This window comes from Microscilla marina ATCC 23134, assembly GCF_000169175.1.
GTDB lineage: Bacteria > Bacteroidota > Bacteroidia > Cytophagales > Microscillaceae > Microscilla > Microscilla marina.
The window spans coordinates 230,686-284,283 of sequence record NZ_AAWS01000008.1; the positions used below are offsets into that span (position 1 = coordinate 230,686).

A 53,598-nucleotide genomic window follows, 5' to 3' on the forward strand; every position below is an offset into this window, starting at 1 on the left:
TGTTTGCCCAACGCCCCGAATGGCGCACCATTATAAAAAACCTGGTGCGCCTGATGGGCAACTACCACGACATTACCAAGGCAATTGAGTATTTCCAACATTATTGCTGTCGCCCGATCACGAGGTAACAGGTCCTAAAAGTCACGCCTTGCTTTCGGCATTATTTACCCGACAAGTGGCCCGCGAGTACCTTGCTACTACCAATCTGGGCAAGTTTGAGCAAGAGCTATTGGCTAACTATACTTTTACGGTGGTAAAAAGACACCACGGCAAGCTGCTCGATTTTGAAGATGAACTTTATGCTTTGGGCAACCAAGAAGAAAAACGAGCCGAACTAGCCCAACAAATAGAAGTGTTTGCCGAGGAAGAAACGGAAGAAATTATCCGGTCTTTTGCTCAAACCCTGGGGCTGAGTTACTGCCTCGAAGATTTTAAGGAATATATCCGCAGTGAGCAATATACAGACGAACTGGAAGACTTTTACGAAGACGAGTTTGGCACCAGGTATGGCACTTGGCAGCAATTGCCCGATGAGGTGCGGATGGATTATTTTTTTGTGCACCAGTTTATGTTTGGCAGTTTGTTGCTTGCCGACAAAACCGAGGTGATTTTAGACGAAGAGCGCCACAAGCAACGCCCGAACCTGGGCAATGATTTGGTGGAAACCTTCAGAAAAAAGAAAGGGTTTGACCAACCTGTCAGCCGCATTAACCAGCTCAAAAACCAAGCGTATACCCAGGCTTTAGAGGGCTTGCGCCAACGGTTTTCTCCCGACCAACACATTTATTCTATTACCCTGCCTACGGGTTTGGGCAAAACCATTACTTCGTTTGCGGTGGCGCTTGAGATCAAGCAAATGCTGGGGCAACAACATCGCCTGGTAGTAACCATTCCTTTTACGTCTATTATTGACCAAAACTTTGAAGTATACCGCGATATTCTCAATAATGAGAGTTCGCGGGTGTTGCTCAAGCACCACCATTTGGCAGAGCCCGCATACAAAGAGATTGAGGACGACGAAAGTTACCGCCCACTAGATGTAAACAAGAGTCAGTTTTTGATAGAAACCTGGCAGTCGGAGGTAGTAGTAACTACTTTTGTGCAGTTGCTCAACTCCATTTACTCCAACCACAAGGCATTGGTAATGAAGCTGCCCAACCTTGCCAATGCCATTATTATTTTAGACGAAATTCAAACCATCCCCTATGCCTATTGGCAATTAATTAACCGTAGTTTTAAGGCAATCGGGCGTTTGTTTAATTGTTATTTTGTGCTCATGTCGGCAACCCAACCGTTGATTTTTGCGCCCGAAGAAGAAATCATAGAATTGGTGCCTGACTATGCCCAATACTTCAGGCATTTTAACCGTACCCGCCTGATCAACCGTTGCCAAATGCCCGTGTCGATGGATGACTTTGGGCAAACCGTTGCCCAATACCTGCAAACCCATCCCAAACGCGATGTGTTGGTAATTTTGAACACCAAGAAACTAAGTAAACAATGCTTTGAACAATTGCGGCAGCTAGCCAACGAAGCAAATGATGACCTGTACTATTTGTCTACCCTGATTACTCCTTACGAGCGCAAGCAAATTATCCGAAAAATAAAAACTCCTGCCCACAAACGCAAGGTGGTCGTGTCTACCCAATTGATAGAGGCTGGAGTAGACATTTCGGTAGACACGGTATTTAGGGCATTGGCGCCGCTCGATGCTATTATACAAGCAGCAGGACGCGCCAACCGCTACAACGAAAAAACTATCCAGGGAGAGGTCTATTTGTATGAGATAGAAGAAATGAGGCAGGCAACTAGCCTTATTTATGGGCAAGAATTGCTGCAGAAAACCCGCAATGTATTGCGCAATATCCAACAAATAGAAGAATGTCATTACTTGAGCCTGATTGAAGCTTATTTTGTGGAGGTGCGTACCCAGTCGGAAGTGATCGAGCAGCCTTACCTGGAGGCCATCCACATGCTTCAGTTTGAACAAGTGGGAGCATTTTCGCTGATAGAAGAACGAGAAGGTGCTTCGGTGTTTGTAATGATCAATGATGAGGCTCAAGAGGCTTGGGCAAAGTATGCGGAGATTTATAATGACGATTCGCTGAAAAAGTATGAGCAAAAACGGGCTTTCGCCCAGATAAAAACGGTGTTTTATGACTATGTAATCAACATTCACCCCCAACACGCTCCCGAAGACATAGACAAAGCCTTGCACTTTTATGTGGTTGACCCTGCGACTCATTCGGAGTACTACACCTATAAACCCAGGCAGCAAGCCCAAAACACGGGCTATCAGATAATAGATGCTTCGGCCAAAAAAACGACTAATCCATCGCTTACCCAAAACTACTAAACCCATGCAAACCATCAAAACCACCACCATTCATTTTCCTGAGTTGCGCTTGCACGCTTCGGCGGGGCACCAGCTCAGGGGTTACTTTGGCAACTTGTTCAAAGAGCGGTCGCCTTTGTTGCACAACCACCTGGCCGATGGATCGGCGATTTATCAATACCCTTTGGTGCAATACAAGGTGCTGAAAGGCACCCCTACCCTATTGGGCCTGGGTGAGGGAGCCGAGCTACTTGCGGAGCTTTTTTTACATATCAAAGAGTTGCATTTGGGCAAGGCTACTTACCCAGTATACAGCAAAAACATTGTGACCAACCGTGCCAGCCTGGGGGTAAACCCAACCGAGCTGTACGACTACCGCTTTGGTACGCTATGGATGTGCCTCAATGATAAAAACTACTTGAAATACCACCAAACGGGTTCCGAAGAACGCGTTGCCTTGCTGCAAAAAATACTGATTGGCAACTTGTTGAGTATGTTCAAGGGGTTGGGGCATACGGCAACTGCCCAAATATTGGCAAAACCCAAAGTAAAGGAAGAAGCGACCCATTTTAAAAACCAAAAAATGAAGGCTTTCAGCGGCAGTTTTACCTGCAATGTGGAGCTGCCCCAAGGCATTGGCATTGGAAAGGCGGTGTCGCGGGGCTATGGGGCGGTGGTATTATAGCGGCAAGCCACAAGTACTACTAGAGGAGTAAGCAACTAAAATCAACCTATTATAAAATTAACAACAGGCTTGCAAGCCAGCCTCAAGCACCAGTACCTAAGGACTTGAAGCTTGTCGCTAAAAGCACCGATATTCATCGGCATCTAAGGACTTGAGACTATAGAAGCTACTAACTTATGACCACCGACGATTTATTTATCAATTCAAAAGGGGCCTACCTTCAGGTAAAAAACCAAATGTTTTGCATACGTACCAAAAATGCAAAAACCAGGGAATACCACGCCCACGCGCCTATTGCCCCCCACACGGTACACCGTATTTTTTTGCACCGAGGCACGGCAGTAAGCGTAGACGCTATGCACCTTGCCCTGATCAATAACATTGACATTGTGCTGATGCAACACGACGACCACCCCATAGGCAGGGTGTGGCACACCAAGCTGGGCAGCACCACCAAAATACGCAAAAAACAACTGGAGGCGAGCCTCAATGAAGTGGGCACGGCTTGGGTAAAACAATGGCTAAGTACCAAGCTGGGCAACCAGATAGCAATGATTGAACAACTCAAAAAACACCGGGAAAGTAAACGCACCTACCTGCACGAAAAAGCAGACAAAATAAGGGCGTTGCAAACATCGATAGAAGCATTGGAAGCAGACCACACCGAAGCCATTGCCGACACATTGCGGGGGCTGGAGGGCACAGCGGGGCGGTTGTATTTCGAGACGTTGAGCTATGTGCTTGCCAAAGAGTATCAGTTTGCTGGCAGAAGCAAACGCCCGGCCCATGATGCTTTCAATGCTTTTTTGAATTATGGCTATGGGATATTGTATAGTATGGTAGAACACGCCTTGGTGATTGCGGGCATTGATCCTTTTGTGGGCTTTATGCACCGCGATGGCTACAACCAACGCAGCATGGTATATGATTTTATTGAGCCTTACCGGGGGCACGTAGAGCAAGTAGTAGTGAAGCTTTTTACGGCAAAAAAAGTAAACCAATCGCATACCGACGCCATCAAGGACGGGGTAAGACTCAACGAAATGGGCAAACCTTTACTTACTGAGGCTTTAGGTAAATATTTGCGGGGCGACAAAATAAAACACGGGCGTAAGCAACAAACCCGTGAAAATATTATGAAGCAGGAGGCGGTGACTTTTGCCCAAAGCTTACTAAAGGGGCAAGCTTTGAGCGACAAGCCACAAGTGTAACTTGCTCTGCAAACAACTACGATTTTGTAGTTTTTAATTATCTAAGTGATCTTTCATAAATAATTTGAGCCATTAAAGTGTATCTATTGCCCTCATTCTTCTCAAAAAAAAAGCCTCATAGCTTTGGCTATGCACCGTTTTTTTTTGAATCGTCTGAGAACAATATATTTTCTTAAATTGGCACATCTTATTTTTTCCAGATCACTAATCACCTCAAATTACGCAAACCTGCTTTCTCATTTTAATTTCTATTGTGAGACGGTTGTATTAAGGGAAGCGAAAAAAATAACTTCCTTGACTTCTATTTTTGGCATACGGAATTAGGGTTGTGCGAAGTTTTTAAAATTATTGATATACAAACATTTATGCATAAATCAAGAGGTTTATTGTAGGGGCAATCCCTTGCTGTAATGCAATGGAAGTTCGCGATTTATCGGAATGGTCGCCCTAGCGAAGGAGTGCATACGCCGGCGGAAAGAAAGGCGCTGTTGGTCAGACACGACGCAAATGAGTATACTGTTTCAAAGTACAAGTGTGTATGCCATTTTTTTAAGTTGGGTAATTAATTACTTTCTTATCCCTAAGTAGTTGCAAGGCATCGCGCAACCATTAAACAATAAAGCCATTAAACAATATATAAAAAAACAAGACAAATGATTGTATGGGTATTGTATGACATAGAAAATGACCGGGCACGCACCAAGGTGAGCAAGTTTTGCCAGCAAGCGGGGCTGAGCCGGGTACAGTATTCGGTGTTTTTGGGCACTATAGACGCCCACCGCCGCGACACGCTGGCGCTACAGGTAGAAGAGGTAATCGACGCTGACAAAGACAAGGTGTATATTTTGCCCATGAGCAAAGACGAGGTGCGTGAGGCGGTTTGCCTGGGGCAGGCGCTTGACGAAAAATTGGTAACAGACCAGGTGCAATCGTTGTTTTTTTAATCACAAAAATCCTGAACAAAATGATAAGCGTTACTCCTTCTGAGATCATAGAGCATTTGTATTGTCCGCGTTTTACTTATTTTTTGCGGGTGCTCAACATTGCCCAGCACGAAGACCGCCACTATAAGGTGCAAAAAGGGCGGCAGATACACGAAAACAAAACCAAGCTCAACCCAAAGTATTTGCGGCAACGCCTGGGCGTGGTGGCAAAGCATACCAACTTGTATATGCGCAATGAGGTGTTGCGGGGCGAGGTAGACGAGGTATTGATGCTTGCCAACGGCAAGGCTGCCCCGCTCGACTACAAGTTTGCCGTATACGAGGGGCGGGTGTACCAAACCTACCTGCATCAGTTGTACTGTTATGCCTGGTTGATAGAAGACCATTTTGGGGTGGAAGTAACCGAGGGCTTTCTGGTATATACGCGTTCGCGCAATAAAGTGGTATCGGTAGAAATAAGCCCACAAGCCAAGCAAGTGGTCAGAGCAGCAGTACAAGAAATGGTGGCAGTGACCAATGAAAATATTTTTCCAAAAGCTACCAAATCTAAAAAAAGATGTGCAACTTGTACCTATCGAAACGTATGCCCTCAGTAGAACAACACTTTTGCCGGAGGGTAATTTATTTGGGGGTGTCCCAAATATGCCTTTAACAAGCTGAATATAAGCAGGTTGCCTATTCGGAAAACTTGCTAAAATGGGCTTAAAAAGCTCTTTGACGTATTGATTTTTTTGATTTTAACCTATAGTAATTTCACTATAACGTGTTGTAAATCAGCCAGCAACAACAAAAGACGACTTTAAGCGCTACATCCATTAAAACAAGGATTGAAACATTATTGTCATAGCATCAAAATAAAGAATACATGGACTTTAAGCGCTACATCCATTAAAACAAGGATTGAAACAATAACTTCATTCAGAGTGCCAATGGCGTGAAACGTTGGCAGCTTTAAGCGCTACATCCATTAAAACAAGGATTGAAACTGTACCAGCCCGGCTCCTTTTTATGCTGGTCCAGACTTTAAGCGCTACATCCATTAAAACAAGGATTGAAACCAAATACTTTGCTGAACAAACTTGACGGCATAGAAGCTTTAAGCGCTACATCCATTAAAACAAGGATTGAAACTTATTTCCTTAATTGTTCAAGAAAATCCTTGAGAAACTTTAAGCGCTACATCCATTAAAACAAGGATTGAAACACCATTTTCCGAGTGTTTACAGGGTTGCGGCAAACAACTTTAAGCGCTACATCCATTAAAACAAGGATTGAAACACCATTTTCCGAGTGTTTACAGGGTTGCGGCAAACAACTTTAAGCGCTACATCCATTAAAACAAGGATTGAAACTTAAAAAAGTACTATTATATGGACTATCTAACATTACTTTAAGCGCTACATCCATTAAAACAAGGATTGAAACAGGAATAACTCTCTTTGGTAGTAGGGCAATGCTATTTTACTTTAAGCGCTACATCCATTAAAACAAGGATTGAAACGTTTATTCTTGAACTTTCTATTTTCATAGCGTTTTTTCTTTAAGCGCTACATCCATTAAAACAAGGATTGAAACCCATTTCGGCAAGCGTCCAGGTATCTAAGATGTTTCTTTAAGCGCTACATCCATTAAAACAAGGATTGAAACTTATATTAGGTAGAAGACATGGATAGAGACAAGTTTCACTTTAAGCGCTACATCCATTAAAACAAGGATTGAAACGTTTATTCTTGAACTTTCTATTTTCATAGCGTTTTTTCTTTAAGCGCTACATCCATTAAAACAAGGATTGAAACTGAATATAATGACCATTGAGGCCCGCGAGCTTTTGCTCTTTAAGCGCTACATCCATTAAAACAAGGATTGAAACGGTTTCCCTTTCACAGAAATTGTGCAAGCTTCCGTTCTTTAAGCGCTACATCCATTAAAACAAGGATTGAAACCGCATTTCAGGGGACAGTTTCACCTTTCCAGCCTTCACTTTAAGCGCTACATCCATTAAAACAAGGATTGAAACCTCACCCCGGCTTTGTCTACAAAGGCAAGTCCATACATTTCTATTTTCCCTCCAAGCTCCTTAATGATGGACTTTAAGCGCTACATCCATTAAAACAAGGATTGAAACCTCACCCCGGCTTTGTCTACAAAGGCAAGTCCATACATTTCTATTTTCCCTCCAAGCTCCTTAATGATGGACTTTAAGCGCTACATCCATTAAAACAAGGATTGAAACGTATTATCCCTTTTGTTTTTGAATTGTCCATATAATGCTTTAAGCGCTACATCTACTCTACCCAGCTTTTAACTTCGTTGAGCTCAGCACAGTAAAACTGTAGCTTCGGTTTTTCAAAAGTACCGTCATCGCCTCAGCTCGTGTCTCCACCATAGCCGTCAGGCTAAGAGGAGCATAGTAAAAAAAATCACTTAAAAATACCGTCACCGCCTCAGCGAGTGTCCCCACGCGCTGATCGAATCGCCAAAATTTGAATACTGAAAGATGTTTCATGAGGAAAAAAAATAGTAGCCTGACGGCTATGGTGTCTTCACGAGCTGATCAGAACTCTGAAAAACACTATTTACAGGCGCTACGACGAGGCGATTTAGCTTTGCTGAGCACCAACATTCATCGGTATCTAAGGACTCGTAAACTCGGTTGTGAAGACACCATAGCCGTCAGGTTAAGCAAACAAGTGTAGAAAATTCACCCCAAAAATACCGCCCAAAGACAGTCTGGTCTCTTGTGAAGACACAAGCGACGGCGGAAAAAAGAGGCTAGCCTGACGGCTATGGTGAAGACACAAACCGAGGCGAAAAAATACAGCCTCCACCAAAACAAGAACCACAAAAAACCTCCCCACTTATCTTCACAGAAAATGGGGAGGTTTTTTTGTTGAATTTCCGGGCAACAGCCCTTGATGGTACTAGCTGTCCTTTTTCTTAGGCGCTGTTTTCTTTTTAGCCGCCGGCTTTTTCTTGGCGGCTGGCTTCTTTTTGGTCGTTGTTTTTTTGGCAGTAGTAGTGGTCGCTTTTTTAGGGGCAGCCGCTCCTTTCTTTTTCTTGTCAGGGGTTTTTTCGGCAAGCTCCAGACACTCGGCAAGCGTAAGCTCTTTGGGGTCTTTGTCTTTGGGTATTTTTACATTCTTTTTGCCCACCTTTATATAAGGTCCATAACGTCCATTGAGCACTTGTACATCGGGGTCTTCGTCAAACGACTTGATAAACTTTTCGGCATCTGCCTTGCGCTTCGCCAAAATCAACTCAATGGCACGCTCGCCTTCTATGGTATAGGGGTCATCTTCTTTCCCCAACGACACAAACTTGCTGTCGTGACGCACATAAGGGCCAAAACGCCCAATGTTTACCTGCATGGGCTTGCCTTCAAACTCGCCCAGGTTGCGCGGCAACTTAAACAATTCCAGGGCTTCTTCCAGGGTAACCGTCTCCAGTCGTTGGTCTTTGCGTAAGCTACTGCGTTGCTTGTCTTCGTCTTCGTTGTCGCCTACTTGCACATAGGCCCCATAGCGCCCAAAAATCACCCATACCTCTTTGCCGTTTTTGGGGTGTTCACCCAACAGCCTTTGCTTGCCCAAAGTGGTCGAGTCAATGTCGGCACTCTTTTCTACTTTTTTGTGAAAACCTCCGTAAAAGCCTTCAATCATTTTTACCCACTCTTGCTTGCCCTGAGAAATCTCATCAAATTGTTTCTCCACATTGGCTGTAAACGAGTAGTCCATGATGCTGTCGAAATGCTGGGTCAGAAAATCGTTGACCAATATGCCTACATCAGTAGGAAACATCTTTCCTTTTTCGGCTCCGGTAGTCTCTGTTTTGGTTTTATCCGTAATTTTATCGCTTTTCAGCTGCAAAAACTGATATTCTCTTTGTTTGCCTTCGCGTTCGCTTTTCTCTACGTAGCCCCGCTTCTGGATGGTAGAAATTGTAGGTGCATAAGTAGACGGACGCCCAATGCCCATTTCTTCCAGTTTTTTTACCAAACTGGCTTCTGTATAACGGGGTGGGTGCTTGGTAAAACGCTCCGTTGCCGACATTTGATCAAGGTTGAGCAACTGCCCCACGGTCAAAGGAGGCAACATGCCCTTGGTAAGTGCATTTTCTTCCTCGTCGTCGTCATCGTTGTCGGTAGACTCTATGTATACCTTCAGAAAACCATCAAAAGTAATGATCTCCCCTTTTGCCTGTAGGTCGGGTACCTGGGCGGGTGGATTGGCTGTTTGATTGTACACTACCGGGTCTATGCCTATAGTGGCTGTAGTACGCTCTAGTTGGGCATCCGCCATTTGTGAGGCAATGGCACGTTTCCAGATCAGTTCATACAGCTTTTCCTCATCCCGGTTATTGCCCGCGCTTTGGGTGTCAAAGCTGGTAGGACGAATGGCTTCGTGCGCTTCCTGAGCACTTGCCGACTTGGTTTTGTATTTTCTTTCTTTGAAGTATTGCGTGCCATAGTTGTTTTCTATGGAGCTTTTGGCGGCTTGAATGGCGTCGTCTGACAAATTGGTAGAGTCAGTACGCATATAAGTAATCTTACCCGCTTCGTATAACTTTTGGGCAAGGCTCATCGTGCGCGATACCGAATAGCGCAGTTTGCGGCTGGCCTCTTGCTGCAGGGTAGAGGTGGTAAAGGGAGGCGCGGGCGATTTTTTGCCGGGTTTTTTCTCCAGTTTTTTTATCTCATAAATAGCCCCTACGCATTTCTCTAAAAACTCACGGGCACTTTCCTGATTGGGCAGTTTTTTGGGCAATTCTGCCACCAAGGTTTTACCACCTTCAAGGGCAAACTCGGCGACCAGCTTAAACGATGAGGAAGGTACAAATTTTTCTATTTCGCGTTCCCGGTCTACTACTATGCGCACTGCCACCGATTGCACCCTGCCAGCAGACAAACCTCCTTTGATCTTTTTCCAAAGAATGGGAGACAGCTCAAAGCCTACCAGCCGGTCGAGAATACGGCGGGCTTGCTGGGCGTTTACCAGGTCTATGTCTATAGTACGGGGCGATTGTATGGCGGTGGTAATGGCTTTTTTGGTGATCTCACGAAAAACAATTCGTTTGGTGTTGGCTTCTGTTAGTTCCAGGGCTTGTTGCAAGTGCCACGAAATGGCTTCCCCCTCACGGTCATCATCCGTTGCCAGCCAAACAGTCTCAGCTTCTTTAGCGAGCTTTTTCAACTCTGCGATCACTTGCTTTTTATCGTTCGAAATAACATAAGTAGGTTTGAAACCATTGGCAATGTCTATAGCATCTTTTTTGGGCAAGTCGCGCACGTGCCCAAAGCTGGACTTTACACTGTAATCTTTACCCAGGTATCCTTCTATTGTTTTTGCCTTCGCAGGAGACTCTACTATAACTAAGTTTTTTGGCATAATTCAGTACTCGTGATTATTGGTTGCTCGCAAATATGAGTTATTTTTAAGTAAAAACACAAATAGTGAAGCGAACTTAAACAGAATTTAAAATTAGATTAGGTGCTATTTCAAGTAAAACGGAAAAAATAAAGTATTCCAAGAGAACAAAGTATTTTGTGGGTGGGCGATGAAAAAAATCTTTGCATAGCCAAAGCTATGGAACTATTTTTTGAAGAAGCCCATCCGCCAAAGACATCGTTTGGTGGAGTAGGTTATTTTTATAGTTTTACCAAGGTTGTCAAAGTCAAAATCTTACACAATGATTTGCCAGAGCCTTGTAAGTAACTTCTATCGTAAAAAACAACAAAAGGTTTTATTATACAGGCAAAAAGCCTTTTTGTTGCAATTGATCGATGAGTTTTGTTGCAACCATACTACAACAAAATTTGAACGATTGCAACTTAACTCGCCTTTGTCTTATTTTGTTTGCTACAATTCAGTTATTTTTCCCACAAATCTTACACCTATTTTTTTAGGAACCCTACCCAAAACAAAGATTTTAGCCCCTGTTTTAAAAAAAACTATACGTCACTTTCAGTGAAATAAACCTCCACAAAAAACTGGTAAAAAAGCCAGATTTTTTGTATATTTGTTAGCTGTTTAGCGCTTGCTTAAACTTTATATTTGAAGTTAAAAAAGTACTTTTTTTTAGCTCAGGTCATTCATTTTAAACAAGCGCTTAGCCGGGTGTACACCCAAAAAATTATATTCCAGGCAATTACGTATTAAAGTAAGCCTTATACTTTAAATAAACGATATAAAATTATGAAGTTTAGCGTCTCTTCTGCATTATTACAACGACAATTATCGGCCATCAGTGGGGTGATCATGTCTAGCCCTGTAGTACCTATTTTAGAAAACTTTCTGTTTGTTTTAGAAGACGGAAAGCTCATTGCAAGCGCCTCTGACCTGCAAACCTCTATTACTACCGAGATTGAGGTAGATACTCAAGACACAGGGAGCGTAGCAGTGCCTGCCAAAATACTGCTTGACACCCTTAAGAGCCTGCCCGAACAACCTGTCACTTTTAGCATTGACGAAGAGCACAAAAGCGTAGAGATTACCTCTAACACCGGGCACTATAAACTAGCCGGAGAAAACGCAGACGAGTTTCCAAAAATAGCCCAGGCCGACAGCAAACTAAACATTGCCCTGTCGTCCGATATTTTAGGCAAAGCCATTGGCAACACCATCTTTGCCACCAGCAACGACGAGTTGCGTCCGGCAATGACAGGTATTTATATTCAGTTCAAAGAGGACCACACCCTATTTGTTGCTACCGATGGTCACCGTCTCATTCGTTACAAACGCGAAGATGTAGTAGGTGGAGGCGACCCCATGACAATGATTATTCCTAAAAAATCTTTGGGCTTGTTACGCTCTACCCTACCCAACGACCCGGTAGAAGTACACGCTGAATTCAGCGATTCCAATGCTTTCTTTAGCTTTGACGACATCAAGATGGTTTGCCGTTTGATTGATGAGCGTTTCCCCGATTACGAAAACGCCATTCCGACCGACAACCCCAATGTATTGACCATAGATCGGGTAAGTTTGTTGAACTCGCTTAAGCGTCTGGCCATTTATGCCAACAAAAGTACCAACCAAATTCGCCTGAAAATGACGGCGGCAGGCACCTTACAAATATTTGCCGAAGATTTAGATTTCTCAAATGAGGCAAACGAAGCACTTGCCTGTGAGTACCAGGGCGATGACCTTGAGATTGGTTTCAATGCCAAGTTTGTAATAGAAATGTTGAGTAACATTACCGCCAAGGAGATCAAAATAGAAATGTCTACCCCAAACAAAGCAGGGATTTTGAAACCCACCGAAAAAATAGACAACGGCGATATTTTGATGTTGGTAATGCCTGTGATGCTGAATACTTACGCTTAACACACCCCAAGGTATAAGTAATATATCTACTGCCTGCCCTCTATAAATGGGGGCAGGCTTTTTTTATGTTCTTTGAAACCATACAAATGAGTGTAACAACTAATTGCTAATATAATAACCAATATAAAGTTAAAAATATGAGCAATGATTGGTTTTTTAGCAAACCCCGCCTTATATTTGTTCTGCTGTCAATGAAGCGCTCAAAGCGTTGTTAGCATTTTTTGTTAAATACGCGGTTGCCTCAAAGTACGCTTACCAATGGTCTTATTCGTTTAAACAATGTTTCGTGCTATGGACACCAGAGAAATATCTAAAAGTTTTGCTCCCAATCAGTCTTTCTTCATCCCTGAATCACGCTTGAGAGCAAGTGATCAATTTAAAAGCTCGTTGAAAACACTGGTTGTTCAACAGCTCAAAAAAGGCAATACCAGTGCAAGCGTATTGCGGTCTATCCAGTTTTTGCACCATACAGGTGACTTTAGTCTGTCGCCACAAGAGGCATACCCCCTTGCCGAAACGTTGTTTAAAGCAGATAGCCCAGTAACACGTAAAGTGGCGTTTGGCATGGCAAAAAATGCCCCCATTTACGATGCCCCTTATTGGCTCAATGCAGCCCGCCACAGCGAAACCCACCTCAAAGATTTGATAGAGATTTACCGCCAAAAGATACACCATGCCCACCACTACAATGGAGCACAACAGGAGTTTTCTGACTATATGTTTATAGCCCATCCAGCGGTGGTAAACTTTGGTTGGGAACTCGCCGAACGTTATTTAAGGGCAAGAGAAGTAAGCGAGATATGGGGCAAACTGGTACGCAACCGAAAGGCAAATGCCTGGCAACTGCTCCAGCTCAATGTACAGGCACCCAGTGCTATGCAATGGTTTGTGGCAAGCCACAGCAATCAAATGGAGCACTTGTATACTTATTCGCCCGAAAAAATTGCTTTTATAATCAAAAAAGGAGCGCCCCCTGTACGCCACTTATTGCTTGGTCAAATCACCCAATCGTTTGAGTGCAACCCTTTGATGTTTTTGTACCTGGTGAGCAACCTTGCCCACGAACAGCGTACCCAACTGCTGCACAAATGCCTGCCTCAATTTGCCCAACAAACGTTGTCTATAGACGAGGGCTTTTTGGCGCATACTATTCAAAGGTTGGGAGAAAATACCTGGGGGCTTAAGACTTTGCTAACCGTCGTGGCACACGCCCAGGTTACCCAAGCAGAAACAAACCAGGTGGTAGGATTGATGCTTGAAGAAACGCATTCGGCTCAAGTGCTTGTTCAACGCCTGGCAACACTACTGAACACTAAAAACAAGGCGCTTTTTGTAAAGGCGCTCAGTAAAAACCCTGACAAACTATTGGCGTACCACCAATACATTCCTCAGCAGGTGTGGGTAGGTTTGTTACGCCAAATGCCTATTGCCTACCTGACTGGTTTCAAGCAAGCCTTTGCTCAGGCAATATCCACTTTAGGAGACGAAGTACTCAATATTACAGCACCACTTTTTGAGGATACGCTCATTGATTGGCTGAAGCACCATCAAGCAAAGGGGCAAGCACCTTTAGACGACCCCAGACTCCTGTATAAAATATGCATACACCCACTACCCAAGGTACGCCAATGGGGACATACTCAAGCCATGAGGCAAGGGCTAAAAGCCGACTTTGCGTTGAAACTACTTGAGTCTGACTTGCCCGAAACAGTAGCTTTTGCCAAAACATATTTTGATGGTATCACCGTGGAAGACAGTCATTTTGTAGATAATTTATTGGCTTTGTGTGATAGCCCAATGGCAGCTACCCGCAGTTATGGTTTGGCTTTGTTGCAAAAAATAGAGATAAGCTCTACCAAAGAAGCCCTACTGCTGGCTTACCTGGCAGAACACGCCGATGCAAAGATACAAACCTATGTAGCCCAAAAACTTTTACAAACATCGCCATCAATCAACCAAGCTCCTTTTGTTAAAAAATTTGACCAGGCAGTGTTGCGTCGTAAAAATCGCCACAAGGTTGCCCGCGAACATGTAAAAAAGCGTTGGAGTCAACAGACCGAAGTAGACATACAGACCTTGGTAGAGCTGGCAAAAACCGGCACCCAAGGCGATGCCGAATGGGCAATTATACAGTTGACCCGGTTGAGTGTTCAGGGTAAAGAGGTAGATGGTTTTGTATTAGATTAAATTGCTTCTTTTTAATTTGTTTTCTAATCCCTTTGGGCTTGTGCTTATGACACAAGCCCAAAGGGATTTGTTTGCTATAGGGTTTATAACTAACTGAAAATAAGTGCGCTATGAATTTATTAATTGCCCATGAACCGAATCTACAGCTTGCTATGATGAGCTCAACGGAGTTAAACAAGTTGTACCTATAACCTTGCACCTAGTCCCTAGAACCTAGAACACAATGACCACTTTATATCTTGTGCGTAGATAAAAGATATTTCTGCTTTTGTTTGTAAGAATCTCACAGCAATTGTTTATTGCATTATGGTGTACAAACTTATCACTATGTGACGCTATCAGTATTTGATGTGACTACATTTAAAACAACACTTTCTCTAGGGTGGCATCTACTATTTGCCCACAGGCTGACACAGCGTACACTGCATAACTATATCAAAATTAAACATAACAAATGAATAAGTGTAACTATTCCTAGCTGACTTTCAGTGATTTACACTCATTCGCCACTTGTAATTACTTATAAACCCAAGCAGCCATCATTATGGATATTCTCAAAGTGTTGAACCTGGCCGATACAGAGTTCATTAAAAAACTTAACCTAAGCCCCATTTTTTCGCAAAAAGAACTCAAAGCTTCTGACGCCATCAAAGAGCCTATTACCTATGCGTTGGCTCCTTTCAATATCGACACGCAGGAGTTCTCGCCCCTTACTTTGGTTACCAGTATGAACCTCGAACACCAGATTCAACTGTTTAACAACCTGGCTGAAGATAAAGACGAGGATGGTATTGTAGGGACAAAGGATTTGGTGAAATTTGACCCCAACAGCCCCTTGCTTAAGTATAGTATAAACATTCAGGCAAATGCCGGAACCAGTACGGAGATTCAGGGCTTGAGCGTAGGGATAAAAACAGGTACTCAAATCAAGCACTGCGCTTACCTCAAACACCAACCCAGTGCTACTGTAGAGGAGGCTATTTTAAAAGATGTGGCAAGCATGCCTTTTATTTTTTCGCTCGATAGGGTAAAAAAACTGCAGCCGGGCGAGGCATTGAGCTTTGAAGCTTATGGAGATTTTGGGGTAGATTTAAGCTTTAACCTTGCCGACTTGCTCATTGCGGGGGCTTCGGCTTTGCAAAAATACCTGGGCAACAATGAAGTGCTCAATTTAGACGTCCAGACAAATGGCAAAATGGGGGTAAAGTTCAGTGTAAAAGACAGTTTTCAGTTGGTGTTTGCCAAAACCAACGAAGGCAAGTACCATGTATTGGTAAAAAAAGCAAAAACTACCAATCAATCGCGCACACTAGGGTTCAATGTACAGTTGTCGTTTAAAAACCCTGGAAAAATCACCGAGCTGATCAACTCAAAAATAGCCCAGCTCATGACCGCCGCTACCAACCTGGCACCCGACCAACTCAAAACAGTAGAAAGCAAACTACAAAACATAGCCGATGGTTCGGTACCTTTTGATCAGCTCGGCGAACTGGAAAAACTCGCTATTCAGGCACTGGCAAAACGCTTGAATATACCCAATATAGTAGAAGATGCGCTCAACAAAAGCCACGAATTGCTGAATAAACTAGCGACAGTAAAAAATAATTTGCAAGAAGACATTACCAAGTTGGCGAGCCAAAAGTTTAAGGCAGGTTTTACCTACGACTACTCCTACATATCTACCAAAGAGGTGTTGATAGAAGCCCTCATCAATGACACTGCCCTGGCAGAGTCGCACAAAGGTTTGATACTCATGAGCACTCAGGGGCTGGTGGCAGCCTCGGCCAATAAAGACAATGTGCAAATACTTGATTATGTAAACTCGGAGTCGGTAGAAAGAAACAAAAGCTGGGGTTTTGCCCTGGGAGTGGGTAATTTTAAAATAGGTGGCAGCGACAAGAGCACATTTGCCAAGAAAGTAACCACTCGCCTCAACAACGGACAGGAAGAAGAATTTGTGGTGTACCGTGGTGTAAGAGGCTATAACGAATATGGCAGCCTGGGCGGGTACAACCAGAGTTGGTGGGGAGGCATGGATGCCCAAATGCCCCAACCTGCCGCAAACCCTACGGTAGATTTGTTTGACTATAGCCTGCATGTAGAGTATAACCATACCGAAAAAAAACTCAAGGCTAAAGAGCGCGACACAGTAGCCGAGCTGTTGAACCTTGCAGGTACCTGGGGCATTATAAACAACGACCAACTCGATGCCCAAACTACACAATTGCTCCATCAACTTACAGCAAAAGGAGATGCTACCAATGTGCAATTCAACTTTGACCTGATGATTCCCCCAACGGCCTTTAGCGACATGAGGGCTACCTGGCTCTATTTGTTACAACAACGCCCTGAGGTACACCTTCAGGTGCTGGCCAACGCTTTTGCCAGTGTAATGCCTTACTCTCCTGACTATACTTACCGCAAAGACCAACGCCTGAAGGTACAAGCTTACGGCAGTTTATGGAAACTGTACTTTGACAATGAAGGGTTTGGCAACGGGCAACCTACCGATTTTAGGTCGTATGCCAAAACTGCTGAAGCTACGCTTAAGAAAGTAGACAATGCCCTGGCGGCAGCAGAGGGGCGTTATGCCGAGCGCCTGGTGGGAGACAATATGTGGTTTGGTGGCATTATAAGAATGAACCCTGACTGTGGCAAACAAATGAATATACTGGTGACCGGAATGCGAAGTTTGCTTGAAAATATTCAGGCAAAATCGGTCAATTATGACCAAACTATTTCCAGGGCATTCCGAAAGATTACCCAAGGTTTTAGCCAGTCTTTTTATACCAAAGCGCTCGCTCCTTATTTTATAAGTATGGCCAATAATAATCCCGTAATTTTGAATGATATGAAAGCAGCCCTCACCATTACATTTACTGACGGCGAGCAAAAAAATCAGACCCTGTTGATTCAAATGAAACTTTGATGAAGTAGTGAATTTATATACAAAACCTGAAAATAATCCCTTTGTTTTCAGGTTTTTTTCAAACTTAATACTAAATTATTTTTGCATTTTCAAAATTTAATAAATTCATTACTTTTAAGCCAAAACGATAAAAAAATCTGATGATAATCATTCCAGAATATGTGGCTATGCTCCAGGCGAATCCTTTTGATAAAACCCTGTTAAATAAGATTAAGTTTCAACTGATTGACGCCGAAAAACATAGTTGGGAAGGCAACAAAGACCAACACGCAGGCTTCCGCCAGGAAGTAACCCGCCAATTATACCAGCACTTTTCGAGCGATGACCGCCCCTTGATCATCACCCTACTACAAGAAGAAATCAAGAATTGTCATTTTTTGAAAAACAGCAACGACAACCTTTGCCGCTTGTTGTTTATGTTGTATACCTTAAAAAATGCCGAAGATTTGCCCCTGATGTACGACGCTAAATTTAAACTGGGCTACAACGCAACACTTAATATAGACATCAACCTACTGTTTGGCTTGGGCAATGAGGCGATTTTAGCCCATGACGAGTCGCTGCAGCGCTACCTCGACTACAATGAAATACTGGAAGCCGAGGTTTTTTATCAACAGCAAAAGAGTTCCTGGGACAAAGATCTTCAAGAAAAACCCGTGCCTGAGCAAATGTCTCCTGTGCAAGAAGAAGAGGACGAGCAACTGCGCTTCTTTTTTGATAAGGGGGATGTACTTACTTTTAAGTTTTCTGACCAAAAAATGGGAGGCTTGGTGGTGGCCGAGCGCTTCGAAACTTTCGACGATGCCGACTACATTGTATATCCTACCAACTTTCATGAGGCCACTCTCCAACCTCCGCTGGAAAACCTGCATATCTATGGCAGGCGTATCAAATCGCTTAACATGGGCAACCCTTTCGAGCAATCTATTAAAACCGCAGAAGATGGCAACTCCTTAGAAAAAAGCCATAAAACCATGTTGGTGAGCATTACTATAGCACATTCAGTACTGGCGCATTTTCAAGCCAGGCTTACCCCCATTGCGTCGTTGCCTCAGGTAGTATACAAAGGCACCCACCACCTGGCACGGGTTACCAGTTGGGCAGAACTGGAAATGCACCTCAACAATTTGGTGCAGGGCAACTACCCTACCTTTGAGGTAGTAAACATTGACGGATTTTTACAAGATTAAGCAAATGCAAATGCTCCAAAAGGCACTCTTTTTATTACTAATAGGTGGGCTGTTTGCCTGTGAATGCCTGGAGACTACCCAAGGCATAGTGCTTGACTATGCCTCTAAAACTCCCTTGGTAAAAGTACACATCTACCCTGTAAGGCGAGCACAACGGACACACCTCACCGATAGCTCAGGTAGGTTTGAAGTAAGCTTTGTTTCGGGGTTTTTTGAAAAAAACGGTTGCAAAAAAACAATGATGCTGGTCTTGTCAAAACCGGGGTATGACTCGCTTCGGGTAACCCTCAAAAACCAACGTCCGGGTACTTTGCCCGACACGCTTTTCCTGCGTCGCCGCCAGGACTAAAAAAAACACCATAGATTGTCAAGCAGTAGCAAGTAGTCATCAGCTACCAGTGGGCTTATTCAAAAATCACCAAATTTTGTTAGGGAAAACCATCGACTTAACACTTAAAAAAAATAAAATAAACATTTGAAAGCCAACACCTTGTATTCTACCAGTCATTTTACTTAACTTTATATTAAACAATACTCCACAGTGATTTTGGTCAAAGTTGGTTGATGATTAACTTTGTTGAGCACCGATATACATCGGTATCTAAGGACTTGTCGCTTGAAGCTTGCCCCTGCAGGCGCTATCGACTAAATACTATGGACTGCAAACACCAAAAACAACGCTGGCTTATACTTTATAAGTGCCAAAAATTGTAACCTTAGCTTATAGCAATGACTGAAAAAAAATACCCTTTGCAAACACCTGAAAGCTCTCAAGCAGAAGAGGCACCCACCCACTATCACCTCACCACAAGAAACCATCTGTACCCCAAAAATATGATCTTGTATGGTCCTCCGGGTACAGGTAAAACCTACCAAACAGTGAACTATGCATTGGCAATGATTGAGAACAAAAGCTTAGAGGAGCTGGCAGAGGAACCCAGGGCTGACCTTATCAAAAGGTTCAATGCGTATAAAGAAAAACTTCAGATTGCTTTCATTACTTTTCACCAAAGCTATAGCTACGAAGATTTTATTCAGGGCTTGCGCCCTAATACCAATATGGGTACCCTGCACTTTGAACGCCGCGATGGTATTTTTAAACGTATGGCAGACCGTGCCCGCAAAAACTTTGACACCTTTAGTCAGCAACAGGTGTTTAAGAAAAGATTTGAAGACTTGCTCAATGAGCTACTCATTAAAAACATAGATCCCGAAACAGAGGAAATTGAAGTGTACCTCGATAGTTCACACCGCATTTATCAGTCTATTATCATTTTTGAGATGACCGACACCACGTTGTTTTACAAGCGACGCACCAAACGCGACATTATCAAAAATGAGTCTAAGGAGATGAATATCGACACCTTGAAAAATATTTATGAAGATGTCACTTTTGTAAAAGACGCCATCAATCAAAAATATTATGAAGCAGTGGTACAAGCAGTAAGGCAATATGAAGAAAACCACAAACCAGAAAAGAGCCTGCAACAACTCCAGAACTACGTGGTGATTATAGATGAAATTAACCGGGCGAATATTTCACGGGTATTTGGCGAACTCATTACCTTGATAGAATCCGACAAACGTTATGGCTCAGACAATGGTTTATCGGTTACCTTGCCTTCCGGCGAAAACTTTACCGTACCCGCCAACTTGTATATTTTGGGCACGATGAACACTGCCGATCGCTCTATTGCCTTGATTGACACAGCTTTGCGCCGAAGGTTTGTGTTTGAAGCCATCTATCCTGATGCTTCTCTGATAGCAGACAAAGAAGTGAAGAAGGTATTCAAAGATTTGAACGAAAAAATTTTACAAGAAAAAAACTCCCCTGATTACCTGATAGGGCAGGCTTTTTTTATAGGCAAGGCAATGGAAGATTTGCCGCAGGTGTTCAATTATCAATTGATCCCTCTCTTGCTGGAGTACTTCCCCAACCGTCGTGATACCGTCTTACGTATTTTGCAAGATATGGCACTGCCTGTAGAGGAGGTAAATTACCAAATAAGGTATAAAGAGGCCACCGACTGATTTTAATCATTTATTCAAGAATGGCGAAAACAACTGATTTGTATAAAAAATAAAGCCTTTGGTAGAAAAAAAAAGCAAGTCAGTAAGGAATAGAGTATCTTTTGGGTATCTCAATGATGATGCAACAACCTTAAATACAATGGAGGAGAATAATTTTTCGGATAAACTAAACCGCTACTTTTATACATTTTTTAGTGACAAATATCGCATTACCCATCATTTTTTGTTTTGGATTGCTTATTTGCTGTTCCACCCTATCTTTTTGTTTGATTTAGACAATTTTGCCCAAAGTTTTTCGGAGTCTAACCTGTCGAATGAATTGCCCTGGCTTTTGTTACACGTAGCTATAGACGTGGCCATGGTATATACCAACTTGTATGTGTTGGTGCCTACCTTTTTGATGAGAGGGCAAGTGTTGCAATACCTTATTTTTTCGGCTTTGTTTATTGGCATCAACGATTTGGCCACCTACCTTGCCACTTGGCTGGATTTTACCCGTGAAGGGGACATTACCTTTGTCACTCACTCACACTCGGCTTATTATATTATCAATATTTTGTTTTTGGGCACGGCGGTATCACTTAAGTTTTTTAAGACCTGGATCAAAAACCAACAAGAAATAAGGCATCTGGAGCGTGCCAACCTAGAGACAGAGCTTGATTTTTTGAAAACGCAGATCAACCCTCATTTTTTATTCAATACCCTCAACAATATTTATGTGCTTACCCGTATCGATGCCGAACGAGCGTCTAAGAGCTTGCTTATGTTGTCAGACCTGATGCGTTATCAACTATACGATTGCTCAAAAAAACAAGTGGCATTGAAAGATGAAATTACTTACATCAATAATTTGCTAGACCTGGAAAAAATAAGAAAAACCAACGCAAATATAGATTTTAAAGTCAATGGAAAAGTAAATGGGCAGATGCTTTCTCCGTTTATTTTTGTACCTTTCGTAGAAAATGCCGTCAAACATGGGTTAAATGTGGCAAGCAATCCGTACATCCATATAGAAATGAATGTGCACAAAGAAGAAGAAGCCCTCGATTTTGTGATTGTAAACTCTAAAAAGCCACAACCAAGCAACCAGCCCAAAGACCCTAACAGTGGCATTGGATTGGTCAATGTGCGTAGAAGGTTAGAACTGCTTTACCCTGGTAAACACGAGTTAGACATTCAAAACGACGAAACCGTTTTTAAAGTGACTTTAAAATTGAAATTATGAATTGTATTATTGTAGATGATGAACCGCTGGCACGGGAAGGAATGAAGTTGAACATACAAGAGTTGCCTTCGCTTCAGCTGATAGGCTCTTTTGAGAATGCGATGCAAGCCAATGATTTTTTATCTAAAAATGAGGTAGACCTCATGTTTTTAGACATTCAAATGCCTGAAGTCACCGGGTTGGATTTTCTGAAAACCCTGAACCTCAAAAAACCTCCCTTTGTGATCTTAACTACGGCTTATCCACAGTTTGCCCTGGAAGGCTACGCCCTCGATGTGATAGACTATCTGGTAAAACCCATTTCTATGGATAGATTTATCAAAGCGGTAAACAAGGTAGATTATTATTACAAACTAAGAGAACAAGCCAGTACTGATACTACTCCTGCTGCTGCCAATACTGACAAAACCTCTGACTCTCCGGTAGGTTCTGACAATGCCGATATAGAAGACTATATTTTTATACGTGCCGACCGAAAATACATGAAGGTGTTTTTTCGCGAAATAAACTATGTGGAGGGGCTCAAAGATTACGTGATTGTGTATACCGATACCCAAAAAATAGTAACGGCAATGAACATCAAAACCATTGAAGGGCAATTGCCTTCTAACCTTTTTATAAGGGTGAGCAAGTCTTACATTATCAACATGCAGCACATCAAAGCAGTAGATAACAACTTTGTGACTATTAAAGAAAAAGAGGTGCCTATTGGTAAAGCGTTCAAAGACAACTTTTTGAATAATATTGTAAACAAACGTGTGCTGAAAAGATAGAAGTAAAACAATACTATACCTGGCAGGTTTTAAAAACCTGCCAGGTATAAAAATAGATTAAATGCTGCGGACTCCCCCCTGCCTCGAATGATTACCACTCTTTTAATCCCCCTACGTATGGCAATAATCATCTAATTGTTCAAAAAAATATTGACGCTTTCAAAAACTAATCTCCCTGTTGAATTGTTTTTATTAGATAGTGTACCAAGCAACGCTTGTGCATTACAACCACATTAACTATATCACTAAACCAAAAAGCATATGATCAAAACTCACGAATTATCACAAGGTAAAATGCCCGTATTAGGATTGGGCACCTGGAACTCTCAACCAGGAGAAGTATACAATGCAGTAAAAGAAGCTGTAAAAATGGGATACCGCCATATAGACTGTGCCTCTATTTATCAAAACGAAGAAGAAATAGGCAAGGCGTTGAGCGAATTGTTTGCCGAAGGCGTCGTAAAGCGTGAAGATTTATGGATCACGTCGAAGCTTTGGAACAATGCCCACGCACCCGATGATGTACAACTCGCCCTGGAAAAGACCTTGAAAGATCTTCGGCTTGGTTACCTGGACTTGTACCTGATACATTGGCCTGTGCCGATCAAAAAAGACATTGTGATGCCCAATACACCAGCCGATTTTGTAAAACCAGATGATTTGTCGCTAACCAGCACCTGGCAAGCAATGGAGCAACTGGTAGACAAAAACCTGGTACGCAATATTGGGGTAAGTAATTTTAATGTTGAGCGTTTGCAAACCCTGCTCGACCACGGAAATATAAAGCCTGCGGTCAATCAAATAGAGCTTCACCCTTATTTGCAGCAACCAGCAATGCTTGACTTTTGCCAGCAAGCCGGTATTTACCTGACTGCTTATTCGCCACTGGGCTCTAAAGGTCGCCCGGATGGAATGAAGGCAGCCGATGAACCTGTGTTGCTCGAAGATGGTACCATAGGTGCTATAGCTCAACAACACGGCGCTACTCCAGCGCAAGTGCTCATTGCCTGGGCAATTCAACGGGAAACGATGGTCATACCCAAGTCGGTAAACCCTGCCCGAATGAAACAAAACCTGGAAGCGGCTTCATTGACATTGACCCAAAAAGACATGCAAGAAATTGCTACGCTTGACCGTCATCGTCGCTATGTAGACGGCACATTCTGGACTACCCAAGGCAGTCCACATACTTTGGAAAACCTTTGGGGTGAACCCGTAGCACAATAAAGTAAATACAACACCTAAAAAAAAGCCTGCCCGTTTTGTTGGCGGGCTTTCTTTTAATAAAGAGCCGCGCGCAACTGAAAATCAGAAGCAACATTTGGTCTCCAATACAAGCAAATAAAAAATAGTTTTTACGAAATCGTTCAACCGTAGCAATCCCTTTTTCGTAGATATATTGCAAGGTTTTTGTGGCAATGAGTCGCAAAACACCACGCTACCCTTTTTTAACCAACTTACTGCTCTCTTCCACAATAAGGAATAGTACCAAAATAAATTTACATTTTTAACGTCATCTTTTGTTAAACTATAGAACTTTATTTTTATACCATTCCTAAGCTTATCTTCTCAAAAAAATCAAGAACAAAAGTTACGTAGTTTCTTTCAAATACCGGTATTTGAATGTTTTTTAGGGCTTTGTCATGCTGAATGTAAAAACAGGATTTTAATCATTTTTACCTACAAGTACTGCCGCTTCGTCAAGAGGATATATTTAATTATGCCTCGGTGCTTAAGATACAACTATGGCTTGATTAGTATAAACTATGAAAAAACAAATTTGCTTATTATTAATTGTGCTCAATAGTTGTTTTTTTAGTGCAACAGCTCAAGAAGATACCCTGTTCAGTTATTCACGCTCGCTTTATAAACTGTCGGTACAAGATATTCGCTCTTCTACTTCGCTTGCTTCTGGTATCAAAGAGTCGGTACTCGAAACCCCGGCATCTACCGTGATTATTACAGCCGAAGATATTAGGCAACGTGGCTACCTGGGCATAGATGAGATCATCAGCGATTTGCCGGGGTTTGATATTATCAATAGTTCTGGTGGTTTTGGACAAATCAATGCTTACCAGCGGGGTTACCGCACACCTTACACACAACGTACGCTTATTATGGTAAACGGCAAGGTAGACAATCACATGTGGACCCACGGAGCTTACTTAAGCAAACAATACCCGATCAAGGCAATAGACCGGGTAGAGGTGTTATACGGACCAGCATCGGCGGTGTATGGAGCCAATGCTTTTTTAGGCATTATCAATATTGTGACCAAAAAACACCAAAAACTTGAACGTAACCGCCTGGAGGCCAGCGTTCACGGGGGGAGCTTTAACACTCAAGGAGCAGATGTACACTTGAGAGGAAAAGTAGGACAAGTGAGTTACAGCAGCGGATTTCGTTTTTTTTACAGCGACGAAGAAGATTTGTCTGGCCGTTGGGGGTATTTGTCTAATCGTTGGTATGGCAACCGCAACGTGTGGGGGCCTTTGCTCGATATTACTTCCAAGCGGGGGCGCAAACTGGGCACTTACTATAACCCTACCAGCAACTGGGGGTCGGTAAACAAGTTTAACTATAAAAACTGGGAATTGGGCATCATCAACTGGAACACTACCGATGGATTTGGGGCGCAATTTAATGCCGACAAAGGACAAAATAACTCCGGATGGAGCAGCAACTCGAACCAATACTACCTGGAGCATACCCAAAAGGCTCAAAACCTGACGGTGAGGTCGTTGTTGTTGTACAAACACCAGCGGATATGGGGCGACTGGGCAGAAGCTGTAGCAGATGGCACCAACCCCCAATACTCTTTTGTGAGTTACACCCAATGGAACACTTTCAACGACAGTTGGTTGTTTACCAGTGACTGGAATTATTCGCCGAGGAAAAACCTGCAATTACTTACTGGGGTGAAGTACCAACTTAAGCACCTGACCAAGTCGTATGATGTGCCGGGGTATTGGGAGGGGGTATTTAGCAGTATCGCCTTTGACAACGAAGGACCTTATGGTGCAGGAGCAGGCATTGCTTATAGCACCGATAGCGCCTATTACCGCCCCCCTGCCCCGGTAAGGGTGACGCCTAACAGTAATAGAATAGTGACCCATGATGTGGGGGGCTACCTGCTGGGTATTTATGATTTGGGCAAGCTCAGGTTCAACACAGGCATTCGCTTTGACTATAACTCGGTATATGGCAAGGTAGTCAATCCCCGGATTTCGGTGATTTACCGCCCGGTGAGCAACCTTGCTCTCAAGCTCAACTATGGGGAAGCTTTTCAGGAACCTGCTCCTATGTTGTTATGGGGAGGCTGGAGCGGCCGACTTGCCAACCCTGACCTAAAGCCCGAAAAAGTACGCAGTCTTGAGGCAGGTATTACCCACAAGGTGGCGGGTTTGCTACAGGAGCTATCGCTGTACCATGCCCACTACCAAAATGTGATCAAAGAAGAAGCTGAAAACGCCGGAGACCGGAAAGTAATCGGACTGGAGTATAAGCTTACCTATGTATTGCCCAATTTTTTGGGGTTTTGCAAAGGGCTCAAGGGCTACCTTTATTATACTTTTAGTGATGTCATGAGTAGCATTAGGTTTGACCACGATAGCCAACAATGGCAAAACGGCCACACTCCGCTAGGCGACATAGCCAACCATAAGTTGAACCTGGGCATACACTTGATGTTAACCGAGCGACTGGGGCTCAACCTAAGGAGCAACATGGTAGGCGAACGCAGTTTGTATACCAGAAACGCCCTCAATGCAAGGGGGCATACCCTGGCGCCCCATGCTATTTTTAATACCAACGTGTCTTATAACATCGACCGGGTCACACTTTCGGTCAAAGTAAATAATATGTTTAATCACCATTTTCTACAACCAGGCGTGCACGCAGCCGATAGTGGCGATAATTTTTCGCAAAGAAGCAATGGATTTTATAACTCGTTGATTCCCAATCCTGGGCGTTTCTTTTTGGCTGAGGTGAGTATAAAACTGTAGTTTGTCTTTTTCAAATACTTTTTTTTACCAAATAAAACCTATATCTTAAATAAAAAACGATTCAAACGGTTGAGTACATTGTAGCTATATTATTTCGCATGACAATAGATTATCAAGGGATGGCAGCAAAGCTTTTACGTTTCATTATTTTATGGAGCGTTGGATTGATAGTATTGTTGGCTGGACAAGTACATGCACAGAAAACCGAAGCGCAAGCTTTGCTTCAAAAGGCACGATCGTACAAAGCAAAACAGCAATATGCTACTTCGTTGGACTACTACATTCAGGCATACCAAAGCTACGACCGAACAGGCAATCAACAAACGCTGTCTTCCATCAATTATGAAATAGGAGCGCTCTACGAGCAATGGGGAGTAAACGAACGTGCGTTGCGCTACTACCAAAACGCTTATCAAACCAACCCTTCTACCCATTTATCGAACAAAATAGGCTATGTACACCTACAGCTTAAAAACTATCGCCAAGCCCTTTCTTATTACCATAAATCGCTGGATGCTTATCGGGCAAGCAACGATTTACCAAGGCAAATCTCTATTCTTACCCGCATTATAGACATTTATAAAACTCAAAAGAAATACGCCAAGGCACTAGAGCATAGCTTGAGAATAAAAGAACTACAAAAAACTGCCAACAACCCTACTGGAGTGGCCGAAGCTGCCAATAGCATTGGGTATTTTTATAAGTTTACCCGGCAGCTGCGCAAATCGCTGCAATCTTTTGACGAAGCATTGGCATATTACCGCAAGCAAAATGACCTTGAGAATGTATGTACAATTTTGAGCAATCAAGGGATTATTTATCAGATTTTGGGCAACAATGATCAATCGCTCGCTACGTTTGCGAAAGCGGTAAAAATAAGAGAAAAACAAAACAACCAGGCAAAAACGGCGGAGTTATACAATTACATTTCGGCGGTTTTTTTGGCGATGAACAACCTCGAAGATGCACGCTACTACACCACCAAAGCGGTAAAGCTGGGCGAACAGGCAAACAACCTACAGTCGTTGGTGATTAGCTATGATGTATTGTCGTTTATTTACCAAAAAAAAGGAAACAACGGACGGGCATTGAAGTACTTTAAGCTATATGCCGCAATCAAGGACAAACAAATGCAACAGGAGCGTATAAGGCAAAATGCTTTGCGCAAAAGACAGGCAGAGATAGACAGTACCGAGAATAAGTTGAGGCTGTTATTGGTAGACAAAGAGGTGCAGGAGCTTGCCTTGAAAAAAGTAATGCTTGAAAAGGACAAAAAAGCCAAAGAAAACCAACTGTTGAGAAGAGACCGGGAGTTGCTACAGCAGAGCAAGGCCTTGCAAAAAGCCAAACTACAAAAGGAAGAGTTGGAACGGCAAAAAGCGGAACAAAGCCTGTTGCTGACCCAACAGCAGCTCAATAAAGAAAAACAAGCCCAAAAAATTGCCTTGCTGCAGCAACAAGACAAACTACAGAAGCTGGCGATCAAACAAAAAGAACTGAAAGAGAAAGAGATTCAGAAAGAGAATGAATTGCTGAATAAAAATAAGGCGTTGCAAGAGCTGAAACTACAAAATGAAAAACATAAGCTACAGAGCGAACAAAACAAACGCAAAGCTCAGGAGCAACTGTATATAGGCATTGGCATTTTGCTGAGCGTGGTCATTCTTCTGGTATTGGCGGGGTTTATTATGTCGCGCCGGGCAAACAAAAAATTAGCCAAACAAAACGACCAGATTGAGTCGCAAAATAAGCTATTGCAAATAAGAAAAGAAGAGATTGCGACCCAAAATGAAGAGTTGATGCAAAACCACGAAGAGATTTTGTCTCAACGAGACTTTATTGCCAATAGTAACAAAACACTGTCGAGCCAAAACGACAAGATTATGGCAAGTATCAGGTATGCACAAACGATACAACAGGCCATTTTGCCGTTTGAGGAAAAAATGGGGCAAATGTTTGCCGGGCATTTTGTAATATTTCAGCCTAAAGATGTGGTATCGGGCGATTTTTACTGGGTGAGCCAACACCGCCAACACTTGTTTGTGGCGGTGGTAGATTGTACCGGGCACGGAGTACCAGGCGCTTTTATGTCTATGATAGGTTTTTCGTTGCTCAACGATATTGTCAATAAAAATCAATGCATAGAACCTGCCCAAATACTAAAACGAATACATACCGGGGTGGAAAAAACGCTGAAGCAAAAGCAGTCTGATAATTCGGACGGAATGGATATTTGTTTTTGCCGGATAGACTACCAAGAAGGTGAGGAAGTATTGGTGACTTTTGCTGGTGCCAAACGACCTTTGATATACAGCCACAAAGGACAAATGGAACTCATCAAAGGCGACCGTACAGGTATTGGCGGGTGGCAACATAACAAAGCCCGAATTTTTAATAACCAGCAATTACACATGCAACGCGGCGACAAGTTGTACCTAAGCAGTGATGGGTATGCAGATACGCCGAACCCTCAACGCAAAAGCTTTTCTTTTATTGGGATGTATGAATTGATCAAAAAACATCAAGACAAGCCCTTGAAGGAGCAGCAAAGAATACTGGAGCAAGCCTTGGTGGACCACCAACAAGATGCCGAACAACGCGATGATGTAACCTTGATGGGCATCAAGCTCTAACAAAAACAGACCATTCGCAAATTGCTGGGGCAGTTGGCAAACAATGCTTAAAAGTGTCTATTTCTTACAGCTATTATTGGGCGTTGAACCATTAGTTTGTAAAAAAAGATGAAAACAGTAATATTGTGGTTGATTGCACTGCTTTTTTTGGCGACAACCAACCACCCCTTGCAAGCCCAAAACCACATGGATAAAAGATACAACAAGGCAAAAAAAATGATGCCTTTCGCCTTGATAGAGGAGATAGACTCTGAAGAACTGGACGAAAAAAGGATATTGAATATATACTTGCCTCAGGGCTATAATTCTGAATCGGCAGACTCCTACCCTACCATTTATGTACTCGATGGGTCGGCACACGAAGATTTTCCTCACATTGCCGGACTAGTCCAGTTTATGAATATGTATCACTTGTTGCCCAAATCTATAGTAGTGGGCATAGCCAATGTAGACCGTTACCGGGACTTTACCCATCCTACCCGTTACCAAAAGTATAAAAAAAGGATTCCTACTTGTGGTGGCTCGGCAAAGTTTATGGCATTTGTAGAAAACGAAGTGCAACCATTGATAAATACCCAGTATACAACCAATGGGCACCATACCATTATTGGGCAGTCGTTGGGGGGGCTGGTTGCTACCGAATTTTTGCTAAAAAAACCTCACTTGTTCAACAACTACATCATTGTGAGCCCTTCGCTGTGGTGGGACGAAGAGTGGTTGGTAAAAGAAGCTGCCGAATACTTTAAAACCCATACTACCCTCAGGAAAAAAATATTTATATCGCTAGGCAAAGAGCACAAAACTATGCACAAAGTAGCCGACCAATTGACCGAGGCCATCAGGCAATCGGGCAACAAGCACCTCACTTTGTTTTATGAGCCTATTCTTACCGAAGACCACACCACCATCTTACACAAGGCAGTATACCGGGCGTTTGAACTATTGTACCCCAAGTAGTGCCCCGCACCATGTATAAGTCTGTTGAATAATTCGTTATCTTTATCCTCCGAAAAATAGTACGCATCGGCTCACAGGAGGCGTTTTAAAGGTATTACATTATACAGTCATCATCATGGAGAATTATTTCAACAAGTTTAGGCAGGGCATTATAGGTATAAACGCCCAAATAGCTACTCAGGAAGGTACCCAAAAAGTAGTATACGCCGACTGGACTGCCAGCGGGCGAAACTATGCCCCTATAGAAAACCGTATCCAACAGCAGCTAATGCCGTTGGTGGCCAATACGCATACCGAAACCAGCACCACGGGCATGGCCATGACCCACGCCTACCACGAAGCTCAAGGCATTATTAAAAAACATGTCAATGCCAATCAAGACGACCTGATCATTACTGCTACCTCAGGAATGACTCGTCTGGTAAACAAGCTTCAGCGCATTTTAGGCCTAAAATACCGGGAAATGCCCCCCGAAGACCAACGCCCGGTGGTTTTTATTACCCACATGGAGCACCACTCGAACCACACCAGTTGGCTGGAGACCCTGATGACCGTTGAGATTATTCAACCTACCGCCGAGGGATTGGTAGACCTTCACCATTTAGACAAACTACTCGAAAATTACCAGGAACGTCCGCTCAAAATTGCCTCGGTAACGGCTTGCTCGAATGTGACAGGTATCATGACCCCTTACCACCAAATTGCCCAAAAAATGCACCGCGCAGGGGGCTATTGTTTTGTCGACTTTGCTTGTTCGGCACCCTATGTGGCCATTGACATGCACCCTGCCAAAGAAGAAGCTCACCTGGACGCCATATTTTTCTCTCCACATAAATTCCTCGGTGGACCAGGTTCGGCAGGAGTACTCATTTTTAGCCGTCACTTGTACCAACAGCGTATTCCTGACAACCCCGGAGGGGGCACCGTAGACTGGACCAACCCTTGGGGCAAACACAAGTACATAGACAATATAGAAGCCCGCGAAGACGGAGGAACTCCGGCTTTTTTGCAGACAATAAAAACCGCAATGTGTATAACGCTCAAGCAAGAGATGGGGGTAGCAAACATACTTAAGCGCGAGCACGAGTTGCTTGATTTGTTGTGGGACAAGGTGGCACCCATTCCTAATGTACACATCCTTGCTTCGCAGCACCGCGACCGTTTGGCCATTTTGTCTTTTTATATCGATGGCTTGCATTATAACTCAGGCGTGAAATTGCTCAACGATAAATTTGGGATTCAATCGCGGGGAGGTTGCTCTTGTGCGGGCACTTATGGGCATTATTTGCTCAATGTAAATCCTCAACAATCGCAGAAAATTACCGACATGATCAACCAGGGAGATTTTTCGAACAAGCCCGGATGGATACGCATCTCGCTGCACCCTACCATGACCAACGACGAGGTGGTGTTTATTGCCGATGGCATTGAACAACTGGCAAAACACCACGAGCAATGGTGCCAGGACTACGGTTTTGAGGCAAGGTTAAACGGCTTGAGCGCGCAAAGCATTGCCGCCGATAATCAACTTAAAGAGGCGATGGCAGAGGCATTGACGGCTGATTTTGCTACTACAGAAACTGGTAAGTAGGGGGAATTAAGCATCAATGATGGGTAGTCCAGAGCACCCACAGGGGCAAGTCCCTAGATGCCGATACATATCGGTGCTTCAAGTTACACCCTGTTCTACAGGCAACTAACAAACTCATAGTATACTCATTTTTATTGGTTAAAAGTACTAGGTTGCCCAACTGGACTACCCATCCTATTTTTTGTTGCCAACAATCAGCCATCAACGGTAGACTTTTGCCCATCTACCACCTCTCTTACAAAGTCTTTCAAGAGCTCTACTTGGTCTTTGGCTAACTTCTCTCCATACTTACCCACCCCGTAGGCGGTCAATAAAAACACAATGGTCAGCGGAAACACCGCAATTAGGCTAGAGCTGCCCCCCATCAATATTTTTGAAAAAGCAAAAGAGGAAATGAAAAGCCCCAGGGTGCCCACCGCAAAATAGATAAACATAAACAAGGTCCAAACGGCAGGACGCGGGCCAATCAGCCCCGATACCTTGGTTTGCTGTTCGTCGTCTTCGTCGGGTGCTATTCTCAGGTTGAGCTGAGGCGACCAATAGTGAACGTCTTCGCCCACTATGTTTAATATAATCAAGTCGTTGGCTTTTACCCCTTTTATGTGGGGGGGCGTATTTTCGAGCAATAGCTCCACCTTGTCCATGACCTCTTGGTGGTGGCAAGGTACCATTAGCTTAAACCGGGGTCTGATATGTGTAATAGAAGAATCGATGACTTTGAGGGTTTTAGTTTATACTGTAAAATGAGCAAGGTACATAATTATCTGCGGTTTTGCCATCAATAGCCCACAGTATTTAGGCGATAGCTACTACAGCCTCAAGTCCTTAGATGCCGTAGTAGCTATTTTACTAAAATATTTGTCCATCAATGCTTACTTCCTTATATTGGTTTTGCTTTTTATTACGCTACCCTACTATTTTTTCGCCTCGGTTTGTGTCTTCACCATAGCCGTCAGGCTACTATTTTTTTACCCCTGAAACATCTTTCAGTATCCAAATTTTGGCGATTCGATCAGCGTGTGGGGACACTCGCTGAGGCGGTGACGGTATTTTTAAGTGATTTTTTTACTATGCTCCTCTTAGCCTGACGGCTATGGTGTCTTCACAACCCCACCACCTCGCCCAATCTTAAAACTTCCACCATCGACTAATCCCACTTGCAGCACCGATGTGTACTGCTATCTAAGGGTTGACCGCTTAAGGTTTACCCTCCCCTATAAACCTCTGATAACAAGATTTTTACACAAAATTGTATACCTCATATAATGACCAAGTAGAGAGGTTGTATAGTTATTTTCTTAGACTTTAAGCCAAACCATTCTTTGTTTTGCATAAATCCAATTCGCCAGTTTAATATTTCATTAATTTATTTTTTACACTTAAAAAAAACACACAATGACTTATTTTAAAATCAATACCCCTTTGTCAGCAACTACACCTAAACGCCACCTCATCACCTGCCTTTACCTGTGTATCACTGACCCTTAGGCAGGCCATCATCAACTGATTTTGAGATGCATATTCTCCGAAAAATAAATGGAGGGATTGAAAAAATCACCACAGCTTAACTTAACCCATTATATAATGAATCACCATAAAATATTACACGCCTATTGGTTCTGGTTTTTGGCCTTTATGCTGGCCGGAAGCGGACCCCTGCACGCACAAAAAGAGTATGGCATTTTAAAAATGCATGCCGTAAATTACGCCACTTATTTCAATACTGGCATTGAGTTGCCCCAGGTACTTGCCCAAGGCAATGCGGGTGAAGCTTCTCTGGAGTTTTGGATACGTTCTACCTTTAGTGGCAACGATTGGGAACTAACCGATATGTTGCCCGATGACCAGTCGCTTTCGCTAAAAATGACTGCGGGCAATCAACTGCATTTGAGCATTGGCAGCCAGAGCCAAAGTATCACCCTCAACGATGCCGTGACTAACCAACCATTGGTACAGTCGGGCGCCTGGCACCATGTCATGCTTACCATTCAGTCGTTGAGTGGGCAATCGCACATTTTCAGAATCTATATCAACGGTGCCAAACGGGGCGAGCTGTTGATGAACTTGCCCAATGTTGCTCACCGTCCTTTGTTTTTTTACCGGGACAAAAACAGCAGTTACTCGCTAGAGATTGCCGAGATAAGGGCTTGGAACACCACCCGAACCGATAGAGAGGTGGCGCAAAACTGGCTCCGTAGCTTTGCCAAAGACGAGTTGAACCTGTCTGAAGTGACTTACCAGGGGTTGCATACCTTGTTGGGTGACTACAGCAAGGCGCACGAAATGACCTCGGTGGTTTTCTCGGAGCTCAAAACAATGCTTTGGGACAACTCTGTACCAGGTGCCCAAAACATGGGCAAAGGAGTGGGCAGCTACACCAAAGGGAGCACCACCCATACGTTGATGGAGGTGCGCAATAACATTGAGCATCCCATTCTCAAAAATGAGACTATTTATCTCACTGCTTCTAAGGGGGCTTATGCCAGTGAAGTGGTGCTTAACTGGCCACACGTCAAGGGTGCCACCCAATACACCATATACAAAAACGACGTTGCTTTCAGCGAAAGGTTGATTGATGCATCTAACAAAGCCGTGGGTGACCCCATGACTTTTTCTGTGAATACCAACCTGCTGCCGGGGCAAATTGACCAATACAAGGTACAAGTATCGCAAGGGAGCGTAAGCGGGGCACAAGGCACCGACTATGGCTTTATTTTCCATAACGGAAGCATTGCGGGCAAGGTACAGTCGTCGAGTGGCGTGGGCACCCCAGGGGTAGCCGTTACTTTTGGGGCTTCTACCCTACCCGGGCACGCCATGCAGTTTGGGGCGGGCAGCCAGCCCTTAACCATTCGCAATGCTGACGTGTTTAAAAACAATGGTTTGGCGCGCGACTTTATGGTAGAGTTTTGGTACCAGGGCAGCGGAGGCAATAATACAGTTTTTGCCTTGGGCAACCTCAACATACAAATGCTGGGCAATGGCAGTATCAAGACGCTCGACCAACACGGTCAGGAGTATATCAGCTTTAGCAGCCCTGCCGTTACCGATGGGCAGTGGCACCATTATGCGGTAGTTTTCTCACAAAGTGGGGGCGCTATTTATGTAGATGGAGGCAAAGAGGTAGACGGCACCGATGCTCAGAAAATACAGGTGGCCAATGTAAGCAATACTACGGCATATCGCTATGACAACATTGGGTTATTGAACAACTTTAGCCTCAATGCTCAGGCGGGAGCTACTTATGCTTTGGATGAACTCAGAATATGGGATGCGGACAAAGTGAATGTAACCCAGTTGGACAACTCGGTGCGTCAAGAAACCACCGCTGAGTTTAACGCCCGCCTTACGGCACAAATAGGCAAGTATAGACCTTATGTGATCCAAAGCGACGAAGATAGTAAACTGTTGTTGTATTACCGCTTTGACCTCAACACTCAAGACGCCGCCTACAACCAGGCAGCCACCACCAAAGGGGACTATATCGCCGAAAGCGCCCAAACTTTGACCCGTGTTGCCAATTGCCCCACGCTCAAATATGCGACTTATACCAATGCGGCGGGCATATTTGACATGCGTGAGATCAATTATGGCAGTGGTTCGGTTGTGCTGACTATAGACCCCGAAAAAACCAATCATACGTTTAACCCTGCTACCCATGTACGTACCCTGAAAAGCAGCACTACGGTGGGCGACTATAGCAAAACAGGGATAGACTTTACCGATGAGTCTCAGTTTAGCCTGACCGGGTATGTGTATTACAAAGAAGGAGATACAGAGTATCCGGTACCCGCCGGACAAGCCTTTGAGTTTGCGTCGGGGCGTACGCCAGGAGAAGTAGATTTTCAGCAAATCAATGGTTCAGACGGGCAACCCAAGGCGACCGATAACTTTGGACAGTTTTCGTTGAGTTTGCCCATTGGCTTTCAGAATTTCAGGGTAAAAAATCCCTATCAATCACGATCGCTGGGTGCCCAAAGTCTTAAGTTTGATGGCACCAACGACTTTGCCAAATCAGAGGGCGCCTTTGCTGCCCCTACCCAAGGGCTTACCTGGTCGGGTTGGGTCAAGCGAGGCGATTTTAGCGGCGCTATTCCTGCCTTGCAAACCCTCATGCAAATAGGCAATGTAAGGTTGGTGTTGCGAGACAATACTTACCTGGCTTTGTACAAAGGCAACGCATCGTTGGCAGAGGTACCCTTTGCCGGAAGTACCGATTGGCAGTTTTTTGGGTTTACTTATGACCAAAGCACCCAAACCTTGTATTTGTATGCCAGCGCTACTGTAGCTCAAACTGCCAGCACTACCCTGCCTGCCAGCGATTTAGGCGGAAGCCTTTACTTGGGGGCAAGGTCTGAGGGCAGCACCCAAAGCGAGTTTTTGAAGGGTAACCTGCACTTGATAGAGCTACGCCATACTAACTACAGCCCTGCCTTGCTAAACAACCTGCGCACGGGCAACTACATAAAAAATGATGTACAGCAGTTGAAGGCGTCTTACTTGTTCAATGAAGACACCAAAAGCCTGCGGGCGGTGAGTTCGGCAGCAGGTAGTCAGTCACTTTCGTTGAATTTGTTGTACCAACCCAGCGACGAAACCACGATGCCTCAATACGATGCGGCCATCGTAAACCCTTATACCCGTCAGTATAGGTATGAGTACAGCGCGCAGGGGGCTTACGCCAACGAGGAAAAGATTGCCTTGAATGTAGACGCGCCTAAATCGGGGCAAAAGTTTTATAACAATACCCGTTACGGCATTACCGGAAACATTATTATTCCTTGCAACAATAGCATAGGTTTGTGGAATGTAAAACTGGAGCGTACCGATATTACTACCCCAGCGTTTAGCAAAGAGTTTACGGCAGCCACCACGGTAAAAGCGGCGGATATATTTAATACTGCGGGTACTGTATTTTCAGTAGATGGTTTGTTGCCGGGGGTGTATAAGCTTACGCTGACCAATCAGACAGACAACAACATTGTAAAAACCCGCTTTGGCATAGACATTACCAAAGGCTGGGCAAATGTAGACATAGAATACCGCAGTCCACTGCAGGTAGCGGCCAGCATAGTGCAGCTACTGGGCAAAGATGCCAACAAAGTGCCTGTATGGAAAAGCTTTGACCAAACACTGCCCGCCAATTACTGTAGCGACAAACAAAACTATATTCTGGAGCAACAACAACAGTATCAGGTGCGCCTGGAGTTTTTTGAAAACTACAGTGGTAACAAATGCTATGTGGCAAACACCAAATACTATGTAGCAGGCGATTTACAACTCAACCATGGGCAATTGGCTTCGAAAACCGTGGGTAGTTCTTCCAGCAAGCCTTTTACTTCGGAAAGTGGCATAGACACCGTCATTGTATGGTCTAATTACCCCAACTTTTTGAAAGATCCTGGCAACGACCCGGCAAAAAACTACAGCCGTACGCTGGACATCAACGCAACCGAACGAAGTGCATCTACCAGCTTGCGCGCCTGGGTCACGGGGACAGTACAGGACGAAAACCAAAACTTTACCCTGACTTACCCTAATGTACAACAAGTATTGTACGACCCACCCGGCGATGGCAGTAGTATTAAGTGGTCTTCGGGCTCTACCCTGAACAGTTCGGTGTCTATCTCGAATAACATTAGCGGAAAAGCTGCCACTAAAATCACTACCGGAACCAAACACTCGGCATATATGGGTGCCTGGGCAGGTTTTGGCGGTGGAGTGGTTGCCTTGTATGAGTCGTCTACCGGAAGCGTAACCGCTGGCGGAAAAATAGGCACCAGTCATAGTGTAAAAATAGGCAACTCTAGCAGTTACTCGCTCAGCTTCGACAAAAGTATTAGTACCTCCAGCGGCATCAGCCCGTTGCCAGGTGCCCAAAGCGATGTATTTATTGGTACCAGTGATGTGGTATACATTGGCTCAGGAAATACAGTGAGCGTAGATGGGTGTACTGCCACTGCCAACAAAGAGGATGCAACGGCTTCTACCGAGCCAGGGGCGTCGTTTCAATACTCACGCTGGACCATTGAAAATACCTTGCTGCCTAACCTCGATAACCTGATCGCATCGTTGCGGGGTAAATTGGCTGACCCTGCGGCTGAAAACAAAAAACGTGAAAACTTATCGGTAAGTGACCGGGGCAAGGTAGATACGATCAAGAATTACCTTCAGGACATTGAGCGATGGAAAACGATTTTGACGGAAGCCACCACCCAACGTCAGCAGGTAAAAGACGGGCAAAACAATACCACCTTTAGCATGAGCAATGAGGCGGGTACCAAGAGTTTACCGAGCAACCATATCACTTTTGGCGGAGGAGGTACTTCTACCAATTATACCATTGGCGAGAACGAGTCTACCACCAACAAAGTGAGTCACAGCCATAGCCTGGACCTGACCAAATATTTTAATACCAATCTGACCATATTTGGGTTTAAGCTCAACCTCGAAATAGAGCTCAACCTGGGCTATGAGTTTAGCCGCGATCAGGAAGGCGGTAGTGGCAGTGGTAGCTCTATCAGTATTCACCTAAGCGACAATGAAGCTGAAGATAGTTTTGACGCAGTGTTTCGTCGCGACCCCAAGTATCCTACTCCAGTAATTATTGCCAATGCCGGACAATCTATGTGCCCCATAGAGCCCAACACGGTGGCGCGTCAAGGGGTAGAAATAGTGAGTGCCAACGCCATTGGCTGGGCTGACCTTACGGGCGAAGCGGTGTTTGACGTAACCATACGCAATACCCAAAAAGCCAATGAAGCGGTCAATGCCGGATTTGCCAAAACCTATAAGCTTAAGGTACCTTCGGCTGACTTGCCTTCGGGTGCGTCGGTGCGGGTAGAAGGCTTGGGCAACTTGTTGATTCCCCGAATGTATACCCTTGAACCAGGGGAGTCTAAAACCCTGAAGGTATACATCAAACGGGCTGAAACCACCTCCCCTACCGAGTTTGCCAATATTCCGCTGAGCTTTTACTCGGCTTGCGACGAAGGCGTGCTTGATTTTTATGAAGGCGAAAAAATATCGGACGGACAAGGGGGCTATACTTACGTAAAAGGCGAAGACAAACGCGCGGCTTTGTACAACTCGGATGGGTCGGAATATGTGCGCTTGCGCGATGTGGTAAAGCTGACCGCAAAGTTTCATGCGCCTTGTGCGGGCAGTATGTCGGTAGCCGCCCCGGTAGCCAATTGGGTAGTAAACAGCACTGCCAATAATTTGCTCAAGTTCAGGTTGAAGGCAGTCACGCCACACACTACTTTTGAGAAAGTGCGCCTGGAGTTTGCCTTGCCTAACTCTAATACTATTCAGTTTGCCAAAGATGTAAAAATCAGTGATTTGGGCAACACAGACAGTCAGGGATATTATACCTACGATTTAGATGTGTCGGCCATTGGGGCAGACCAGGCATATAGAGTGCGGGTAGTACCAGTATGCGGCAACGAAACCGAAGGCTGGCAAACCAACACGCCCAGCGAGTGGATCAACGGCGCCATTGCCCGCAAAGTACCATTGATTACCGGAGTAACCCCTGCCAATGGAGCTACTACGCAAGTGGCAAGCTTTAGTGCTACTTACGATGCCGTATTAGATGCCCAAGGCGCCAATCCGCTGAACGTATCTCTGCGAGGTATTTTGGGTGGCAATGCCTATGTACCTACTTCGGCTTGGTTCGACCAGGTGGCAGACCAGGTGACGGTACCCGACCAGTCGGCGCTGGATTTGGCAGATGCTTACACAGTGGAGTTTTGGGTAAAGCCAAGCCGCATGCACAGCACCACCTTGCCTACGCCCATCATAGAAAAGGGCAGCAACATGTATATTTCTTTTATTCAAGGGAATAAAATATACGCCGGGCAAGGCGATGCCATCTCTACCCAAACCCTGGGCACCGATGGCTGGACACACGTGGCAGTGGTGTTTGTAAAAGGTAGCAGCACTCACGCATTGAAAATATACCTCAATGGGGTGCTCAACAAAACTGTATCGGCAGGCATCAATGCCTTTACGACCAACAACGACCCACTGACTATAGGCAAAGCCAGCGCAGGACAGGGCTTTAAAGGAGGCCTGGACGAAGTACGTATCTGGAGCAAAGCCTTAGATGCAGCCGACATTCGTACCCACATGCACAAGCGTTTGTTGGGCACTGAAAATGGGCTACAGGCATATTATGTACTAGACAATAATGCCTTAGACGGGGAAGCCATTCGCGACTATACGGCAAAAACCCGAAGTACTACGCAAACCGGGCTTTCGTTTGTTACCCAGCAACAAGCGGCTCCTTTAGAAATAGCCAGCATTATTCAGGATATTCCGGTAACGGTGACTACCTCTTCGGCTAAAGATCAGCTCATTATTCAGCCTAAGAGCGACTACCCCAGCGAATTGTTGGAAGGGGCACTGCTTACGGCAACTATTTTTGACAATGCTATCAAAGATGAATACGGCAACCCAGCAGCGGGTAAGTCTTGGACGTTTAGGGTAGACGGTAACTACGTGAGCTGGAACAAAGGCAACCACACCGTGGCGCAAACCACGGGTAATGGTAGCTCGTTTGGTTTGACCTTGAAAAACGACAATGCGTCGGAGGTGCAATACCAGCTGACTGAAATACCTATGTGGCTCAAAGTGACCAACAATGCTTCGCAAAGCAATGGCTCCTATATTTTACCGTCGGGCAATAGCCACCCAATGACTTTTGAGACGGCCGCCTGGCTAAGTGCGGGCACTTACAACGGGCAGGTAAAAGCTAAAATTTCGCAGGGAGCTACTTTGTTAGGGTACGAGACGGTAGACATCAAGGTAATTGTTAGTTGCGATGCTTCTTACCTTAGCCTGGCTCCTACCAGTTTTGCCCACCAGATGAGTGCTACTTTTTCTTTGCAAAAAAATGGGCAGGCTTACGCCGATGCTCAGGGCAAAACGGTGTTGGTAAGAAACAGCGCGGGCACGTTGGTAGGCAAAGGCATAGTACAGATGGCAGGAGGCAACGCCATCGCAAGCCTCAACATTTATTCTAAGACTGCCGCTGACACCTACACAGTGTACTTATGGGACGATACGGCTTGCCAGGAAAACCCCATAGGTACAGGCAACTTTACCAGCGGGGGCAGTGTAAACCAAACCCTGGATGTAGGCTACCAGGGCAAAGCCCAATATACGGTCAAGTTGAGCGTAGCGGGCTACCACTGGATGAGTTTCCGCGTAAGCGATGCCGCCAATACTTCTCAGCTTTCGCTGAGCCAAATTACTGGGTTTGGCGCAGGCGATGTGATCTCGGAACACGGCACCAACGCCAGTAAATCGGCGGTATACAATGGTGTTGCCTGGTCGGGCTCGCTTACGGCATTGTATACTGCTAAGTCTTATCAGGTGCAAGTACAAGCGCCTCGTACTTTACAGCTCAGCGGGTACACAATAGATGCCAGCCAACCTATAGCTTTGACCGCAAGTGCCAACCAAGGCAACGATGGCGACAACAACCCCTTGGGTTATACCCGCACCGATGCCATGACCATTACCCAGGCGTTGGGACGTATGACACCAGATGCCAGCATTGGCGACGTGATCACTTCGCGTGCGGGCAGCGCCCAATACATTAGGGTAGACGGCGTAGGCACTTGGGTAGGTTCGCTCACTCATTTGATTCCTAACCAGGGATACAAAATAAAAGTAGCCCAAAACTCTAGCATTCGTTACGCCAGCGTTGGCACAGGCAGCAATGCCCGCATAAGGTCGGTAGTGCCTGCCCCCAACAAACAAGTGTGGCAAAACGCGGCTCAGTTGAAACTAGCAGTAAACCCACACGCTTATGCCTTTGCTCACCACATAACCGGGGTGTTGCAACAAGGAGGCAAAGCAATTGAAAATGAGCCCGATTACTTGATTGTGGCGTATGCCAATAACGAAGTGCGTGGGATGGCGGTACCTCAGCAAATAGCAGGCAAGTGGTATTATTTTATGACCGCTTATAGCCACCAGGAAGGCGAAAAGCTGGATTTTAGACTGGTCAATAAAGCCAATGGCGAAGCGTATGCTTTGAGCAATACTTTATCGGTACAGTCGGCACAGATGGAAGGCAAAGTAGACCAGCCTTATGTGTTCCGTTTGGCGCAAGACCTGCAAGCGGCTCAGGTAGCACCTGTCAATGGTTTGAAACTGTACCAAAACCACCCCAACCCGATGAAGAGGCAAACGGCTATTACTTATGTGATACCTAAAGATGGCAGGGTAACATTGACCGTGACCAATGCCTTGGGTCAACGGGTAAAAGTGTTGGTAAACAAAACCCAAACCGCCGGACCACATGAGGTGACCTGGCAAGGCAAAACGCCGCAAGGCGGAGCCCTTGCCAAAGGGGTATATTTCTATACTTTGAAAACACCCTGGGGTACACTTACTAAGCGCTTGACGATTCAATAAGTAAGAAGTAACAAGCAGTTAGCTACAGGCGACAAGTAGCTAACTGCTAATTAAATTATAAATATAGCGATCAGTGAATCCTCTGCTCTAACTACAAAACTCCTGTTAGCACCACATCGGTATCTAAGGACTTGTGGCTTGTCGCTTGAAGCACCGATATTCATCGGCATCTAGGGACTTGTCCCTGTGGGTGCTGTGGACTACCGACTGATTGCTCTTAACTAAATTCACAATGAAGAAATTAATAAAAAAAATATATCTCGGATTGGCAGCTACTGCCTTTATTTCATGTTTGAATGCAAGTACGGCTGTTGGTCAAAGTCAACCTAGCAGCTCAAGTGTAAAATGGATTAACCATAACTCAAGAATTGTGATTCAAGCCAATGATGATGGCTCAAACCACGATGAGGGAATACAGTTTGGTGCAGGTGGTAGCAGTGGCAGTAGCTTACCTTACCGACAAATTATGCGTTTGCGATACAATGGAAACGTGGGAATTGGTACTGGCAACCCAGCAGAAAGACTTCATGTAGAAGGACGTATGCGTGTTGGGGGTTCTAATGCTGGATTATGGATAGAAGCTGGCACCCACGACTGGTTTGTTGGACGTACTCATAACAGTGGTTCGGCGCTAAGGTTTTATAATAATGGCGACCAAATGACCTTGAGCGCCGATGGGCGATTGAGCTTAGGTATTAGTACTGCCACGGCAAGCAATAGCTTGGCAAAGTTCACCGTAAAGTCGGGAGATATTCATTTGGAAGGCGGGGCTTTTAGTAGCCACGGTACGCTCAACTTTCGCCCCGATACTGACAACAGCGGAGACGATGCCATTGTGTTTAAAAACAATGCCGAGACAGAGACCATGCGTATTCATACCAACAACAACGTGGGCATTGGCACGAACAACCCTTTGGCAAAACTGCACGTGAATGGCACCGCCAAATTAGCAGGTGCTTTGACAGGTACTTCGGCTAATTTTAGCGGCAGCGTACAAGCCAACAGCCTCACCCTCAATGTAGGTTCTTTTCCTGATTATGTGTTTGCCAAAAACTATGATTTGATGCCACTTGAGCAAGTAGAGGCTTATATCAACGCCCACCATCATTTGCCCAAAGTGCCCAAGGCAGCTAAGGTAGAGAAAGAAGGCATGAACGTGGCACAAATCAATGTATTGTTGGTAGAAAAAGTAGAGGAACTTACCTTGCACTTGATTGAGCAAAACAAGCAAATGAAACAAATGCAGCAGAAAATGCAAGCATTAGAAAAGAAGGTTCAAAATTTAAAGAAATAAGTAGTTGCAAGCTATTAGTTTCAAGCGACAAGCAACATCAAGTCACTAATAGTCAATACTTTGCATAAACTCACTATATAGAACTAATTTTGTCTTAATACTTAAAAACCTAAAGGAATTAAACCAATGAAACGATATTTAATGTGTATGGCTTGGCTTTGCCTGTTGGCAAATGTCACTTATGCCCAGAGTGATTATACTACTTATCAGCTCACTTTTCGCCAAGGCAACAAAATAGTGACAATACAACCAGACTTTGCAACAGCGGGTACCAGTAGCAGTGCGCGAACTGGCAAGAATGACCAAAGCCAGTTTTTTATTTTTAAACGCCAAGGCGATGGCACGTTGTTGATTGCCTCGGCAGCAGCTCCTGATAAGTTTTTGAAGCGCAACGGTAACACAATAAGCTTTGTGGCTTATAACAATAGTCAAAAGGCAAATTATCTGTGGCAACTTAAGGCTACCCAAAGCAGCAGCAGCCCTAGTGTAAGTACCAGCGAGGGGGCTCGGTTGCTTGCCCTACTTATTGACCCGGCAAATACCAACCAAGTGCTTACTTTGCAAGGCAATGGTTCGCTGGCAATGAGTGCAGTAAACTACGGCTTGTCTGACGACCCTTACCGCATATATATTGGTAAGCAATTGGTGCCAGGTAAATTTTAATAATAGTCCATAGCACCGACAGGAGCAAGCTTTAAGCAATAAGTCCTTAGATACCGATACATATCGGTGCTTCAAGTTGCCTCCTGTTCCAGAGACAACTAACAAAATCATAGTATACTTATTTTCAGTGGTTTATGAATTTGTTAGTTAATAGTTTTCAGTCGATGGTCGATGACTGTTGTTTGAACTATGGCAACGGTTTTATGATTTCCCTTTTTTCTCTGAGCATTTGCTTTGGAGAGAAAAGGGATTTTTTTGTGTGGCAGGCAGAGTTGAACTTGTCGTCAATACCTTATACCTTGCCCCTATGCAACAAATCAAAAACTACTTCGAGCAGATTGCCCCGTCAATGACAGACGATGAGTGGGCGCTGTTTGCCTCTCGGCTCGAACGCACAACCTTTGATAAAAAACAGCCCCTGTTGCCTGTGGGCAGAGTGGGTCGTTACTTGTCTTTTGTCGAGGTGGGCATGGTACGTTTTTTATTCCTAAATTTTAAAGCTGGCCTAACTCATCATTTCTCTACTCCCCTCTCTGATCTTCATTTTTGAAAAAACGGGAGTGTGTATTTGAGGACATGCTTGTTATTCGAATGTTTTATAACTATAAATTATGTTAAGTATAATCAGTTTTTTTGTGAAATTAATGTGTATCCCTACGTCTAAACCCCATGTTTTGTTGAGTGCTAAGCTGGCTTAGCTTTGTACCCAAAAGATATGACAAAACAAGAGAAGATGTATACAATAGTGTCTCAGTACGATGAGACCAAGAACAACCATTAAATTTCAACAATTGGAGTATTTTGGTGTTATAACCTGAATCATCCATTGTTTTTCTTCTCAGTAGTCAATTAAGCGCTTGTTGGGCTTATCATTTTTGAGAGTAGTTGTGATAAATTTGCTAGCAGAACGCGTTAGATTTTGAGTGAATAGCCTAGTCCTAAAAACTAATGGTACATTCAGGCAATTTTGCCCTCAGTGCTTCTACCTCACTCGGTGGCAATGGATTACCTTGCAGATACAAATTTTGCAGATTTTGTAACTGCCCTAACTCTTGGGGTAAACTGGTCAGTTGATTATTCTTTACATCCAACACCCTTAGTAAGGGTAGTTGACCCAGTTCGAGAGGGAGGCTGGTAAGTTGATTATTTTCGACATAAAATCTCGTTAATGAATGTAATTGCCCCAATTCGGGTGGTAGGCTGGCGAGTAAGTTATCCCCAATAATGAATTCTTCCAGTGCCTGCAATTGCCCCAGTTCAGGCGGTAAGTGTTGTAACTGATTGTTGCTTAATGCCAGGTTTGTCAGCGCCTGCAATTGCCCTAATTCAGCAGGCAAATCAGATAATTTATTATCCATGATGCTCAACAATGCTAAGTTCTGTAGTTGCCCCAGTTCAGGAGGAAGACTGGTTAATCTATTAGCATCCAAATACAATTCAAATAGATTCTGTAATTGTCCCAACTCAGGGGGAAGGCTGCTTAAACCATTAGATTCCAATATCAACGCCACCAAGCTTTGTAATTTCCCTATTTCAGGGGATAAACTGGTCAATCTATTGTCTGCTAAATTCAACAATTCCAGACCTTGTAATTCCACTATCTCAGGCGGAAGGCCAGCAAACAAGTTACCCTCTAAATTCAAGTATTTCAAAGCTTTCAATTTACTCAGTTCGGGCGGTAAACTGGCAAAATGGTTATTCCATAAGCTCAACTCTTCCAAAGCTTGCAACTGCACAAATTCGGGTGGTAAACTCTTCAAACCCTTCTCCTCTATATACAATTGCGTTACTGTATTGCAATAGTCCAATTCCAAACCGTAGCGCAGACACAACAGTACATGGTCTCGCAAGCACCTGGCTACTTCATTGTTATATACCCCATCGTGTTCTACACATAGCTGCAAAGCCAACTCTATGTTTGCTGGGTCGTCGCTTTGCAGCAATTGGAGTATTTTGGTATTATAATCTGAATCATCCACTATCTCTTGGTGGTGTTCTAAATTATTCGTCACTTCATCATCATAGTCCGAATCTTCGCGGTCATCATATTGCAGGGTGAACGATTGAGAGAGCGAAGTTAGTTGTCTTTTGAGTAGTTCAACTGCCAAATCTTCGTGGTCAAAGGGCTCAATCTTCCGCAGGCAGATCCGAAACATGGCTGCTTCTCTACAATCTCTATAAATTCGCCCCCTGGTTTCCCCTCCCCATTTGCCGGTTCTTAATGTAAAGTTATCCGTCAGCACTTCATCAAGTTTTCGCGCGTTGTATGCGTATATTTTCTCTACATCAAAATCATAGGCTCTTAACAGGTAAGCTTTCAAGATGTCATTGGCACACCAATCTCCAAAAACGCCCGTTTCGCTGCAAAGATGAGGGTAATTGTAAGCGTCAGGATAATCTTGAAAAACATCAAAGCACCACTCCATGCGATACCCCCTTATATCGTGAAACCCCCAAGGATTGGGTGCTTCCTGGCCTACCTCCCAAGAACGATAATAAGCAGGGAAAAGAAACCTCAATGCCGCTTCTTTGGGCAATGCATTCAACGCTTGTTCCCCATCACCAGCATGATGGGCATATTCCCACTGAACTTCTTTTACCAGGCTAAAACCCTTCGGGCAGTACCGCTTCCATTTTGTTATTCAGATGCAGGCATAAACGGATAATACCCGGCCAGGTTTCTAAGTAGGGCTGGTTCTTTTTTTCTTCGTCCAGGGTGTTTTCCTGATCCATCAACTGTAAGAGGGCGTGCCAGTGGCTATGAGTAACCGGGTATTTGCTTAGCCAAAAACCGTGGTCAATGGTGGTATCAAATTTTTCTTCGGCGGTTTTGCCTACCCCCATTTCAAACGCCTCAGACGGCGGTACCCAAAGCATTTCTATATTGGGAGCCTCGGTATCTGAACCATCTCCAGGAAAGCTAAAGTTTTTTTGTGTTTCAATCATCTCAATATCTGTCAGTTTTTTTTGTGATAGTATAATTAGGAAAGTTTTTCTTCAAAATCTTCATGACATAGGCTTGATAAGCAGGTGCTAAAATATTATCAATGTTATCGCCTGCAATCAAGTAGGGATTTATCTTGTTGGTAATTGAGCGAAAATTATACGAGTTGTTCAAACCAGTAGACCTAAACCCTACCCACATCTCTTTGTTTGGATTGCCCCCTGGGGTAAAAAATGGTATATCAAACAAATCAACTATATACAAGTACGTTTGCCGTGAGATGCGTAATATTTCAATGCTTCGCCCGCATTGGTACGGTCACCACCTCTAACTTTATACCATTGAGTGGTACAAGCAAACTGATTTTAACTTAATCTATATTGAGTAAGGCGGCGCACATAAGACGACTTACACCAGCGGGGGCTGAAAGAAACAAATGCATTCCTCACTCGTAGAAAAAAGGAACGCATTAAAATGCGCACTAGTGGGGACTTATCACTTGAAGCAACCAATGCAATTGCTAAATATTTTGAGATGACTATTGATGAGCTTGTTAATTTTGACGGGAATGTACCTGAAGAAATAACTATAGGAGATAAAAGCCTCACTGAAAAGGTAAAATTGATTGCTTTGCTGGATGAAGACGAAAAAAATGTAGTCTTCAAAATGATTGATGCTTTCTTGACTAAAAAGAAGTTCAAAGAATTTTTTGAACAACAATTGGCTTCTTAAAATAACAAAACCAAGTACAATGACTTGGCTTTAACTCTCTAGCAATCAATAATGTAGAATAGCTTTGCATTCGCAATCATTGTCGGTCGCCCTTTGGGAAGACCAACAATGGGATGGTGCAATGGCTTGGCTTTGACTCTTTAATAATCTGCATTCACGCCTAAAATTTTCAACTCTGGAAAATCATTTTTTATCTGCTCTATTCTTGAATCATCCAATCTTACATCTAGGCAAGCCATAAGGTTGATGGTATGTAAATTAGGTAACTTTTTCAAAAACAGAGGTATTTGACCATCAGCCAAACCTTCTATAGTTAAATATTCCAAACCCTTTAGGTTTACGAACCATTCAGGTATAGTTTGTAAACTGTTGGACAAGTGTAAATATTTTAACTTGGTCATTCGGGGTAATATAGTAGGTAGCTCTGATACATTCAGCATACTGAAGACAAAGTTTTCCAGGTTTAATAAATTATCCTGAAAATCAGGAACTCTCTTCGAGAAGGGGTTTGTATAACTAAAGCTATCCAGATTATTCAGTTTAGAAATAGTATCTAAAATTAGCTTTTCATCCAATCGCTCACTCATCATATCAAACCTAAAACTCTTTAGCTTGGACAATAAGTATAATTTCTCAGGAAGTAAGCCTTTAACGGATAGCGTAAGATTTTCTATGTTCTTTAATTGGCATATGGCATCAGGTAGATATTTGATTTTATCAGAACATATATAGAGATTCGTAAGTGCATTGGCTTTTCCAATATTACTACTGAGTATCTGTTCTTCATCACCCACAGCATTGTTTTCACCTGTTTGTAAAACTGTAAGACTTTTTAGATTAGAAAAATATTGTGCTTGTTGAGAAAAGTTGCCAATGCCACTATCAAAAATCCTAATTTCTTCCAAATTATCAAAGTGTTTAAAAGGTAACTCTTGCATTTTATCTTCTGGTAAGCCTTTTATGTCTAATGCTTCAATAGGTTCATTCTCTGAAGTGAGATCTGAAATAAAGCTTTTATAGCTCAAATCAGATGTCATTTTTTCTAAATCGAGTAGGTATTTCATGATTTTATTTTTTAAACTTTGATGCATCAAAAAAAGACCAATCACTAACTTCTGCTGGCTTTATATTATAGTTTTCTAACCCATGACCTTTCATTTTCTTAAGCAAACTGTTGGTGCCTTCGCCATATTCTAATTTCTTCTTAAACTGAACATCAAAAAATTTGATAATGCCATTTTCGTCTTTGATTACATTGAAGGCATGTCCTGTAAAACCTGACTTATTCATTCCTTTGTAAGAACCAAAAATAAGTGCTGTTCCGTTGGGGACTCGTTCAAACAATCGTTCGATAAGTACTTTATTGTTTATGCCGCCACGATATCTATTAGCCTCAAACATCATCCTGTTGGGAAAAGGGTTAGGAAACGGATTGGGCATTTGCATATGTTTAGGCACCAAATTAACATATTCATTAAGTATACTTATTCCATTTTCCCCATTACCTACGAACTTTTCTGCAAATTTGTCTTTTCCTAATATTTTTTGCCCATTCATTTTCTTTGCTACTGATAATGATACCACAGTACAGTTGGTATTACACTTGGAGGCTTCCCTTAGAAGAGTAATTTCCTTAAAATAAAGGTGGAAGTTTGCACCATTGATCTCTGAAAAACGAAAAATGACTCCTGAATTTATTCTATCCCATGTAGTCTTCCAATTTTGATATCCTTTAGCTCTGCTTATATCCATCGCCACATCATCAATGCTTTCTTTGGTTTTATCCATATACTTTCTAACCTCTCCTAATTCCCCCTTTTTCCCCAACCTTGCTGCATCAGTCGGATCAGCTTTGTATATTACTGCCCAACTATCCACCAACTCAGGCTTTGCCTCAAATTTAGCCAAAACAGCATCTACATCCTTAAAGTCATCTAAAAACTTCGCCTTGTCATTGCCCAAGGCATTGATTTTATCTTTGAGTGGTTGACTGTTGGTGCGGGCAAGCAAATCATCATACCCATTAGCATTATGCACCAACACCCCTTGCTTGCCCACAAAATAGTTGTGGTTGCTGGCAACGGTAAAGTTGTAAACGGTAACACTGGTATCTTGGCGAGCAAGGCTATCTAACGCTAATTGAGCGGATGATTGATATAATTGCAGACGATCGCCCGCTTTTAAGGCATTTGCTTTTACCCACTTGCCTTGATGGCGAAAAGGGTGTTCTAAAGTAGTTTGAATAATTTCGTTGCCAAAATATAAATTTATAAGTTTTTGGGTCTGCCTTACAAACACTTTGGTTACCCGCTTCAATTCTTGCTTGCCCGTTTTTTCATTATAGCTCCATACCCAATCGCCTACTCGGATATCCTCTATTTTTTTGTGGTCTTTATTAGTCAGTATAAGCGTACCTGCCACAAAACAAGTGCGCTTGCCATTGGGTTGGCAGTGCACCAACTCTTCGCCTGCATTGGTGCGTTGCTTATAAATCACAATATTCATCTCTGTGCCATCGGGCAAACGAGCTGCTATGGGTTGGGTAGCCTCCCCTCGTGCCCTCAATGCTGCCAGGTCTCCAGCAGGTTGGGTACGCAAAGCCCTGGTTACTTCCAGCTTACCTTCGGGGTTTAATTGGGCAAGGGTTTTATCTGCTTTTTTAATTTTAAAAACCCCACTTTCTTTCACTAATTTAATCGCCTTATTACTCAATTTTTTGGTCACCAGGTTGAGCTTGGTGAGGGTGGGGGCTATTTTGGTAGTCAGGTTATCCAGTTGTTTGCCCGTAAACTCAATAAAACCATTGATTGTTTTAGGAGCCCCTACATAAATAGACAGCAGGTCTACCAACACCTTGCCTTGGGTATAGTTGGTGACAAAATTGTTGCAAGTGGCTTTGCTATACTCTTCTTTTACGAGCTTCCAAACTCCCTTTTTCCTGAGCTTGTTCATCGCTTGTGCCATCTGATTGCGTATTTTGGGATCGCTAAAATAGCCCGAAATCAGGGAAATCATCTGGGTAAAGCCCTTCAGCTGCCCCAGCATACCATTGTATACCCCGGCAAAAAAAGCAAAATCTTCCTGTAATTTGGTACGAAGCCTTTGGTCTTCAATCATCCCAAACATATTTTTAAAAGCAGGAGCGTAAGCATATTGGCAAGCTTTACAATCACCCACCTTTGTTTTTACACACAAAGGGTTCCAGTAATGGGGTTTTATTTCTATGCTATCAATAAGTGACGTTACCGCATCGGCAAAACCTCTTAAATAGAAACAAAATTCGTCTTTGACTGCTCCTGCCGAACCAGCCGCATATTTTGCCCAGGCAAAAATTGCCGAATTGGTACCAAACAAGGCTTTATATTGTTCTTTTACCTCGGGGCTGGATAAGGGAAAGGCTTTGCCCGCTTTTTCTGCTTTGATGATGTTAGGGCTGAGGATGGTGTGGTTATTCGCAATGTATTGGTGGCGCACAATCAAATCCTGTATGCTGTATTGATACTTTGGCGACTTGCCTGTGTAGTCCTTTGAATAGCGATTATAACCTTGGGGGATTTTTTTGGTCTTAGTTGCCCACACAGTATACATTTTACCCGAATAAGCACCTCTTATTTTACCCGGAAGGGTAGCATACTTTCTTCTGAGTTCGGTTTCGCTTGTATAACCTTCTTTGAGTATTTCCTGGATGATATGATAAGCACTGCCGCCCAAATGGTGAGCTCCGGTGTTGTCAAACTTTTGCTCAAAGTTTACCAGGTTGAGGTTTTCATTCTTGCCAATGGTGGTAGTAAGCAGGTTAGCAAACTTAATCAGTTTTGCCTTGTGTATGCCAGCGGTTTTGACATATTTAAAGTAGAGCAACATGCCCCAGCCAGCCGCTAAGCGAGGCTGAGTATTTTGGGCACTTGCCAACAGCTTATCAAAATCACAACCTGTTTGCTTGACAGTGGTTCGGCTGTTCTGTACGTCAAAGTGATGGGGGTTTATCGCTCCCTTGATATTGCTGCGATTACTTGGGGTGGCAAGCACGTTGTTCCAGTAAATGTCTTCATAACAAACCGTTTTTACTACCTGCAAGTCTTTTAGCAAACTCCAAAAGCCACTCATATCAGCCGAGTTGATGTAGACCGAGTTCAAGTAGGGTTTTCTGTATTTACGGGCTCTCAGGCGCTTATTTTTCTCTAAGATAATGTTTTGAGTAGGAAACCAGTTTTCGGGTTTAAATAATGCAGGATTGAGTCTGACTTTACTTCCTGTTTTTACCCAGACAGGGTACTTTGCTGGGTTTTGTTCCGACAACTTGACGTGCTGAGCTGCCAGCCCTTTCAGATAATAGCCTAAAAACTCGGCACCACTACCACAGCTTGTCCCATTGGCAGGTCTGATAAGTGCCACATACTTTTTGCCATTCTTGCCAATAAACCCTTTGAGACTACCGTTGCAGCTTAGCCAAAACTGCAAAGATTTTTTTTGCATATTGCTTACACTAATGGCCTTGCCAGAGGGAGTCATTACCCCGTCATAGGTTTCTTGGGCAAGCGCAAGATTTGCCACTAATTCATTATCAGATACTTCAATGACCCTGGCACTCGCCCAAGCCCCAGTTTGACTCGCCACCCCCAGTACCTCCTCATACTTCGCTATCAGCTCAGAACTGGGGTTATCCAAGGCAACCTCTTTGGCAAAATTGCCCAACGACTGATGTACCCGGTATATCAGTGCCCGCGCATAGTCATCTTTGGTGTTGACATTTGTCGCCTTGTTTTGCAAGTCAGCCCTGAAATCATTCGCCGTAATTTTGTGTTGCGCCAAACTACCCCCTACGGCAAGCCCGGTACTTTGCAGATAACTGGTTTTGATGCCCACCTTTTTGCCTTTGATCGACTTCACAAAATTGATCGTGAGCAATACCGTGTTTTCGTCCAACATCGATTGGGCGTACACCTTTTCTGTAAAGTCTTTGGTTTCCTGATTAAACCGGGTGGCGGCGTTGGGCTCTTCTACCATATCGGGGCTGCGGGTAATGATCACATACAGCGCTTTGCCCGTTTGCTTTTTCAGCAAGTCTTGCAGTTGCTCTATCTTGGTTTTGGTGTCCGCACTTACATAGTTTAAGCGGTCAATCAAATAGTTAGAAGCGACAGTGCGTGCTTTGAGGGTGTTGTGGGTAACTGCCCGATTAATTAGTTTGACCGAAGCTTCAATGTGGGCTTTTTGCAACGAATCGCGGTCGTTTGCCCAGGCTATAGTGCTTGCCCAGATGCTTGATAAAACAAAAAGGAGGAGTACCCGATGAAGTTGTTGTTTGAATGAATGCATGGTATGTATATATGCTTAAAATATCGTTGGTTTATTTCTTTGATTCCTTCTCGTAAAACTCTTTTACTAAATCATCAATGATCTTGTTTACTTCAGTCTCTATCTTGGCTTTGACCAACTTTAGCTTGTTTTGTGACAAGTCTTCCAACAGTTCTTCGCCAAGCTCTCATACTTTCTTACTTTTCCACAGTGTCCAATTTG

Annotated in this window: 32 protein-coding genes and 1 CRISPR repeat array (1 of these 33 only partly in view); of the genes, 25 read left to right on the forward strand and 7 right to left on the reverse strand. The window is 43.8% G+C overall.

Going from position 1 to position 53,598, the window contains the following annotated elements; translation table 11 throughout:
• The 6 genes from M23134_RS09295 to cas4 form a co-directional block, all read left to right on the forward strand.
• Positions 1-128, forward strand: the 3' portion of a protein-coding gene (locus M23134_RS09295) for an HD domain-containing protein (protein ID WP_002695762.1). Its footprint begins 109 nt before the window's first position; only the last 128 of its 237 coding nucleotides appear in the window; its start codon lies off the left edge, out of view; its stop codon occupies positions 126-128.
• Positions 104-2,356: a CRISPR-associated helicase Cas3' gene (gene cas3, locus M23134_RS09300; RefSeq protein ID WP_045113271.1), complete on the forward strand. Its 2,253-nt coding sequence runs from the start codon at positions 104-106 to the stop codon at positions 2,354-2,356. The genes M23134_RS09295 and cas3 overlap by 25 nt, the downstream gene beginning before the upstream one ends.
• A gap of 4 nt (positions 2,357-2,360) precedes the next feature.
• Positions 2,361-3,020: a CRISPR-associated endonuclease Cas6 gene (locus M23134_RS09305; RefSeq protein WP_002695765.1), complete on the forward strand. Its 660-nt coding sequence runs from the start codon at positions 2,361-2,363 to the stop codon at positions 3,018-3,020.
• 176 nt (positions 3,021-3,196) lie between these two features.
• Positions 3,197-4,231 carry a CRISPR-associated endonuclease Cas1 gene (gene cas1 / locus M23134_RS09310; protein ID WP_002695766.1) on the forward strand — a complete coding sequence of 345 codons (1,035 nt, stop codon included), beginning with the start codon at positions 3,197-3,199 and terminating at the stop codon, positions 4,229-4,231.
• Positions 4,232-4,884: 653 nt separating this feature from the next.
• Entirely contained in the window at positions 4,885-5,175 is a 291-nt protein-coding gene (gene cas2, locus M23134_RS09315; RefSeq protein ID WP_002695768.1) for a CRISPR-associated endonuclease Cas2, read from the forward strand.
• 20 nt (positions 5,176-5,195) lie between these two features.
• On the forward strand, positions 5,196-5,771 hold the full coding sequence (gene cas4, locus M23134_RS09320) for a CRISPR-associated protein Cas4 (RefSeq protein ID WP_002695770.1): 576 nt from the start codon (positions 5,196-5,198) through the stop codon (positions 5,769-5,771).
• Positions 5,772-5,972: 201 nt separating this feature from the next.
• Positions 5,973-7,408: a CRISPR direct-repeat array (repeat unit 37 nt; unit sequence CTTTAAGCGCTACATCCATTAAAACAAGGATTGAAAC).
• Between the two features lie 57 nt (positions 7,409-7,465).
• Here cas4 and M23134_RS09325 read toward each other — a convergent pair.
• Positions 7,466-7,681 carry a hypothetical protein gene (locus tag M23134_RS09325; protein ID WP_045113272.1) on the reverse strand — a complete coding sequence of 72 codons (216 nt, stop codon included), beginning with the start codon at positions 7,679-7,681 and terminating at the stop codon, positions 7,466-7,468.
• Between M23134_RS09325 and M23134_RS41015 the strand changes: the two genes are divergently transcribed.
• Positions 7,680-7,871 (forward strand): hypothetical protein, encoded by a 192-nt coding sequence (locus tag M23134_RS41015; protein ID WP_157558406.1) that lies wholly within the window; start codon positions 7,680-7,682, stop codon positions 7,869-7,871. The two genes, M23134_RS09325 and M23134_RS41015, sit on opposite strands and share 2 nt — an antisense overlap.
• Positions 7,872-8,096: 225 nt before the next feature.
• On the opposite strand, the gene topA is transcribed toward M23134_RS41015, so the two are convergent.
• The gene (topA, locus tag M23134_RS09330; RefSeq protein WP_002695772.1) at positions 8,097-10,559 is read right to left on the reverse strand and encodes a type I DNA topoisomerase; all 2,463 of its coding nucleotides are present in this window, start codon (positions 10,557-10,559) and stop codon (positions 8,097-8,099) included.
• Positions 10,560-11,366: 807 nt separating this feature from the next.
• Here topA and dnaN point away from each other — a divergent pair.
• The 13 genes from dnaN (at position 11,367) to M23134_RS09400 (ending at position 32,017) form a co-directional block, all read left to right on the forward strand.
• Entirely contained in the window at positions 11,367-12,497 is a 1,131-nt protein-coding gene (gene dnaN / locus M23134_RS09340) for a DNA polymerase III subunit beta (protein WP_002695778.1), read from the forward strand.
• A 279-nt stretch (positions 12,498-12,776) separates the two neighbouring features.
• Complete coding sequence (locus M23134_RS09345) at positions 12,777-14,684, forward strand: hypothetical protein (RefSeq protein WP_002695780.1); 1,908 nt, start codon at positions 12,777-12,779, stop codon at positions 14,682-14,684.
• 544 nt (positions 14,685-15,228) lie between these two features.
• Positions 15,229-17,613 carry a hypothetical protein gene (locus tag M23134_RS09350; RefSeq protein ID WP_002695782.1) on the forward strand — a complete coding sequence of 795 codons (2,385 nt, stop codon included), beginning with the start codon at positions 15,229-15,231 and terminating at the stop codon, positions 17,611-17,613.
• A 140-nt stretch (positions 17,614-17,753) separates the two neighbouring features.
• Positions 17,754-18,803: a hypothetical protein gene (locus M23134_RS09355; protein WP_002695784.1), complete on the forward strand. Its 1,050-nt coding sequence runs from the start codon at positions 17,754-17,756 to the stop codon at positions 18,801-18,803.
• Between the two features lie 4 nt (positions 18,804-18,807).
• Positions 18,808-19,152 carry a hypothetical protein gene (locus tag M23134_RS09360; RefSeq protein WP_002695786.1) on the forward strand — a complete coding sequence of 115 codons (345 nt, stop codon included), beginning with the start codon at positions 18,808-18,810 and terminating at the stop codon, positions 19,150-19,152.
• A 380-nt stretch (positions 19,153-19,532) separates the two neighbouring features.
• On the forward strand, positions 19,533-20,834 hold the full coding sequence (locus M23134_RS09365; protein WP_002695788.1) for an McrB family protein: 1,302 nt from the start codon (positions 19,533-19,535) through the stop codon (positions 20,832-20,834).
• Positions 20,835-20,973: 139 nt separating this feature from the next.
• Complete coding sequence (locus M23134_RS09370; protein WP_157558407.1) at positions 20,974-22,059, forward strand: sensor histidine kinase; 1,086 nt, start codon at positions 20,974-20,976, stop codon at positions 22,057-22,059.
• The gene (locus M23134_RS09375) at positions 22,056-22,832 is read left to right on the forward strand and encodes a LytR/AlgR family response regulator transcription factor (protein WP_002695790.1); all 777 of its coding nucleotides are present in this window, start codon (positions 22,056-22,058) and stop codon (positions 22,830-22,832) included. The genes M23134_RS09370 and M23134_RS09375 overlap by 4 nt, the downstream gene beginning before the upstream one ends.
• Positions 22,833-23,093: 261 nt before the next feature.
• The gene (locus M23134_RS09380; RefSeq protein ID WP_002695791.1) at positions 23,094-24,059 is read left to right on the forward strand and encodes an aldo/keto reductase; all 966 of its coding nucleotides are present in this window, start codon (positions 23,094-23,096) and stop codon (positions 24,057-24,059) included.
• 539 nt (positions 24,060-24,598) lie between these two features.
• Positions 24,599-26,836, forward strand: a complete 2,238-nt coding sequence (locus tag M23134_RS09385) for a TonB-dependent receptor (RefSeq protein WP_002695792.1) — start codon at positions 24,599-24,601, stop codon at positions 26,834-26,836.
• Between the two features lie 98 nt (positions 26,837-26,934).
• Complete coding sequence (locus M23134_RS09390; protein WP_002695794.1) at positions 26,935-29,469, forward strand: tetratricopeptide repeat protein; 2,535 nt, start codon at positions 26,935-26,937, stop codon at positions 29,467-29,469.
• 108 nt (positions 29,470-29,577) lie between these two features.
• Positions 29,578-30,426 carry an alpha/beta hydrolase gene (locus tag M23134_RS09395; protein ID WP_002695796.1) on the forward strand — a complete coding sequence of 283 codons (849 nt, stop codon included), beginning with the start codon at positions 29,578-29,580 and terminating at the stop codon, positions 30,424-30,426.
• Between the two features lie 115 nt (positions 30,427-30,541).
• Positions 30,542-32,017, forward strand: a complete 1,476-nt coding sequence (locus M23134_RS09400; RefSeq protein ID WP_002695798.1) for an aminotransferase class V-fold PLP-dependent enzyme — start codon at positions 30,542-30,544, stop codon at positions 32,015-32,017.
• Between the two features lie 194 nt (positions 32,018-32,211).
• Here the strand turns inward: M23134_RS09400 and M23134_RS09410 are convergent, their stop codons facing one another.
• Entirely contained in the window at positions 32,212-32,661 is a 450-nt protein-coding gene (locus M23134_RS09410) for a hypothetical protein (RefSeq protein WP_198144999.1), read from the reverse strand.
• A gap of 940 nt (positions 32,662-33,601) precedes the next feature.
• Here M23134_RS09410 and M23134_RS09415 point away from each other — a divergent pair.
• The 4 genes from M23134_RS09415 (at position 33,602) to M23134_RS09430 (ending at position 44,952) form a co-directional block, all read left to right on the forward strand.
• Entirely contained in the window at positions 33,602-42,445 is an 8,844-nt protein-coding gene (locus tag M23134_RS09415; protein WP_232296794.1) for a LamG-like jellyroll fold domain-containing protein, read from the forward strand.
• 232 nt (positions 42,446-42,677) lie between these two features.
• Entirely contained in the window at positions 42,678-43,739 is a 1,062-nt protein-coding gene (locus M23134_RS41760) for a cell surface protein (RefSeq protein ID WP_198145000.1), read from the forward strand.
• A gap of 126 nt (positions 43,740-43,865) precedes the next feature.
• Positions 43,866-44,402: a hypothetical protein gene (locus tag M23134_RS09425; RefSeq protein ID WP_157558408.1), complete on the forward strand. Its 537-nt coding sequence runs from the start codon at positions 43,866-43,868 to the stop codon at positions 44,400-44,402.
• A 307-nt stretch (positions 44,403-44,709) separates the two neighbouring features.
• On the forward strand, positions 44,710-44,952 hold the full coding sequence (locus tag M23134_RS09430; RefSeq protein ID WP_198145001.1) for a cyclic nucleotide-binding domain-containing protein: 243 nt from the start codon (positions 44,710-44,712) through the stop codon (positions 44,950-44,952).
• A 388-nt stretch (positions 44,953-45,340) separates the two neighbouring features.
• On the opposite strand, the gene M23134_RS37785 is transcribed toward M23134_RS09430, so the two are convergent.
• Positions 45,341-46,948 carry a leucine-rich repeat domain-containing protein gene (locus M23134_RS37785; RefSeq protein ID WP_002695809.1) on the reverse strand — a complete coding sequence of 536 codons (1,608 nt, stop codon included), beginning with the start codon at positions 46,946-46,948 and terminating at the stop codon, positions 45,341-45,343.
• 58 nt (positions 46,949-47,006) lie between these two features.
• Positions 47,007-47,348: a hypothetical protein gene (locus M23134_RS09440; protein ID WP_002695810.1), complete on the reverse strand. Its 342-nt coding sequence runs from the start codon at positions 47,346-47,348 to the stop codon at positions 47,007-47,009.
• 472 nt (positions 47,349-47,820) lie between these two features.
• Between M23134_RS09440 and M23134_RS09450 the strand changes: the two genes are divergently transcribed.
• The gene (locus tag M23134_RS09450; protein ID WP_002695813.1) at positions 47,821-48,078 is read left to right on the forward strand and encodes a hypothetical protein; all 258 of its coding nucleotides are present in this window, start codon (positions 47,821-47,823) and stop codon (positions 48,076-48,078) included.
• Positions 48,079-48,218: 140 nt separating this feature from the next.
• Here the strand turns inward: M23134_RS09450 and M23134_RS09455 are convergent, their stop codons facing one another.
• Both M23134_RS09455 and M23134_RS37790 read right to left on the reverse strand, forming a co-directional pair.
• On the reverse strand, positions 48,219-49,142 hold the full coding sequence (locus M23134_RS09455) for a leucine-rich repeat domain-containing protein (protein WP_002695814.1): 924 nt from the start codon (positions 49,140-49,142) through the stop codon (positions 48,219-48,221).
• Between the two features lie 4 nt (positions 49,143-49,146).
• Positions 49,147-53,397 (reverse strand): polymorphic toxin-type HINT domain-containing protein, encoded by a 4,251-nt coding sequence (locus M23134_RS37790; RefSeq protein ID WP_002695815.1) that lies wholly within the window; start codon positions 53,395-53,397, stop codon positions 49,147-49,149.
• Between the last annotated feature and the right edge of the window lie 201 nt (positions 53,398-53,598).

Coding starts and splice junctions, on each gene's coding strand:
- M23134_RS09305 (WP_002695765.1), top strand. CDS start 2,361: ATGCAAACCATCAAAACCACCACCATTCATTTTCCTGAGTTGCGCTTG.
- cas1 (WP_002695766.1), top strand. CDS start 3,197: ATGACCACCGACGATTTATTTATCAATTCAAAAGGGGCCTACCTTCAG.
- cas2 (WP_002695768.1), top strand. CDS start 4,885: ATGATTGTATGGGTATTGTATGACATAGAAAATGACCGGGCACGCACC.
- cas4 (WP_002695770.1), top strand. CDS start 5,196: ATGATAAGCGTTACTCCTTCTGAGATCATAGAGCATTTGTATTGTCCG.
- M23134_RS41015 (WP_157558406.1), top strand. CDS start 7,680: ATGAGGAAAAAAAATAGTAGCCTGACGGCTATGGTGTCTTCACGAGCT.
- M23134_RS09325 (WP_045113272.1), bottom strand. CDS start 7,681: ATGAAACATCTTTCAGTATTCAAATTTTGGCGATTCGATCAGCGCGTG.
- topA (WP_002695772.1), bottom strand. CDS start 10,559: ATGCCAAAAAACTTAGTTATAGTAGAGTCTCCTGCGAAGGCAAAAACA.
- dnaN (WP_002695778.1), top strand. CDS start 11,367: ATGAAGTTTAGCGTCTCTTCTGCATTATTACAACGACAATTATCGGCC.
- M23134_RS09345 (WP_002695780.1), top strand. CDS start 12,777: ATGTTTCGTGCTATGGACACCAGAGAAATATCTAAAAGTTTTGCTCCC.
- M23134_RS09350 (WP_002695782.1), top strand. CDS start 15,229: ATGGATATTCTCAAAGTGTTGAACCTGGCCGATACAGAGTTCATTAAA.
- M23134_RS09355 (WP_002695784.1), top strand. CDS start 17,754: ATGATAATCATTCCAGAATATGTGGCTATGCTCCAGGCGAATCCTTTT.
- M23134_RS09360 (WP_002695786.1), top strand. CDS start 18,808: ATGCAAATGCTCCAAAAGGCACTCTTTTTATTACTAATAGGTGGGCTG.
- M23134_RS09365 (WP_002695788.1), top strand. CDS start 19,533: ATGACTGAAAAAAAATACCCTTTGCAAACACCTGAAAGCTCTCAAGCA.
- M23134_RS09370 (WP_157558407.1), top strand. CDS start 20,974: ATGGAGGAGAATAATTTTTCGGATAAACTAAACCGCTACTTTTATACA.
- M23134_RS09375 (WP_002695790.1), top strand. CDS start 22,056: ATGAATTGTATTATTGTAGATGATGAACCGCTGGCACGGGAAGGAATG.
- M23134_RS09380 (WP_002695791.1), top strand. CDS start 23,094: ATGATCAAAACTCACGAATTATCACAAGGTAAAATGCCCGTATTAGGA.
- M23134_RS09385 (WP_002695792.1), top strand. CDS start 24,599: ATGAAAAAACAAATTTGCTTATTATTAATTGTGCTCAATAGTTGTTTT.
- M23134_RS09390 (WP_002695794.1), top strand. CDS start 26,935: ATGACAATAGATTATCAAGGGATGGCAGCAAAGCTTTTACGTTTCATT.
- M23134_RS09395 (WP_002695796.1), top strand. CDS start 29,578: ATGAAAACAGTAATATTGTGGTTGATTGCACTGCTTTTTTTGGCGACA.
- M23134_RS09400 (WP_002695798.1), top strand. CDS start 30,542: ATGGAGAATTATTTCAACAAGTTTAGGCAGGGCATTATAGGTATAAAC.
- M23134_RS09410 (WP_198144999.1), bottom strand. CDS start 32,661: ATGGACAAGGTGGAGCTATTGCTCGAAAATACGCCCCCCCACATAAAA.
- M23134_RS09415 (WP_232296794.1), top strand. CDS start 33,602: ATGAATCACCATAAAATATTACACGCCTATTGGTTCTGGTTTTTGGCC.
- M23134_RS41760 (WP_198145000.1), top strand. CDS start 42,678: ATGAAGAAATTAATAAAAAAAATATATCTCGGATTGGCAGCTACTGCC.
- M23134_RS09425 (WP_157558408.1), top strand. CDS start 43,866: ATGAAACGATATTTAATGTGTATGGCTTGGCTTTGCCTGTTGGCAAAT.
- M23134_RS09430 (WP_198145001.1), top strand. CDS start 44,710: ATGCAACAAATCAAAAACTACTTCGAGCAGATTGCCCCGTCAATGACA.
- M23134_RS09440 (WP_002695810.1), bottom strand. CDS start 47,348: ATGATTGAAACACAAAAAAACTTTAGCTTTCCTGGAGATGGTTCAGAT.
- M23134_RS09450 (WP_002695813.1), top strand. CDS start 47,821: ATGCGCACTAGTGGGGACTTATCACTTGAAGCAACCAATGCAATTGCT.
- M23134_RS09455 (WP_002695814.1), bottom strand. CDS start 49,142: ATGAAATACCTACTCGATTTAGAAAAAATGACATCTGATTTGAGCTAT.
- M23134_RS37790 (WP_002695815.1), bottom strand. CDS start 53,397: ATGCATTCATTCAAACAACAACTTCATCGGGTACTCCTCCTTTTTGTT.